This is a genomic window from Erythrobacter alti (genome assembly GCF_037996805.1).
In the GTDB taxonomy this organism is placed as follows: domain Bacteria; phylum Pseudomonadota; class Alphaproteobacteria; order Sphingomonadales; family Sphingomonadaceae; genus Alteraurantiacibacter; species Alteraurantiacibacter alti.
Window position 1 is genome coordinate 54,534 of the sequence record NZ_JBBNAX010000008.1, and the last position, 57,671, is coordinate 112,204.

Below are 57,671 nucleotides of genomic sequence, written 5' to 3' on the forward strand. Positions count from 1 at the left end.
CGCCATGATGTTCGGCGCGGGCGTGGCGATCCTGCTGGGCAAGGCGAGCGCACATCCGCTGCGCGGTCACTATGCGCGCATGCTGGTCTTGCTCGCCATTGCCATGCTCCACGCGATCATGCTCGCCAACAATGACGTGCTGCGAAGCTATGCGGTTGCCGGAATGCTTCTGCCGGTGGCGATTGGCTGGCGGGTTCGCACCTTGCTGTGGGCGGCAGCTGCGATCATGGCTGGGCAGTTTCTGGTGTCCGGATGGTTTGCGTGGGACTGGCTCGCCTACTGGTACGAGCGGGCGAGCGGCGCGCTGGTTGATCCGGCGGCGCAGATGCAGGCCGAGAGTGATTATGGCTACAACCCGCAAGCCATCGCCGCAGCTACCGAGCGGGCGAGCGATGCGCTGGGCGAACGGATCGTGCGGCGCGTTGGCGAATTTCCGCAGCAAGCGACATTCGTTGTAGCGTCGCTGCCATCGACGATTGCGGCCATGCTGGCAGGTGTTGCGCTGTGGCGAAGCGGCCTCTTGGCCGGTCAATGGCCTGCATCGCGCGCATACGCTTTGGCAGCACGATGCGCCGTGATCGCGCTGCCGATCCTCGCCGCGCTGGCTGTATGGACCATTGCCACCGGTTTCGATCCCATCGTCACCACGGCAAACGCCATTGTGTGGAGCGCTCTATTCGACATGTTGGCTGGCATCGGCTGGGCGGCGTTGGCGATGGCGCTATTCGGCGGAGCCCTGCGTGATAGCAAAGTAACTGCGCGGCTGGCCGCTACCGGGCGGCTGGCGCTGACCAATTACCTTGCCACCAGCCTGGTCTTCGCGCTGTTGTTCCTGGGTTGGGGGTACGGACTGTTCGGTGAAGTGAGCCGCGGCCAGGCGTTGTTGCTCGCGCTCATCCCGGTCGTGCTCATGCTAGGATGGTCACCGCTCTGGCTCGCCCACTTCAGGCAGGGGCCGGCGGAATGGTTGTGGCGCAGCCTCGCCAGCGGATCGCGGCTGGCGCTCAGGCGCTGACTGTCCGCACGCTCGCTGTGTCCCTTGCCAGGTGCCGTGCAGCGATGAAGTAATGCGCAGCGGCCCACAGATAGACCATACCGCTCACCGCCATTGCCAACGCCAGCCCTTCGCCCGCGCCGTATTCCTTGGCAAAGCGGTCGCTCATCAGGCCCACAAGCGTCGGTCCGAGGCCGCCTGCGAGCGTGTAGATGCCGTTGAGCGTGGCCGAAGCGGTGGCACGCATTCGCGGATGCATCAAGTTCTGGATCGTCGCGAAAGTGATGCCGAGATAGCTGAGCGTCAGGAAGATCGAGCCTGCGAGGCAGACGAGTAGCAGCGACAGATTGTCCTGCATGATGGCAAACGCGCCAAGCGGCCCGCCAATCGCGAGACCTATCCCGGGGATCAGCGCATAGGCGCCAGGATTGCGCTCGCCCAGCCGGTCTCCCAACCAGCCGGCACCGACGATGGAAAGCGCGGCGGGCAGGCTTGCCAGCACCCCGGTATAAAGCCCCGCCTCCGCCAGCCCCATGTCGAATTTGCGGACCAGCAGAGAGGCGAAGAAGAAGTTGAGCGCATAGCTCAGCCCTGCAGCGATGAAGGAGCCGACGACGAGGTGGCGCGCGCTCGGCAGGCTCCACATGCGCTTCACGAAGTCCGAGATCGGCGGGACCTCGTCGCTCGATCCGGCATCGAACTGGCCGCGCTTGGGTTCGGCGACGAAGACATAGGCGACGATCCCGAGAATGAATCCGGGGATCGCGGCAACCAGGAAGGTCGCCTGCCAGCCGAATTCCTGCGCCACCCAGCCGCCGCCGACAAAGCCGATGAATGCGCCCATCGGCGGGGACAGCAGCAGGATCGAAATGGCCAGCCCGCGCTTGTTGGCGGGGAAATAGTCGGAGATGACGGACTGGTTGGGAGGCAGGCCGATGGCCTCGCCAAGTCCCACACCCATGCGCGCGACAAGCAATTGCACCCAGCTTCCTGCCGCTCCGCACAGCGCCGTGGCAACTGACCAGATGGTGACACCCGAAGCGATCAGCGTGAGGCGGCGAACCCGCTCGGCAAAACGCGCGGTGACAAATCCGCCCAGCACGTTGAGCCCGGCAAAGGCCCATCCCATGAGCGAAACCTGCACGTCCGACAGGCCGAATTCGGCCTTCACCGGCTCGACCAGCACGTTGACCACGATCCGGTCGATAAAGCCGACCGTGGCGATGGCGGCGAGCACGGCCAGGGCGAACCATGGAGAATTGCGCCGGGTTTTCATGCAGAAGCTCTCACCGCATCACGCATAGACCGCACCGCGCACGAAACGGAAACGAAAATGGCGGCTCCACCGGGGAAGCCGGCATTAAGCGTGTTGCAGTGGCGATTGTCAGGCGGTCGCAACGCCCTTGTTCTCACGCACCCAATGCCCAACCTTGCGGCCGAACTTGGCAATCGCGTGCATGTTGAAGAAGTGCCAGAAGCCCAGCACCAGCACGGCAAGGCCGACCTTGGTCGCGACGAAGCGGATCGCCTCGGCATAGCTGGTCGGCTCTGCGCCGAGGCTGATGGTCAGCAGGATGAAGCCGATGTTGACGAGGTAGAAGCCCACCACCAGCAAGTGATTGGTGCTGCGTGCGAGCACTTCGTCATGGCCGAAGCAATCCACCAGGAACACCTCGCCGTTCTTGCTGAGGGTACGCGCCACCCAAGCAGTCATGGCGATGGCGATGACGAGATAGGCAAGATAGCTGACTTCGATCATTGGTCTTCTCCTTCAGTAAAGCAGTTCGTGAATGGAATTGGGCCGGGCTTCGTCCGCGTGCTCTTCGGGAGGAGCGAAGGATGTCTCAGGGTTGGCCTGCGCGTGGCGATAGTCGCCCCAGATGCTTCCGGTCAGCACCCCGGCAACCATTCCCGGAACGGCAAGGATCGCGCCAACGGCAATATGTTCGAAGAAGACGACCAGCGGGATTAAGGCTCCGAGCAGCAAACCTGCAACGGCATAGGTTCTGCGGCACTCGCTATCTGTCGCGCACAAGTATACCGTCAGCGGGAGCCCGAAAACAAGCGATGCGAGCAGCGTCACCATGCCGGTGATCGCGACGGGCGCGAGGGCAAGCCAGAGGCCCTCGATCAGATAGTCTTGCAGCATCATCGCAGCCCCGGTCGGAATGCTGAGCCAGATAAAAAACAGGCTCCCTCCGAGCGTTCCGCCACCGACGGCGCGGAAAAATTGGGCGATATCTCTTTTTGTCACATTCCTGTCCTTTCAGGAAATTCAGAAATCTATGATCGTGATACGGGGTTTGGTTTGCTCTTTCTAAGTCTGGATGATTTCAGTGCTTGGTCGGCTTCGTGCCGCGAGAGGGGATGAGGCGGGCGACCTTGCCGCCCAGTCTCATCAGCGAGACTAGAGTGGATTTGGGCAGGCGGCGCACGTCTTCATACCACGCCCCCAGCGTGCCGAGGAATTCGTGCATCCGGCCTATCCGCTCCTGAACATGCTTGGGCACATCCGTGCGGCCCTTCAACTGTTCGGACAGTTCGGCCAGCACCTGGATGGTCGGGTCGATCTCGCGCTTCTTGCGCTCGACCACGATCTTCATCAGCATGTCCCACAGATCGGTTTCGGCGGTAAAGTGATCGCGCCTGTCGCCGACTACGTGGCCGCGCCTGACGATGCCGTAGCCCTGCAATTCCTTGAGACCGGTCGAGACATTGCTGCGCGCCAGGCCCAGTGTCTCGCAGATCTCCTCTGCATTAAGCGGGCGATCCGACAGGTAAAGCAGCGCGTGGATCTGGCTGACCGAGCGGTTCACCCCCCAATGCGTGCCCATTTCTCCCCAGTGAAGAATAAAAGCTTCGGCCTCGGGGATGTCGGTAACTTTCACGACTCGGGTGCGCCTTTCTCAATTTCTGTAATTTCAGAAATACAGGAATAGGCTTTTCGGGCAAAAGCTTTTTTTCAAAAAAGCCCTCAGTCTGTCCGAAAGTCCTCGACCAGTTTGCCGCTTGCGCCGATCTCGCTCTCGTGGCTCGGCTCGCGCCAGCTTTCGGCCAATGCCTCGGTCTCCCACTGCTGCATCGCCGGGTGCGCAAGTACACGCTCGACCCACTTCTGCCCGCGCCCGAAGTCCAATCCATGTGTTCGCACGCGGAAGGCAACGGGGGCGAAGAACGCGTCGAGCGCGGTGAGGTCGGGTCCGGCGAGCCAGGGTCCGTCGAAGCGATCGAGCCCTTCCTCGAACAGCTCTTTCAACCGCGCGACGTCCTTTTCGAGCGCTGCATCGTGCGCAGCCATCCTTACCCGAACGCCGACATTCATCGGGCACTGGTTGCGAAGTGCAGAGAACCCGCCGTGCATTTCGGTCACTCCGCAGATGGCAAAAGCGCGCGCCGTCTCGTCTCGCGGCCAGATGCCATCGTGCCGCTCTGCCAGATAAAGCACGATGCCGAGCGAATCCCACACGGTACGCTCGCCATCTAAGAGGACCGGCACTTGCCCGGTCGGAGAGAAAGCGCGGAACGCCTCGTAATTCACCGCCTGCGTGAACGGTTTGATCCGATCGGCGAATGGGATGCCCAGCGCCTTCATCAACACCCAGGGCCGCAGCGACCAGCTCGAATAATTCCGATTCGCTGTGATGAGCGTGTAATTGCCCATGTCGTTAGCTGACATACTCCGCAGTCGTCTTTTCTGCGACTTCCTCGGCGCTCACGCCCGGCGCGAGCTCGACCAGCTTGAACGGGCTCTGGTGATCGGACCGGCGGAATACGGCGAGATCTGTGATGATCATGTCGACCACGTTCTGGCCTGTCAGCGGCAGGGTGCATTCGGGGATGAACTTGGGGTCGCCGTGCTTGGAAGTGTGCTCCATCACGACGATGATCTTCTTCACGCCCGCGACCAGGTCCATCGCGCCGCCCATTCCCTTGATCATCTTTCCAGGGATCATCCAGTTGGCGATATCGCCGTTCTGCGCCACTTCCATCGCGCCCAGGACGGTCAGGTCGATATGCCCGCCGCGGATCATGCCGAAACTGGTGGCGCTGTCGAAATAGGCGCTGTGCGGCAGTTCGCTGATAGTCTGCTTGCCCGCATTGATAAGATCGGCGTCAACCTCGTCCTCGTAAGGGAAAGGCCCGATGCCGAGCATTCCGTTCTCGCTCTGCAAGGTCACCTGCATACCTTCGGGAATGTGGTTGGCGACCAGCGTGGGAATGCCGATGCCGAGGTTGACGTAATAGCCGTCTTCCAGCTCCTGCGCCGCGCGGGCAGCCATTTCATCACGGGTCCAGGCCATTAGATTTCCTTCAGTCGAGGGGATTGGGAATGAGAAACCATCCGTCGCCGATCATCGGCTCGAGGCCGCCAGCTGCAGATGGATCGATAAGGTAGATATAGAGGTCGTCGAAATCGCGGCGGTCGTCACCAGCAATCGCGATAAGGCAATGGGTTTCAAGCAAGGCCTGCCGTCGCGCCTGCTTGCGCTCTCCGGGGAAGCGCTGGACGAACAAGGGGTCGCGCCCGGTGGGATCGAGCCGGGATTCGATCAGGCGGCGGCGGATCGCGCCTGCGTCTTGCGGTTCGCGGTCGGTGATCCAGGCGATGGCGACTCCTTGGCTGCGCAGCGCATCGAGCGTGGGCACAAGCGCGGGATAGCGCTCCGCCCGGCCATCCAGCGCCATGAGTTCGTCCGCCGGGTCGAGGTCGATCAGGATGGCGGGCACCTCCGCCTCGCACCGGGCTCGGGTCGGCTGCAAGGTCGTCGGATCGGCAAGCAGGGCGGAGAACTGGCCGTCCATCCCGGCGGCGAGCGCGGTGGAGGTGTGGATGCGTAAATCGGCATAGGCGCCATCGAGCGGAGCGGGCGCAACAGGTGCGGGCAGCTCGCTCGTCTCGAGCAGCGCATACTCGCCGAGCGAGGCGATCGCGATGCTGTCCGGATCAATGTCGTTACCCTCTGCAATCGCTTGCCGCGTGCGTTCGCCCAGCACGGCCTTCCCGACCATCGCGCCGGTCGCCAGCAGCGGCACGGCCGCGGCGGCGAGCACGCAGCCCTGCAGGCCGAGCGTGGCGAGGCTAAGGGCGAGGGCACGGGTAAGCTTCAATTGGCGGGTCCGAAATCCTGCAACCGGTTAGGCGAAAGCACTATGCCGCCTTCCGCTCGCGCGTGGTGGTGAATTCGATCTTCTTGTCATAGGGCGCACCGACGATCATGCGCTGCACGAAGACGCCGGGAAGGTGGATGCAGTCGGGATCGAGCGATCCGGCGGGCACGATTTCTTCCACCTCGACCACGCAGATCTTGCCGCAGGTGGCGGCAGGCTGGTTGAAATTGCGTGCGGTCTTGCGAAACACGAGGTTGCCGGTCTCGTCAGCCTTCCAGGCCTTCACGATCGAAAGGTCGGCGAAGATGCCTTGCTCGAGGATAAAGTCCTCCGGCCCGTCACCCTTGTCGAAGCTCTTTACTTCCTTGCCCTCTGCGACCTGCGTGCCGACGCCGGTCTTGGTGTAGAAGCCGGGAATGCCCGCTCCGCCAGCGCGCATGCGTTCGGCCAGCGTGCCTTGCGGGCAGAATTCAACTTCCAATTCGCCGGAAAGGAATTGCCGCTCGAACTCCTTGTTCTCGCCAACGTAGGACGAGATCATCTTCCTGACCTGCTTTGTCCGCAACAGCTTGCCGATGCCTTCGTTGTCGATCCCGGCATTGTTGCTGGCAAAGGTGAGGCCAGTGACGCCGCTCGCCTGGATCGCGTCGAGCAACCGCTCGGGTATCCCGCACAAGCCAAATCCGCCGGCCGCAATCAGCATATCGTCTTTAAGGAGCCCGTCGAGGGCGGCGGCGGCATCGGAAAAGAGCTTCTGCATGGAGATTCCTTCGGCGATAGTTTTGTCGGACTCGGCAGTTAAAAGGTGGCGCCGGTTTTGTCACCCCATGGGCGTAATTGCTGCGCCGCACCAACACGTCTCCATCTAGGGCAGAAAAGCCATAAAATCAAAAAGTGAATCAGGTTTCAACTCTCGTTCAGATCTCTGAATAAGCGAGACAAATTCGGTAAGTTGCATCCTTTGCAACCGGCATTGACCTTTTCGCACTTGCGAAGAATGCCGCGCTGCAGCACATGTCTCCCTGCCTTTCAGGCATCCTCTCCCAAACTTTTATGGCCCGGTCGGCTTCGACCGGGCCTTTTTCTTTGCCCCTATTCCGACACGGTTCCGGCACATTGTCGGGGTTCGTAGGTTTGCATTAGCGTGGGTCCGTTCCTAGGTCCGCAGCACAGCAACAATGAGGGATAGGCAACGCATGGCCGAAAAAGACGCAGCGGCAATCGAAGAAGGCACGGTCCGGCTCCAGGTAGCGGCAGCCCGGCAGGAAGAGTCAGGCCGCGGCGTTGTGCGTATGCCGCGCAGCGCGTTTCAGGCGCTCGGCATTACCGAAGGCGATGCTGTCGAGATCGAAGGCAAGCGTGCCACCGTGGCGATTGCGGCGACAGCCTATGACGAGGATGAGGCGCTTGATGTCATCCGCCTCGATGGCCTCCAGCGCGGCAATGCCGAAGCATCCTCGGGCGAGCATGTGCTGGTGCGCCGCGCTGAAACCAAGCCGGCCTCCCGCGTCGTATTCGCCCCCGCGCAGCGCGAGATGCGCCTGCAGGGACCGACCGAGGCGCTCAAGCGGGTATTTTTCAAGAAACCGCTGACAGCTGGCGACCTTGTCGCCACGCATGGCCAGCAACCGGTCCAGAACGTGCCCGCCGAAGTACGCCGCATGTTCAACGCGCCCGCCTATGCCTTGACCCAGATCCGGTTGCAGGTCGTCTCCACCACTCCCAAGGGTATCGTCCACATCGACGAGACCACCGAAGTCGAGCTGCGCGCCGAGTTCGAAGAGCCGCGCGATGCGCGCGGCATGATCAATTACGACGATGTCGGCGGGATGGACGAAACCATTAAGCAATTGCGCGAAATGGTCGAATTGCCGCTGCGCTATCCCGAACTGTTCACCCGCCTTGGCGTCGATCCGCCCAAGGGCGTGTTGCTGCATGGCCCTCCCGGTACTGGCAAGACACGGCTTGCACAGGCGGTTGCGAACGAATCCGACGCAGAATTCTTCACCATCAACGGACCGGAAATCATGGGCAGCGCCTATGGCGAGAGCGAGAAGCGGTTGCGTGAAGTGTTCGAGGAAGCCGAACGCAGCCAGCCTGCCATTGTCTTCATCGACGAAATCGATTCGATCACGCCAAAGCGCCAGCAAACACAGGGCGAGGCCGAAAAACGGCTGGTTGCGCAGCTGCTAACCTTGATGGACGGGCTGCAGGCGCGGGCAAATCTGGTGGTGATCGCCGCCACCAATCGCCCCGATGCCATCGACGAGGCGCTGCGCCGTCCGGGTCGGTTCGATCGCGAAATCGTGATCGGCGTGCCCGACGACAACGGTCGCCGCGAGATCCTTGCCATTCACACGCGTGGTATGCCGCTCGGCCAGGGTGTCGACCTGATGGAACTGGCCCGATCCACCCACGGCTTTGTCGGCGCAGACCTTGCCGCACTTGCCCGCGAGGCAGCAATTGAATCGGTCCGGCGGATCATGCCCAAGATCGATCTCGAAGCGCGCGAAATTCCCGCCGAAGTGCTCGACGAACTCTGCGTCGAGAAGGGCGATTTCCGCGAAGCGCTGAAGCGCGTGCAGCCTTCTGCCATGCGCGAAGTCATGGTGCAGGCGCCGACCGTCGGCTGGAGCGATCTGGGCGGCCTGGACGAGGCCATCGACAAGCTCAAGGAGGGTGTCGAGCTCCCGCTCAAGAACCCGCAGGCATTCGACCAGCTGGGCATCCGCCCGGCCAAGGGTTTTCTTCTCTATGGCCCTCCCGGCACCGGCAAGACCTTGCTGGCAAAGGCGGTTGCCAAGGAGGCCGAGGCTAATTTTATCTCGATGAAAAGCTCCGACCTGCTGAGCAAGTGGTATGGCGAAAGCGAACAGCAGATTGCCAAGATGTTCGCCCGCGCCCGCGCCGTGGCGCCTTGCGTCATCTTCATCGACGAGATTGATTCACTGGTGCCCGCCCGCGGGTCCGGCGGTGGCGAACCGCAGGTCACTGCCCGCGTCGTCAACACCATCCTCGCCGAAATGGACGGGATGGAGGAACTTTCTTCCATCGTCGTAATCGGAGCCACCAACAGGCCCACGCTGGTCGATCCGGCACTGCTGCGTCCCGGTCGTTTCGACGAGCTGGTCTATGTCGGTGCGCCGAACAAGGAAGGGCGTGAGCACATCCTCAAGATCCACACTGCGAACATGCCCTTGGCTGACGATGTCGATCTGGCCGCGATTGCGGCCGAGGCAGAGCGGTTCACCGGTGCCGATCTGGAAGATGTGGTGCGCCGCGCCGGACTCAACGCGATTCGCCACTCCGAAGGGATGCCGGAGAACGTGACCAAGGCCAATTTTGAAGAGGCGATGAAGGACAGCCGCGCCACGGTGACCGAGAAGATGGAAGCCGAGTACAAGAAAATGAAGGGCGAGCTGAAGAAGCGCGCGATGGAAGTGAATCCGATCGGTTTCCTGACCGACGATATGCTTACATCGACGCGCGACCAGAAGCACTAGGTGCAGGTCTTGCCGGGAGACTCACCTGTTCAGGGGGCTTCCGGCTCACCTGCCTTGGGGTGCCCACCCGGCACTTCGAGCCGGTGGCGGATAAGCGCATCGGGCATCTCTTCGCGTATCCAGGCGAGCATGTGTTCGCGCACTGCGCAGCGCAGGTTCCACAGATCGCCAATGGTCCTTGCGCTGACCGATATGCGCAGTTCGATGCTCTCGGGATAGGCTTCGGTCATCAGCACCGCCAGGGTCCGTTGGTCCCAGAGGTCGTGATCGGCAACGAAGCGTTCCACCTCGGCCCGGATCGGCCCGACTTCGGTAGCCGGATCGAGGTGCAGGAAGACGGGGCCGGTCAGCACTTCGCTGCTGCGCGACCAGTTTTCGAAGCTTTCGTCGAGCACTTGGGCGGTAGGAACGACAACAGCGCGTTCGTCCCACGTGCGCACGATAATGAAGGCCATGTGGATTTCTTCCACGCGGCCGGTGTGTCCGTCGATTACCACCATGTCGCCCAGTCGCAGCGGTTCGGTGATCGCGATCTGCAATCCGGCAATCAGCGATTTGAGCGCAGGCTGCGCGGCGGCACCGACCGCCAAGGCTGCCAGACCGGCGGAAGCGAGTAAGGTTGCCCCGATTGTCTGCACGGCGGGAATAGTGAACAGCATCAAGCCCACGGTGATGACGATGATCGCCACGGTCGCGGTGCGTGAGAGGATGGAAATGCGCGTGCGGCGACTGCGCACGGCCACCGGGTCTGCCGCCCCGTCCAGCTTCAATTCCACCGCGGCGGTGTAGGCCTTGACCAGCGAGAAGGCGATCCAGCCGAGCAGGGCCGGGCGCAGGAAGTGCCCCAGCGGGTCCCACACATCCGCCAATGTCGGATCAACCTGCGCAGCCAGCGTGATGGCAATGGCGATGAGGGACCATTTGATCGGCCTGCGAATGCGCCGCAACAAAATATTGTCGACCGGCGATTCGGACTTGTTTGCCAGCTTCACGACAAGGGCGAAGGCGATGCGGTAGATCAGCCATGCGATGGCGATTGCCAGCACCAGCACGAATGCGGCTTCGCCAGCAGCGGTCCAGTTGATGGTCCAGTTTTGCGGATTCAGTCGTTCAAACATGCGGGCGACCTAATGGGCCGCGTGGCCAGTTACAACCACAGTCAGTGCGCGTCGTCCCAGCTCGGTCCCGTGCCGATCTCGATTCCCAGCGGTACGTCGAGCTTCACGGCAGGCAGGGCGGCTTCTGCCATCACGCGCTCGATCACCGGGCTGGCTGCGTCCACATCTCCTGTCGGCAGCTCAAACACGAGCTCGTCATGCACTTGCAGCAACATGCGGACATCGGGCAAGCCTGCCTCTTCGAGTGCGGGCAGCATCCGTGTCATGGCACGCTTGATGATATCCGCACTGGTTCCCTGGATCGGCGCGTTGATTGCGGCACGCTCGCTTCCCTGCCGTTCGGCCTGGTTCTTGGAGTTGATCCGGGGGAACCAGGTCTTGCGGCCGAACAAGGTTTCCGAATAGCCACGCTCTCGAACCTGCTCGAGCGTTCGCACGATGTATTTCTGGATGCCGGGAAAGCGCTGGAAATAGGTGTCGATCATAGCTTGCGCTTCATCGGGCTCGACGCCGAGGCGTCCTGCCAGCCCCCAGCGGCTGATCCCGTAAAGGATCGCAAAATTGATCGTCTTGGCGGCGGCGCGGGTATCGCGGGTGACTTCGCCATACATCTCGGTCGCGGTGCGCGCATGGATATCCTCGCCATTGGCGAAGGCCTGCTTCAACGTGTCGACATCGGCCATGTGCGCAGCGAGGCGCAGTTCGATCTGCGAATAGTCGGCGGCCAGCAGGACATTGCCATCCTCTGGCACGAAGGCCTTGCGGATCTGCCGTCCGATCTCGGTGCGGATTGGGATGTTCTGCAGGTTCGGATCGGTCGAGGAAAGCCGCCCGGTCTGCGCCCCGACCAGGCTGTAGCTAGTGTGCACGCGCCCCGTGCGCGCATTGATCGCCTCCTGCAGCGCATCGGTATAAGTGCTCTTGAGCTTGGACAGCTGGCGGTATTCGAGAACCTTGTTGCCAATCGGCGCATTGTCATTAGCGAGCCGTTCCAGCACGCTCTGGTCGGTCGAATATTGTCCGCTCTTGCCCTTCTTGCCGCCCTTGTAACCAAGCTTGTCGAACAGCACTTCGCCCAATTGCTTGGGGCTGCCGATGGTGAATTCCTGCCCCGCGATCTCGTGGATCTCGCCTTCGAGCCGCCCTATTTCCACTGCGAAACTTTCCGACAGGCGGGAGAGTTCGGCGCGATCGACCTTGATGCCTTCGCGCTCCATCGCCGCGACCACCGGGATCAGCGGGCGATCGACCCGCTGGTAAACGCGGGTCGCGCCTTCCTGCGGCATCCGGCGCGCGAGATGGGCGTGCAGCCGCCAGGTGACATCGGCATCCTCGGCGGCATAGGGTGTCGCCTTGTCGAGCGGCACTTCGCCGAAGGGGATGGCTTTCTTGCCGGTGCCGCAGACTTCCTTGAACGTCAGCGTGGTGTGACCGAGGTGGCGTTCGGACAATTCGTCCATGCCGTGTCCGCCGCCGATCCCGTCCTGGCTGCGTCCGGCGTCGAGATCGAAGCTCATGATCATCGTGTCATCGACCGGGGCAACCCGGATGTCGTGCCGGGCGAGCACGTTGATATCGTATTTGATATTTTGCCCGACCTTCAGCACCGCGTCGCTTTCCAGCAGCGGCTTGAGCGCAGCGAGGGCGGCGGACTTGTCCACCTGCTGCGGCTTTTCGGCGAACATGTCGCTGCCACCGTGCGCGAGCGGTATGTAGCAGGCGTCATTGGGGCCGAGCGCGAGACTTACGCCAGCCAGTTCGGCAGCCATCGCATCAAGTGCGCTGGTCTCTGTATCGACCGCGACGAGCCGCGCAGCGTGCGCGCGGGCGATCCAGTGTTCAAGCCGCTCCATTGTCTGCACGCATTCATAGGTGCTGCGATCGACAGCAGGCATTTCGGGCAGAGGCTGCGTGTTCCCCTGCGTCGAGGCTTCGGCACCCGCCGTGTCGGCCTTGGCAGGATCGAGGTTGGTCGCCCGAACGGGGCTGCCTGCACCGGCATCCAGCCGTTTGAGCAGCGAATTGAAGCCGTGGGTCGAGAGGAAATCCGCCAGCGGTTCGGGTGGAATACCGTCCAGCTTCATGTCTTCGAGCGCAATCGGCAACGGGCAATCGGCCTTCAGCTCGACCAGGACGCGGCTTAGCTCCGCCATTTCACGCCCTTCGAGCAGTCGTTCCTTGAGCTTGGACTTCTTCATGTCCGGTGCCGCATCGAGCGCGGCTGTGAGCGAGCCATTCTCGGCAATCAGCTTGGACGCGGTCTTGGGTCCGATACCATAAATGCCCGGAATATTGTCCACGCTGTCGCCCATCAGCGCGAGCACATCGCCCAAGAGTGCGGGCGGCACGCCGAACTTTTCCTCGACCTCGGGGATGAAGATGCGGGCGTCCTTCATCGTATCAAGCATGTCGATCTGCGCGCCGTCTTTCTCTCCGACGAGCTGCATCAGGTCCTTGTCCGACGAGACGATCGTAACGTCCCATCCCTGCGCTTGCGCGGCGAGGGCGTAGGAAGCGATCATGTCATCCGCCTCGACATCGGGTTCTTCGATCATCGGCAGCGAGAATGCGCGGGTTGCATCGCGAATCAGCGGGAATTGCGCGACCAAATCCTCGGGCGGAGGCGGGCGATTCGCCTTGTACTGGTCGTAGATCTCGTTGCGGAAGGACTGGCTCGATTTGTCGAGAACCACAGCCAGATGGGTCGGGCCGTCGGCATCGTCGAGGTCCTGCGCCAGCTTCCACAGCATGGTGGTATAACCGTAAACCGCACCGACGGGCGTACCCTCGGGATTGGTGAGCGGCGGCAGCCGATGATATGCGCGGAAGATATAGGCCGACCCATCGACCAGGTAGAGATGCTGTTTATCGGCCATACGCGCCTGCTAGCACGCGATTTCATTGCGGTCAGTAGCCAAGTTTTACGCCTACAGCGCCTTGTTTGTGACAATATTTTGCCCCAATTGTGCCATAATTCGCTTGCGCCTGCCCAATTGTGGCATTATTTAGGCAATCAGGTCGGCCATGCGGTCGACTTCGGATCAGGCGAGTTGCCTGTTTCGACTAATCGCAGATAAAGGGGTTCAAACCTATGCGTAAGATCGTTCTCGCAGCCGCAGTCGCCGGCGCAGCTCTCAGCCTTTCCGCTTGCTCGGAAGCTACCGAAGAAAACGCCGAAGCTACCGCTGAAAGCGCACTGGCCGACACCGAAAGCAATGTCGACGCAACCGGCGACGCCATCGAAGGTGCTGCTGATGAAGCTGGCGCCGAAATGGACGAAGCTGCTGCTGACGTCGATGCCGCTACCGACGCTGCTGAAGCTGAAATGGAAGAAGAAGTCGCCGAGTAATTCTCGACAGCGATTTTTTTACCAAGAAGAGGGCGTGGCCAGCGATGGCCGCGCCCTTTTTCTTTGGTTCAAAGCTGTGCTTGGGGCAAGGCCGAAAGCCTAGCGCGCCGCAGCGTTGCCATAATTGGAACGCGCGAAATCACGCGCTGCCTCGTCAGCATATCCATCATAGATAGCGCGTGCGATCGACGCGATCCGGGCATCGCGTGCCTGCGGCGTGTTCTGGCCCGTCACATAGATTGCAACAGCGATTGAGCGCCCGTCCGGTCCGGTGAGGATGCCGATATCGCTGGCAACGCGGTGCAGCGTGCCGGTCTTGTGCGCAACCGTTACACCGGAAGGCATGAGAGCGGGGATACGGTTCCTGCCGGTACGGCAGCGTTCCATGGCATCGACGATGATGGCGCGGCTTTCGCGGCTGAGCCAGCGGCCCTGATAAATTCCTGCAAGCAATTGCACCATCGCTTCGGGCGAGGCGCTGTCGCGCGGGTCGATATAACTGCGTGCATCAAACTCGCGGTTGTCGCGCACGAGTGTGGCGATGTCGCGATCAAGGCTGAATTCGGTGATACCGGCGCGGCGCATCCAGTCGTTCACCGGCTCGACCCCGCCCATGGCTGCAATCAGGGCATCGGTCGCGGGATTGGAACTGCGCGTGATCATCAGATCGATCAGCTCGATGGCAGGCAGGTACTCACCTCTCCGAACCGGTGCGGCACGGCTGCTGAGCGGTTCGGACCGCACGGCCCAAAGCAGCGGATATTCGCTCGTCAGGCTCCAACGGCCCTGGTCGACGCCTTCAAGGTAGGCAGCGGCGATTGCGATCTTGCTGGTGCTTGCCAGCGGGAAACGCTGGTCGCCATAGACCGAGATCTGCTGTCCGGTGGAAAGGTCGATTGCGGCCACGCCGATGCGACCTTGGCTGCCTTCGGCAAGCTGCGCGATGCGGCGTTCGAAAGCGGTGTCCAGCGGAGGCGCGTAGTCGCGCGGAGCACGCACTTCGGTGCCGAACGCACTGTCGAATGCAGATTCGAGACTGGCGGATTGTGTCTGCGCCTGGGCGTAAACAGGGGTTAGCGGCGCAATAGCGAGCGCTAGAAGAGAAACGAAACGACTTAAGGATGCAAATTTCATATCATGATCGTGCCAGAAACATGCTTTGCGAATGCTTAACAAGAAACGGTTTTACGATAGTCACGCGATGAAATGCGCCGAATTGGCGATGTAATGAGCCAACCCGGCCATTTCGTCTGATTTCCTGCCTCGTCTCCTTACGCTGAAACGAGTGCTTTCTCAATGCGATCAAGCGGTTCGTTGGTGAGCGCCTTGTCGATTTCACCGGCAAGGCGATTTTCCAGCTCGACATGGTAATGGCGGCGCATCTCACCCAGTGTCTTGGGATCGGCGATCACCACCAGATCATCCATTTCTCCCGCAATGGCCTTGCTGTTGAGCCACTCGGCCGCGGCGGCGGCATGGGCGAGTTCATCAAGCTGGGTGTTGCCCTTCATCTGACCCGCCTTGTCCTGATGCTTGACCCCGGCACTGTAGTTGGTCAGCTCGAGCGATGGCTCGGCAAGCTTGGTCAGCTTGGGTTCGAAAATCTGGCCTTCATTGCGCAGCAGCACGAAACGCTCCCCGTCGACGAGGGCGATATGGGCTTTGTGCGGGCATTTCATGGATTAGCTCTCCTGAGAATTGGATACTTGCCAGACCAACGGCCAAACCCGGCGAAAGTGCCGCAAGACGTCATCAACCCGGCTTGCGCAGGCGCCAGGCAAACTGGTCGGTGCTGCCACGGATCGGATCGTCGAACACATTGGCGGTGCGCGGATCGTCGGGCCGTGAATAAAGGTCGCTTTCCTCCTCCAACTCGAACCCGGCGCTTGTCAGCGTTTCCATCGCAAGCGCGCTGTCCATCCGGTGCAGCGTGTCGGCTGCTTCGGCCCCTGCACCCTCGGTCGCATGGTGATCGACGACCACCAGCGTGCCGCCCGGCTTGAGCGAAGCGTACAGCATGTCTGCCGCTTCCTGTGCCGTGCCTTCCGGAAAATTGGGGAGGTAGAGATCGTGGAAATTCATGACCGTGATGATCGTATCGAGTGGCTCCGGCCAGCCCGGCTGCGTCAGCGGTGCGCGCAGAGCGAAAACGTTGACCGGATTGCCTTCATCGTCCGAATAGCGCCGCACGGTCTCATCCTGTTGCGGACCGTAATCGGGGCTGAAAGCGATGAATTCCTCGGGCTGGAAGGCGTAGACCTTGCCCTCCCGTCCTACCGCCATTGCAAGCAGTCGTGTGACATAACCGCCGCCCATGATGTAGTCGCCCACCACATCGCCGCGATCGATCTGCGCGAAGGCAAGCAGTTCGCCGGGTTTGCGCGATTCATCCTGTTCCACGTCATCAAGCCGCGAGATATCGTTGATCGCCTGCATGTATTTGCGCGGCGTGTATTCGCTTGCCGCTTCTTCGGTCGCTGCGTCGTCGCCGGAATTGCAGCCGGTAAGCACGCTGGCCGTTGCAAGTGCCGCGATGATCAGTGTGGTGCGCATGTTCGTCTCTCCCCGTCGTCCCTTCGTAGATTAGCCGGGGTTAGACCGTGGGCCAAGTTTATTGCGTGTTGACGCGCCACCCATTGATGGGCTTGGTGCGCGCAATATTCTTTCATGGAGCTTCTCGATGTCCGCATTCCGCCCTGCCCAGATGAGTTTTTCCCTTGCCGCAATTCTGCTGGCTTCGACCGCGCCCGCCTTCGCGCAGGACGTGCAGATCGTGCAGCCCGGTGCGCCCGGACAAGCGCCACGGGTTCTGAGCGAGGACGATGCGACGCGTCTTGCACGGATCGATTACCTGCCTGCCGACATCGCTTTCATGCAGGGCATGATCGTGCACCATCAGCAGGCTGTCGACATGGCCGAACTGGTCGCGGCGCGGACCAATAACGAGACTATCACCACTGCTGCCGGACGCATCGAGGCATCGCAGCAGGACGAGATGAGCTTCATGCGCGAATGGCTCGAAGGCATCGGCCAGTCCGCAGCGATGGCGGGCATGGGCCATGCGGATCATGCCGGCATGGCGGGCATGGCTTCGGCCGAGCAAATGGCGCAGCTTGCCGCCGCACGCGGCGTGAACTTCGACCGTATGTTCCTGCAAATGATGATCGACCACCATGAAGGCGCGCTCACCATGGTCGGGATTTTGCTGCGCCAGCAGGGCACGGCGACCGATCCGGTTCTGTATGATTTCACCAGCGAGGTGAGGAACGACCAGCAGGCCGAGATCGACCGCATGAAGGAAGCGCTCGCCGCGCTGTCGGACGATCCGCGCACCGCACTTGCGGGCGGCCTGTTCGATGCCGAAGAAGCGATCAGCAATTTGCGCCACGTGGCTTTCCTGAAGAAGCCGTCGGGTTTCTACGATCCCGCCAACCCGAGCGGAGGTCGCATGGTCCTGCCGCCGGTTGAGACTGAGGACGAGGATGACGGCGAAGATGCGAGCGATGAGCACGCCGGGCACGAAGTGGCGATGGCTGCTGACGATAATGCTGAAAATGCTGCCGACGCCGATCCCGAAGATGGCGCCGAGGACGAGGAAGCCGAAGCACCTTCACCGCGTTACGCACAGCGTGGCGGCCTGCTGAGTTTTGCCAATACCGACATTGCCTTTTCGGGCGATCTGATGGTGGCGGGCAATTATCACGGCTTTAACGCCTATCGTCTCGACGCGCAGGGCGTTCCGCAGCTGGTCAGCTCGGTCGTGTGTCCCGGCGGCCAGGGCGACGTTTCGATCGTTGGTGATATCCTCATCATGAGCGTCGAGGAGACGCGTGGCCGCGTCGATTGCGGCCTTGGCGGCGTGTCCGAAGATGTCAGCGAAGAGCGGTTCCGGGGCCTGCGCGTTTTCGACATTTCCGACATTCGCGCTCCGCGACAGGTCGGTCAGGTGCAGACCTGCCGGGGCAGCCACACGCACTCGGTCGTGAGCGCCGATGACGAGCGGATCGTGGTCTACAATTCGGGCACTTCGGGTGTTCGCGATGAGGATGAACTGGCCGGCTGCATCGGTTATATTCCCGGTGACGGACGCACGGCGCTGTTCAGCATCGATGTGATCGAAATCCCGCTCGCCAATCCGGCAGCTTCGCGCATCACCTCCAGCCCGCGCGTCTTCGCCGATGATGAAGGCAATATCGCAGGCCTGTGGCTGGGCGGCGATCATGGCGATGGTACGCAGAGCACCAGCCAGACCAACCAGTGCCACGACATTACCGTGTTCCCGACGCTCAACCTCGCCGCTGGCGCATGTTCGGGCAACGGCATCATCATGGACATTTCTGATCCCTACAACCCGGTCCGGCTAGACGCGGTGACCGACGATGGCTTCGCCTATTGGCACTCGGCCACGTTCAACAATGACGGCAGCGTCGTGCTTTTCACCGATGAATGGGGCGGTGGTGGGCGTCCGCGCTGCCAGGCCTCCGATCCGCGTAGCTGGGGTGCCAACGCTTTCTTCGAGATTGTCGATGGCAAGCTGGAACGGCGCGGGACCTACAAGCTTCCCGGCGCACAGGGCGAAATGGAAAATTGCGTCGCGCATAATGGCTCGATCATTCCGGTGCCGGGTCGCGATATCTTCGTGCAGGCATGGTATCAGGGCGGCGTGTCGGTGATGGACTTCACCGATCCCAACAACCCGTTCGAGATTGCCTATTTCGATCGTGGCCCGATTGACGAGGACCAGCTCGTGACCGGCGGCTATTGGTCGGCATATTGGTACAACGGCCGCATCTACGCGACCGAGATCGCGCGCGGCATCGACGTGTTCGCGCTCGAACCGAGCGAGTTCCTGACGGCCGAGGAAATCGCCGCTGCCGAAGCCGCGCAGATGAGCGGAACGTTCAATCCGCAAACCCAGCTGCCAGTTACGTGGAGCGCCGAGCAGGTCGAAGCCGCAACGCGCAGCCGCGCGGGCGGCTGACGGACGTCAGAACCAGGTCCGCAGCCCGACCAGCACGGCAAAGCCGCTGGGATCATCACCGCGCGCGCGGATGATGTCGGCTGTGCGGCCTGTGGCAGCGCCGTATTCCACGCCGACATAAGGCGCGAATTCGGGGACGAATTCGTACCGCAAGCGCGCGCCGATCGAAAGCTCGTACAGGCCCGCACCGATGTCGCGTTCGGGAATGTCTTGCGCTGCCAGCTCGAACTCGATGCGCGGCTGCAGCACCAGTTTCTGGGTCAGGCGCATATCGTGCTCGGCCTCGACACGGGCGGTCAGGTCGCCATTATCGGAGACGAAAGCCGTGCCGTCGACATGGATATTGTAGGGGGCAAGACCTGCCGCGCCGAACGCCAGATGCGCCGTGGTGTCCGGCTCGATATCGAGCCGCACGCCTGCCTGTAGATCAAACCACGGACCGATGGCGTGTGCCCATAGCGCCTGCACTTCGGCTTCTTCCAGCTCGCCACCAAACGCGCCTTCGCCTTCGGACTTGATCACGAACTTGTCTAGCGCGGTGCCGTACCAGCCCGTGATGTCCCACGCATATTCCTCTTCGCCATCGGCGAAATGCGCTTCCAGCCGTTCGGCGAGGATCGTGCCGGTCTTCATGTCGCCGTGGGTGGCGTGGTTGTAGGAGCGGGCCTGAGCCATGCGTTGCTGGTCAAAGAACAGGTCGGCAGCGTGCTGTGGGCCTTCGAACGCGCGGGCGGGCGGCGGGCCTGATGGGATCTGCTGCGCCGCAGGTCCGTGACCCATCGCAGCATGGTCCATCGTATCCTGCGCGGGCTGTGCAGGCGCGCGCGGAGTGGCCCGGATCTGCCCGAGCGGATTGGCCTGCGCCTCGCTCTGCGCCTCATGCGACGAGTGAACGTCATGCGGGGTGCTTTCGGCAGGCTGATCCTCTTGCGGCGGGTGAGCCGTATGGTCTTGCGCCTGCTCGACCGGTGCTTGGTGCATCGTGTGCGCAGAATGGTCGTTCGCCTGCCCGGCGGGCGGTTCCTGCATCTGGTGCGCGGAGTGATCCTGCGCCACGGCAGGGCTGGCAATCAGCGCGGTGCTGGCGAGAAGTAGCGTGCGCATCATGCACCCTCTCCTTCGGGGAAGGGGCGCACGGTGACGGTCTGCATCATCCCGGCGTGCATATGGTAGAGCAGGTGGCAGTGGAAAGCCCAGTCGCCCGGTTCGTCTGCGGTGAGATCGAAAGTCGCGCTGCTGCCCGGCTGCACGATCACTGTGTGCTTCAACGGCTGGTTCATCATTCCCGCGCCGTTGACCAGTTCGAAGAAGTGGCCGTGCAAATGGATGGGGTGCGCCATCATCGTGTCGTTGACCAGCTTCACGCGCACCCGCTCGTCAAAGCCAAAGCGGATCGGGGCATCGGTGACGGCGCTGAACTGCTTGCCGTCGAATGACCACATGTAGCGTTCCATATTGCCGGTGAGGTGGATTTCGAGCTGGCGGGTCGGCATCCGGTGCGGATTGGCGCGCTTTGACTTCAAATCGCTGTAGCGCAGCACCCGGTGCGATACCTTGTCGAGGCCGAGGCCGGGGAAATCCCACCGTTCCATCGGCATGGCGCTAACCATGTCGATTCCGGGGCCGACTTCAACATCAGGCGGCAGGAGCGAGGTGTCGCGCATCGAGTGGTCCATCGCGCCCGAAGCTTCGCCGGTAGCGGGCATGGCATGACCCATCGCCGCGTGGTCGACACCGTCGCCTGAACCATGGTCCATCGCGCCCATTCCCATGTCCGCCATGGTGAGCGTGGGAATTTCACGCAGCGGCGGCGGGGTGGCGCTCAGGCCAGGGCGCGAGGTCAGGCTGGCGACGCCCAAGCCTGATCGGTCCATCGCCTCTGCCACAAGGGCGTGACTGCCATCGGGCGGTGTGACGATCACGTCATAGGTTTCAGCAGTGCCGATCTGGAATTCGTCAACCTCGACTTCGTCCACATCCTGACCGTCTGCCGCGATGACCGTCATCGGTACGCCGGGGATGCGCACGTTGAAGAAGGTCATGGCCGAACCATTGATGATGCGCAGCCGGATACGCTCGCCCGGCTGGAACGCGAATTGCAGATCGTCGGCCGGGCCGTGTCCATTGATGAGATAGGTGTAGGTCGCACCGGTCACGTCGGAAATGTCGCGCGGGTTCATCCGCATCGCGCCCCACATCAGCCGGTCTTCCAGGCTCATCGCGCCATCACCGACCGTCTGCATCTGGCGGTTGAAGTAATGCTCGCCCACGGCAAGCATCCGGGCAATTTCATGCGGGTGGCGCGCGGTAAATTCGCTCAGCAGAACCACCATGTCGCGGTCGTATCGCGGATCGGGCTCGGCAGCGTCGATCACGATTGGCCCGTAATGGCCCGCCTGTTCCTGCAAGCCGGAGTGGCTGTGCCACCAATAGGTGCCCGACTGTCGCACCGGGAATTCGTAGGAAAAAGTCTCTCGCGGCCTGATGCCGGGGAAGCTGACGCCGGGAACGCCATCGAACTGGAATGGCAGCAACAGGCCGTGCCAATGGATCGAGCTGTCCTCGTCCAGCATGTTTGTGACGTTGAGCCTGACATTCTGGCCTTCGCGCAGGCGCACAAGTGGGCCGGGCACAGTCCCGTTCACGGCGATGGCATGGCCGCTGCGCGCACCGGTGGTGAAGTGGTGGTTGGCGATGGTCAGGTCGATTTGCTCGCCAGACATTTCGCCAAAGCCGTTGCGCGCGTGGGTCAATGATTGCCCGCTGGCCCACGCCGGAACAGCAAGTCCCGCTGCTGCAAGCGAGCCGCTGCCCAACAGGAATTTGCGCCGTGAAAAATCGGGAATCGTCATCGGACTTGTATCTCCTTGCCGATCTCTATAGTATACCCCCCTAGGGTATTCAAGCAGGACTTTGGTTATGAGCGACAGGACGGCAATCTTGAACAGGCTGAAACGCGTCGAAGGGCAGGTCCGCGGCGTTGCCAAGATGGTCGAGGAAGACCGCTATTGCATCGATATCCTGCAACAGTTGCAAGCGGTGAAGGCGGCGCTGGGCCGGGCCGAGGACGCGGTTTTGAAAAACCATGCACAGTGCTGCGTATCCGAAGCGATTGCATCCGGCGATGCAGCCGAACAGCATGAAAAGTTCAGCGAACTTGTCGATCTGTTCGCAAAGGCAAAGCGTTGACGCGCGCGTTAGGTTCCCGCCCGGGGAGCGGCTTCGTCGCCACGCTGACGCTGACGCTGACGCTGACGCTGACGCTGGCTTTCGCTGCGCTTGCACTCGCTGCCATGGCGCTGCCTGCCTCGGCACATGGCGACGAATTGCATGAAGAAGACCCCGCTGTGTCTGTGTCTGACCCTGCCGCAACGCCCGATGCGCCGTTGCCGGCGCACGACATGTCGGGTGAAATGGGTTCTGACATGATGCAAGGCACGGTGGTTGAACAATCGGCTCCATTGCGCGTGGATACGGTGCTCCGCAACCTTCATCCGGCCTCGGTCCACTTTGCCATTGCGCTGTTTGTCGTTGCCGCCGTGACGCAGGCGATTGCCCTCCGCCGCCCGTCGCGTGATCTGGATGCGGCGGTGCGTGTGATGGTGATTGCGGGAGGCGCGGGAGCGGTGCTCGCCGCGATGTTCGGCTGGATCCACACAGGTTTCTGGTTGGGCGGCGATGCTACGATGCTCTGGCACCGCTGGTTGGGCAGCGGCCTGGCGCTTGTGGGCGGAGCCATGGCCGTCGCGGCCTGGCGTCGCGCCGGGAACCCGACCCTCATGACAATGCTTCTTTTCGTAATTGCGCTGGCCATCCTGGCGCAAAGTTACCTGGGCGGTGAACTCGGTCACGGCGCTGGCCACATGTTCGCAGGACATTGATTGAGCTTGAAGGAGACTGACGTTGGAACATCAGGAACAGGGACATAGTAAGGCCGGACATGGCGGCAATTACAAGCGTTTCATGGCGATGGTCGGAACCTCGACCGTCATCATGCTCGGACTGATGTATCTCAACACCTACGCGCTCGATCACGTATTCTGGAGCGAAACGCGCTTCTGGATGATGTTCGTGATGGGCTCTGTCATGGCCGTCGTCATGCTGCTTTTCATGTGGGGCATGTACAAGAACACGGCAAAGAACTGGATCATCATCGGCGTGGCCGTGGTGACATTCGTCCTCTCGCTTTTCCTCGTCCGCAGCCAGACAACGATCGACGACAGTGACTGGATGTCGGCGATGATCCCGCATCACTCGATCGCCATCCTGACCAGTGAACGCGCCGGTATCGAGGATGTGCGCGTGCGCGTCCTGGCCAATGACATCATCCGTGCCCAACGTCGCGAAATCGACGAGATGAAATGGCTGCTCGAAGATATCGAGGCCAATGGCGTGGCCAATACGCAGGCAGAAGCCGATGCGCGGCCCATCCCCGAGTTCGAAGCCGAAGTGAATCCCGGCACGCCAACGCCTTCAGAGTAGGGCTTCGACCAACCCCAACAGAAAAGGCCCGGCAGGATCGCTCCCGCCGGGCCTTTCCTATTTGCGTTAATGACGGCGGCTCAGCTTGCCTTCTGGCTCGCGATCCAGTCATCGACCCGCGCCTCGAGGATGGCCAGCGGCATCATGCCGCCGCCCAGCACGGTGTCATGGAAGCCGCGGATGTCGAAATCGTCACCCAGTTCAGCGGCCGCGCGGGCGCGCAATTGCCGGATGCGGATCTGGCCGATCTTGTAGCTCGTCGCCTGTCCCGGCAGCACGAAATAGCGCCGCACTTCGCTACGCGCCGTGGTTTCGGGATTGGATGAATTCTCGAGGGCGTAAGCAACCGCTTCGTCCTCGGTCCAACCCTTGGCGTGGATGCCGGTATCGACCACCAGCCGGATCGCGCGCCACATCTCGCTCAGCAGGCGGCCGAATTCGGAATAGGGATCCTGGTAGCCACCCATTTCCTTGGCCAAGGCTTCCGAATAGAGCGCCCAGCCTTCACCGAAGGCTGAGAGGTAATAGCCCTGCGTGCGGAAGCGCGGAATGCCTTCCAGCTCCTGCGCGATGGAAATCTGCATATGGTGGCCCGGATTGCCTTCGTGATAGGCAATCGCTTCGAGTTGCGGGATCGGCATGGCGGTCATGTCCGACAAATGGGCGTAATAGATGCCGGGGCGCGAGCCATCGGGCGTGCCGGGCCGGTAATGCTGCGCCGCGCCATCCTGTTCGCGAAACGATTCCACCCGGCGCACTTCGAGCGGAGCCTGCGGCAGCGTACCGAAGAACTCCGGCAGTCGCTCGGTCAGCGCGTTGATGTGCATGGTGGCGCGGTCGATATACATCTGGGCGCCCGCCTCGTTATCGGGGAAGTAGAATTGCGGGTCCTCGCGGGTGAAGGCGAAGAACTCCTGCAAGGTCCCCTCGAAGCCAACCTGCTCCTTGATCGCTTCCATTTCGCCCCGGATGCGCGCGACTTCATCGAGACCAAGCTGGTGGATCTCGTCAGCCGTCATCTCGGTGGTGGTCATCTGGTTGAGGCTGTAGGCGTAGAATTCCTCGCCGCCCGGCAAAGTGGTCGCACCGCGTGCAATCGCATCGCTATTGGGCCGGTCTGCGGTGAACCAGTCGACCGTGCGCTGGTAGGCAGGAGCCAGCTGTTGCGTGAGTGCAAGCCGCGCAGACTCGCGCAATTCACCGGCACGCTCCTCGCTGATGGTTCCGGCTTCGACCAGGGCGGCAAGCCGCTGCTCGGTGCCGGTCCAGAGCGCGGAAGGCTCGCCGCCATCAAACGGCGCCCCGCTGATCAACCCCTGCGACTCTGCAATGACCGCATCATAGGCGAAGCGCGGCGGACGCGTGCCCGCGGCAGCATTGGCCTGTGCGCGCGCCAGCAATTGGTCCATCGCCGTGCCGATACCGCCAAGGCGCGAGATGAAGGCGACCATGTCGCTTTCGCTCTCCACGCTGTGCTGGCCGAGCAGGAAGCTGGGCAAGAAAGCGTGCGGCCCCTGCATCTGGTGGAGAATATACTGCTGGTCGAAGAATTCGCCTTCGCGCACCGCCATGTCGGCCCGGTACTTGAATACGTCGTAGGATACCTTGGCCTCGCCACTCAGCGCGTCGTAATCGAAACTGGCCTCCATCTCGGCGGCGGCCTGCGCCCACCAATCGACCTGTTCCTGAGCCGCTTCGCGGCTGAAATCGTCGAGCTCTCCATAATCGGTCTTGATGCCGAGCGAGGTCTGCAGGATCGGGCTGGTGGCGAGCAATTCCTCGAACTTGTCGTCAAACCAGGCATTGATGCACTGGGTCTGCGTTTCGGCGCATTCGACGGTCGCTGTCGGGGCATTCGCCGTGACACAGCCCGTCAGAGCGACGGTTGCAAGCAGCAGCGGGGCGAGTTTTTTCATTTCGGCAATTCCCTGAGTCTGTTCCGGTCCCGCGCCGGACCATGGAGATGCGGCGTGCAAAAGAAAAGGCCCGGCAGGATTGCTCCTGCCGGGCCTTTCTTTGCGTTTTCTGGAAGCGCCGGGCTTAGAAGCCCATGCCGCCGCCCATACCGCCCATGCCGCCCATATCGGGCATGCCGCCGCCGGCGGGCTTTTCTTCCGGAATCTCGCTGATCGCCGCTTCGGTGGTGATCAGCAGGCCGGCGACAGAAGCCGCATCCTGGAGCGCGATGCGAACGACCTTGGTCGGGTCGATCACGCCGGCAGCTACGAGGTTCTCGTAGGTGTCGGAAGCCGCGTTGAAGCCCTGCGTTTCGTCGCCTTCACGCAGGAGGTTGCCCGAAACGACCGCACCATCATGGCCGGCGTTGGTGGCAATCTGACGGATCGGGGCGAGGATCGCCTGACGCACGATTTCGATACCGCGGGTCTGGTCATTGTTCTCGCCAGCAACACCTTCGAGCGCCTTGGTGGCGTAGAGCAGCGCAGTACCACCGCCCGGGACGATGCCTTCTTCGACAGCGGCGCGGGTTGCGTGGAGCGCATCGTCGACACGGTCCTTGCGTTCCTTCACTTCGACTTCGGAAGCACCGCCGACCTTGATCACGGCAACGCCGCCAGCAAGCTTGGCAAGGCGTTCCTGCAGCTTTTCCTTGTCGTAGTCGGACGAAGTCGTCTCGATCTGTGCACGGATCTGCTCGACGCGGGCCTTGATGGCTTCTGCATCACCCGAACCATCGACGATGGTCGTGTTGTCCTTGTCGATGGTGACGCGCTTGGCTTCACCCAGCATCGACAGGCCGACATTTTCGAGCTTGATGCCGAGGTCTTCGGAAATCATCTCGCCATTGGTCAGGATCGAGATGTCCTGCAGCATCGCCTTGCGACGATCGCCGAAGCCCGGAGCCTTCACGGCTGCAACCTTCAGGCCGCCGCGCAGCTTGTTGACCACGAGAGTGGCCAGCGCTTCGCCTTCGATGTCCTCAGCAATGATGAGCAGCGGACGTCCGGCCTGCACCACGGCTTCCAGAACAGGCAGCATGGCCTGCAGGTTGGAAAGCTTCTTTTCGTGGATCAGGATGTAGGGATCGTCGAGTTCGACGGTCATCTTTTCCGGATTGGTCACGAAGTAGGGCGACAGGTAGCCACGGTCGAACTGCATGCCTTCGACGGTTTCGAGCTCGAATTCGAGACCCTTGCTCTCGTCGACGGTGATCACGCCTTCCTTGCCGACCTTTTCCATGGCTTCAGCGATCTTCTCGCCGACTTCACGGTCGCCATTGGCAGAGATGATGCCGACCTGGGCAATCTCGTCCGAACCGGACACGTCCTTCGAACGCGCCTGGAGGTCTGCAACGACCTTGGACACGGCGAGGTCGATACCGCGCTTGAGGTCCATCGGGTTCATGCCGGCAGCAACCGCGGTCATGCCTTCGCGAACGATGGCCTGTGCGAGCACGGTGGCAGTGGTGGTGCCGTCACCGGCAGCATCGTTTGCCTTGCTGGCGACTTCGCGCAGCATCTGTGCGCCCATGTTCTCGAACTTGTCCTTGAGTTCGATATCCTTGGCGACGGTAACGCCGTCCTTGGTGATGCGCGGTGCGCCGAAGCTCTTGTCGAGCACGACATTGCGGCCCTTGGGGCCGAGTGTGACCTTCACGGCATTCGCCAGCGTATCAACGCCTTTCAGAATGCGTTCGCGAGCGTCACGGCCGAACTTTACGTCCTTGGCAGCCATAATTGTTTCTCCTGGAAATTCGTTGGGTAATGAAAGCGTTCAGTGGGCCGGTCGGCTCAGCCGATCACGCCCATGATGTCGCTTTCCTTCATGATCAGCAGGTCTTCGCCGTTGATCTTGACTTCGGTGCCGGACCACTTGCCGAACAGAACGCGGTCGCCCGCCTTCACATCGAGCGGGGTAACGGTGCCGTCGTCGGCCTTGGAGCCATTGCCAACGGCAACGACTTCGCCTTCGCTCGGCTTTTCCTGGGCGCTGTCGGGAATGATGATGCCGCCAGCCGTCTTTTCTTCGGCTTCGATTCGGCGAACCAGCACACGGTCGTGCAGGGGACGGAATGCCATGATTATGACCTCTTCCTGTTAAAGTGACTATGGTTTTTGGCACTCTCCGGTTGAGAGTGCCAGCGGCGCGGAAATGGTGCCGCATTCATGCAGAGTCAATGGGTAGAAAAGAGAAAATTTGCCAAAACGGGCCAAGCCGCACGGCGGGTCGTCCGCTGGCCCCAAATGGTTATGCCATGCGCGTGGTCAAGCCCAGTTTTTCGCGGCGGTGCCAGCGTGACAGGAGCAGCATGGCGGCAAAGGTCAGGCCGGTCGCCAGTCCGATCCACACGCCGGTCCCGGCGAGCGGGGTAAACAGGCCCAATCCGGCGGCCAGTCCGAAGCCTGGCACCCAATAGCTGAAAATCGCGATCCACATCGGGATGCGGGTATCCTGCAGGCCTCGCAAGGCGCCTGCAGCCACCGCCTGCACACCGTCCGATAGCTGGAAGGCTGCGGCAATCGCGAGAAAGCCCACGGCGACCGATACCAGTTCCGCATTCGCCGGATCGGCCGGATCGACATAGGCGGAAAGCAGTATGCCCGGCATCACCAGCATGGCGCACGCAGTGAACACCATGAAACCGGTGCCCATCCACACGCTCGTCCAGCCGGCGCGGGCCATGCCGACAGGATCGCGCGCGCCGAAGAAATAGCCCACCCTGATCGTTGCCGCCTGTCCCACGCCGAACGGCACCTGGAAGGCGAAGGCGGCGAGGTTGAGGGCGAGTGTATGCGCGGCCAATTCCAGCCCGCCGACGCGGCCCATCAGGAACGCCGCTGCACCGAACACGCCCGCCTCGGCCACCACGGTCACCGCAATCGGCGTGCCGATGCGCACAAGGTCTGCGAAGCGCGCCCAGTCGGGCCGCCAGAAGAATCCCATGATGTGATATCGGTGCAGACGCGGGTCGAGGCGGATTGCAATTGCATACATGCCGACAATCGCCAGCGAGGTTATGACCGTCGCCACCGCTGCGCCGGGCAGGCCCATTTCGGGCGCACCGAGATTACCGAAGATGAAGGCGTAGTTTGCGACGACATTCACCCCGATGCCAAGTGCGGTAATGAATGTGGCAAACACCGGCCGCCCAAGCGTCGAGACGTAATTGCGCAGCACGCCCGCGATCACCATGGGCAAGGTCGACCACAGCAGCACTTCCATATAGGACACGGCGAGCGCGGTTATGTGCTGCTCCTGCCCGGTAGCGCGCATCAGCGGTCCGGCCAGCGCGCACAACGCCATGCCGAAAGCCGAGACGATCAGTGAAAGCCACAGCGCCATGCGCATGGCGCGGCGCACGGGTCGCAGCGCGGGGCCGCGTGCACCCAGTTCTGCCGACATGATCGGCGCAACCGCTCCGGTCAGCGATTGCAGGCTCCACACAACCAGCCCGAACAGAGCCACCGCGAGCGCAGAGGCGGCCAGCTCGTCTGCTCCCAGCCGCGCGATGAACATCACGTCGATCGCGTAGGTGAGCATTTGCAGCAAATTGGCGAGCGCCAGCGGCCCGGCAATGCGGAAAGTTTCGCGCGTCTCGGCTTTCCAGCCGGGCGTGGGAGGGTGGGCAATGGGCCGCATGATCATGTCGCTGCGAGCCGGTATGGGGTGCAGCCGGTCCGGTTAGTCTTTGTGCAACAGATGGGGAAGGGCGCTTGAACGATTACGCGCAGGCTGCGACCTTGCGGCAACGCGCCTGCCGGGCGCCGGTCAGCTTGGCGAAAGCCTTGGTTTGCCAATGTTTCTGCCATGCACAAGTTCATTACTCTGGCGAGCTTCGTCGCCGCCACTATCGCCCTTCCTGCTACCGCCTCCGCGCAGGAGGTTTTCGGCGGGGTTTATGCCCATGCGGTGGATACGCCGTTTACGCTCGAGACGACCGAGACCGGCAGCGTCGATATTGCCGCTGGCGTGCGTTTCAGCGGGATCGAAGCGCTGGGCTTTCTCGGCAAGCCCGAGCCCTATGTGGTCGGCTCGCTCAACACATCGGGCGACACGTCGTTTGCAGGCGTGGGCGTTGCCTGGACGATTGGCAAGGGCCCCGTCTACGTTCGCCCCGGCATCGGCCTAGTGGTGCATGATGGGCCGGAATTCCGCGTGAACCCTGAAGATGGCTTTCGCACAGACCTGGGCAGCCGCGTGCTATTCGAACCCGAGATCGGTGTCGGCTACCGCATCACCGAGCGCGTCTCGGCAGAGGCGCACTGGATGCACATCAGCCAGGGCCAGATCTTCGACGGCGACCAGAATCCCGGCATCGACATGATCGGCGTGCGGATGAACCTGAAGCTGTAGCGCGGTGCTGGTTGCGGTTGCGGAAGGCGTGACTTAGGCTTCCGCTGATGACCGACTGGTTCCGCAACACCGATTGGGACGACGAGATCGAGGCGGCGTTTTTCGCCAAGCTCGACCGCGCCCGGTCACAGCGTGACCAGTATATCGTCCTGCAGGCTCACCATCTCTCCCAGACACATCCCGAAGTGGCGTTGCGGCTGATCGATCTTTATAACGAGACGCGCAAGGAAGACTTCCACGATATCCGCGCCGAGCGCATTGTTGCTGCGGCTAAATTTGCCATGGGCGGCTATGTCGAGGCGCTCGACGACTATCTCAAGATGCTCGGCCGGCAGGATGACGACCAGCCCATGTTCGTCGGTTCGCCGTTGGAATTTGCATTCCTCGCTGCGCGCTTCCGTTCGGAAACTCACTACGCCGCCGCGCTGGCGCAGCTGGACAGTATGGAGCCGCCGAACGCGAAACAGGTCGAGCCGTACTTCCGCTATTGCGCGGCCATTGCGCTGATCGATTCAGAGACCGGAAGCAACCCCACCAATGCCCTGGCGAATGCGCGCATCGCGCTCGATACTCCCCAGGTGGTGCTTGACTATTATCCCGACATGGTCTGGCGCCTGCGAGGCATTACGCGGAGTTGATTGGCGAGCTAACGTCGCAAATTCAAATGGTAAGCGGACATTTAAGTCGCCGTTCGGTCTCTCTGAGCGAGAGACTTAAAATATCTTAGCACATGATTGCGGTAAATCGGGGCAACGGCTTCTTCGAACCAATTATCATCCAAGGGGATGTACTTCCGGCTGATTGCCTCTCTTACGACGGATTCAATGTCGGGAAATGAACTAAGCCGCCCTTGCATTATCGCTGCCTCGTAGCGCTCTGTGTGCGAGCCCGACAGAGAATGCTCTTCGCACCACAAGTTATAGAAGAAGCATAAAATTGCGATGGCAGACCCCGCCCGCAATAATTCCAGATCGACGTAAACCGCTTTACCATCGTCCTGCGCGTCGAGAAATTTTACTCGGTCAAAGCGCACATAAACATCGCTCGAGTGCCCAAATCCAGCATAAGCGTCAGCCATGTCCACATACATCATCAGAATGTCGCGAATGGCTTCCGTCGCCTCTCCGTAATTATCTTTGGTTAGGACATGCATCGTACCTTAGTAGCAACTAACTTTATGTCCGCAATTGGATCGCTCACAACGCTCGCAGGCTGTACAAAAGCAAAAAGGGCGGCACCTTGCGGTACCGCCCTCCTATCCGCAGGCGCTTCAAGACACCCACGACATTTGCTTAAAGGCTTACTTAAGCTCGACGGTGCCGCCGGCAGCTTCGATCTTGCCCTTGATTTCTTCGGCTTCTGCCTTGTTCACGCCTTCCTTGAGGGGCTTGGGCGCGCCTTCGACGAGGCCCTTGGCTTCGGTCAGGCCGAGACCCGTGATGGCACGGACTTCCTTGATGACCTGGATCTTCTTGCCACCATCGCCGGTGAGAATGACGTCGAATTCGTCCTTCTCTTCAGCGGCAGCTTCACCAGCACCGCCACCGGCGGGGCCAGCAACAGCAACTGCAGCAGCGGCGCTAACGCCCCACTCTTCTTCCAGTGCCTTGGCGAGTTCAGCTGCTTCCATAACGGTCAGCTTCGAAAGGTCTTCAACCAGCTTGGCAATATCAGCCATGATGTATCACTCCAAAATAAGGGGCGTGGGATTGTCCCGTTCGGCCCCGAGTATGTTTCGTTTCTTGTGCGAAAAAGCGTCTCTTACGCTGCGTCCTTGGCGCCATAGGCACCGAATACGCGAGCGAGCTTGGCAGCCGGCTCATTGACAACGCGGGCGATTTTCGTCGCCGGAGCGTTGACAAGGCCAACGATTGTGCCGCGCAGTTCGTCGAGGCTGGGCATCGAAGCCAAAGACTTGATACCTGCATCGTCGAGAACCTGCGTGCCCATCGATCCACCGACGATTTCCAGCTTGTCGTTACTCTTGGAGAATTCGACTGCTGCCTTGGCGGCCGCGACCGGGTCTTCCGACCAGGCGAGGCCGACGGGACCGGTGAGGTATTCCTCGATGCCGGCGTAATCGGTGTCTTTCAGGGCGAGCTTGGCGAGACGGTTCTTCGCAACCTTGTAGGTAGCTCCTGCATCACGCATCTTTCCGCGCAGATCGGTGGACTGGTCCACCGTCAGGCCGAGGTTGCGGGTGACAACCACCACGCCAACTTCGTTGAAAGCCTTGTTCAGCTGAGCGACCGCTTCGGTTTTTTGCGAACGATCCATGCCGTACTCCTTCACTATGGCCGTGTCCGCTGGGGCGTGCACGACCGGCTCTAATCACCACGAGGCTCATGCCCCGCAGCAAGGTCCGTTGATGGGGAAGGAGGTGCGCGATACATCACGCGAATGGCGCAGCCCGGGGGCGGCGCCGAAAACTCTGTCCCCGTCTAGGCTGGAAATTAAGACCGGCAAATTCCGGTCACCAACTGTCTCGGACGGATGACTGGCAAGCAAAGGCCCGCCGGTCAGTGGCGGGCCTCTACGGATTTGGGCGGGCGAGTCAAGCCTTGTCGGCCTAACTTGCGCCTTGAGTTCGGACGATCAGATGTCGTCGGCAGTGTCTTCAAGCTGGTCTGCGCGATTTTCCATTTCGTCGGCGCGCCGCTCTGCTTCGGCCTGGCCAACGGCATCGCCGCGTTCTTCGGCAACATCGGCGCGCTCTTCAGCAAGGTCGGCTTCGGCGGCAGCGACACCGGCCTGGGCGTCCATGACTTCGGCTTCTGCTTCGGTGACGTCGTCCATTTCCTCGGCGACTTCTTCGGCGGGGCCATCACAGGCGGTAAGTGCGAAAGCGAACGGAGCGGCGAACAGCAAAATCTTCTTCATGAAATTTCCCTCATTGTTGAATCGATATACGGTAAAATGTGATCCTAGGCAGATTTCCCGTCTTTCGAAAGGTAGACCTTAGGCCCCATCACTCCGTCGTTTGCCGATCATGCGGGATGCTGATCATTCTCGTATCCCAGCAGGTCGCCCGGCTGGCATTGCAGTTCGCGGCAGATTGCCTCCAGCGTGGAAAAGCGGATCGCCTTGGCCTTGCCGGTCTTGAGGATCGACAGGTTGGCCAGTGTCAATCCGACACGCTCTGCCAGTTCGGTCAGGGTCATGCGGCGTTCGTGCAGCAGGTCGTCGAGTTTCACCACGATATTGCCTCCTTCTGTGTGGGATCCCATCACACGGTCCCTTCAAGGTCGTCGCGCATCGCAGCGCCTATGCGGAACACGCGGGCGAGGATGAACAGGACGACCACCATCAATATGCCGGTCAGGTCCAGTCCGGCGTCGATGGTGATGCCTTCATGGCCCGTCTCGTCAGCCCATTTGGCGAGCGTCAGTCCAAGCCCGGCCATCGGAATAGCGATCACCTGCACACCAAGCAGCAACCACGCCATGGCGTTGAGCCGCCGTGCGTTTGCGGGTGCAAAGGGGTCACCTTCGCCCACCGTGCCGATGATCTTGCGGAGCCGATCGAAGAACATGAAAATCAAGCCCACGGCGATCACCGCCATGCCCATCAGGGCGGCGACGGTCAGCAGCGGGAAATCCGCCGCCTGCTCGCCCACTTCGGACGCCAGCTCTGCGGCAATATCCGATTGGAAGATGAAAAGCGCCGGAATGCCGATCAACAATGCGAGCGCGCCAATACCCATGGCGATTTGCATGATGATGGTGAGCACCTTTCCTGCCAGCAGCAGCGGGTCTGCCCCCTTGGTATTGTCCATGATGAGTCTCTCCTTCTGCCCGATCAGGCGAGTATGGTGGTAGCGGCGATTGCGACCTGCGGTTCGGCAGGCACTGTGGTGATTGCGGAAAGGCTGGTGGCAGTAATGATGACAGCCACGAAAGCGGCGAGGGTGTTGGAAGCGAAACGGGTCATTTATCGATCTCCTTGATTGGTGTTATTGAAATTCGATATGACCGATTCGATTCTTATTGTCAATCAATAATATTGAAAAACGATATGCGACTTATCGTTTTACGCGATTCATCCCTGCAACCCGTCGTGACGGCGAAACGCGCTCCTGCGAACGGAGGAGGTAGGGGCTGTGAAAACGTCTTGCGCCTGAAGGATACGGAAAACACCTGGGCACGAAGCTCCACACATAAAAAAGTGCGCCGTGCCGGGATCCATCAGTCGAAAGGCGGGATCGGCGGCGTTTCCCAGAATTGTGCGACTTCATCGGCTTCGCCCGTCATTTCATAGCGTATCAGGGCTATCGGCAGTCGGCCCGCCGCCATGAATTCGTCATGGAATTCGCGGAGCGAGAAATCATCGCCCAATTGCTGAGCGCGATCGGCGAGCAGCGCGTCCATCTGCAATTTGCCGATGGTGTATGCCACGCCGTAGCCGGGCGGGCGGCGCAGGTAGATTTCCGCATCCACGCGCGCCACGTCATCGTCGAGCCAAGGGGTCTGCTCCCGCATGAAATCGACTGCCTCCTGCACGCTCCAGACATTGCGTTGCATGTTTACGTCGGCAGGAACTCGCGCGGCGCGAAAAATGCCGAACAACTGCATATATTCGTCAGCTCGCGGAGAATGCACGGTGCCGCCTGCCAGCATGATGGCCTCTTCGAGATAGGTCGCCCAGCCTTCCGCGCGGGAGCCTTCGGAATAACGGCCACGGATCGGACGCTCGTCCCGCGCTGCCAGCACCGCATCGAACCGGTGGCCGGGGATGACCGCGTGAACATGATCGGGTATCGGGTCCCTGAACTGGATCTGTTCCCAGAAATTGGGGCCGGTGGATCGCTCGATATATGGCGTGTTGGCGCCCAGCTCTCCGACGAAGTCGGGAATGGTGATGAAATCTTCGCGAACCAGGAAGTCGCGGACGATGGCGTCGGTTGCAGCGATTTTGGCGCGCTGTTCCTCTGCGCTTTGCGACAGCGCGATTTCAGGCTGATCGCGGTTGCGGTGACGCAGCAAGGCAAGCGCGGCAGTCATGCGTTCATGCTCGCGCTCGGACAGCACCAGCATGTCGTCAGATGATAGCGGGATCATGCGGACATGGCGGATAAACCAGTCATACCGCTGCGCGCCGACACCTGCGTGCGCATCCATTAGCGGACGCTCTTCCTGCAGCCAGTCGCGAAATGCGATCACTGCGGCGCGGGCCTCCTCAACCTCGGCAAGCAATTCCGGGTGATCGGCACGGGCGCGGGCCAGCAAGTCGTCATACCAGCCGATGATGCCGGGTGGCGGCACTTCGCGATAGGGATGGTAGTGATTGACCCCGTCGCTGTTTTCCAGGTTGTAAATCGCTAGATCGGCATAATCGCCCGCGACTTCGGTCAGGGTCGCACGCGCTCCGGCAAGCATCGGAGGGACGGCGGCCAGCTGGCTGCGCAGGGCGGCCAGATCATCGCCGCTCGCGGGCACATCGCTGAAGGCCACGCGCATCAGCGGATCAAGGTAAAAGCCCGGATCGCGCTTCCAGGGGCGTAACACTTCGAGATTGAAGCGATACCCGTTCAGCAGGGCACGTACGGTGAGGAAATCGACCTGCTCGCTTCGCGGCCAGCTTTCGACTTCCATAGCCCCCAGCCGTGCCTCGAAATCCTCCAGCCCGGCGAGCTTTTCCACCATCAGCATATTGGCATAGGCTTCTCCAATCCGTGCACCCGAATCGAGCACCACAGCATTGGTGAAGCCAGGGACCATGTATTCGCGCAATTCCTCATGAAGTACGAGAAGGTCCTCGTAATCCTCCTGAGCGTGCGCCGGGACTGCAACAGCAAGCGTGAGAAGGACGGCAAAAATCAGGCGCATGGGCAAAGTTCTCCAATGGGTGGAAAACTGCCTGTGATCGGGGTCGCTGTCCAGCAGTCAAACCGCGATAGACTCCCATTGACCACCCGCCTTCCTCCTCCTATATGCCTTCTCCAGCCGAAGAGCTTCGAGCAAGGTGTGCCTTACGCGGGGGCATGACCCAGGAAGGAAGTTTCGGCTTTCCGTGAGACGATTATTGATCAAGGCTGCGAAGGCGGTGCCGCATGGTGCGCGTCCTCTTGCGGCCTTTCGCGCGTCTCACGACTTTCCCCGCCCGACATGAATTTTCCTGATGCCGGCGCGGATTTCGCGTCGGTGCGACACGCGAAGAAGAGGCACCGGCCCCATTATGGCGACCAAAGCGAAAGCTCCCGAGCAAACCGGCAGCAAGTCCAAGCGCATCCGCAAGATTTTCGGCGACATCCACGAAGCCGTGCAGATGCCGAACCTGATCGAGGTGCAGCGCGAAAGCTACGAGCAGTTCCTCCGCTCCGATCCTTCGATCGACTATGTTTCCGGGCTTGAAAAGACGCTCCGCAGCGTTTTCCCGATCCGCGACTTCGCCGGCACAGCCGAGCTGGACTTCGTGAATTACGAGCTTGAGCCGCCGAAATACGACACCACCGAATGCCGCCAGCGCGGCATCACCTATGCGGCCCCCATGAAGGTGACTCTGCGCCTCATCGTGTTCGAGGTCGACCAGGAAACCGAAACCCGCTCCGTGCTCGATATCAAGGAGCAGGACGTGTACATGGGCGACATGCCCCTGATGACGGGCAACGGCACTTTCATCATCAACGGCACCGAGCGTGTGATCGTCTCGCAGATGCACCGTTCGCCCGGTGTGCTGTTCGACCATGACCGCGGCAAGACCCACTCTTCGGGCAAGTTCCTCTTCGCTGCCCGCGTCATTCCCTACCGTGGTTCGTGGCTCGATTTCGAATTCGACGCCAAGGACGTTGTCAACGTGCGTATCGACCGCAAGCGCAAGCTGCCGGTCACCGCGTTGCTGTACGCGCTGGGCCTCGATAGCGAAGGCATCCTCGATCACTTCTATGACAAGGTCACCTGGAAGCGTTCGTCGGGCAAGGCCGGTGAAGGCTGGCAGATCCCCTTCGTTGCCGAACAGTGGCGCGGTGCCAAGCCCGCCTTCGCGCTGGTCGATGCCAAGACCGGCGAAGAAGTGTTCCCGTCCGGCCAGAAGGTCAGCCCGCGCGCTGCCAACAAGGCCGAAAAGGATGGTCTCAAGACCCTGCTGATCCCGACCGAGGAAATCTTCGGCCGCTACGCCAGCGTCGACCTGATCGACGAGAAGACCGGCCGTATTTACATCGAAGCCGGTGAAGAAGTATCGCCGGAAAATCTCGAGAAGCTCGATGCTGCCGGGATCGACCAGCTCGATCTGCTCGATATCGACCACGTCACCACCGGTCCGTGGATCCGCAATACCATGGACGTGGACAAGGCCGAAAACCGCGAGGAAGGCCTCGAGGCGATCTACAAGGTCATGCGTCCGGGCGAACCGCCGACCAAGGAAACTGCCGAAGCGCTGTTCGAAGGCCTGTTCTTCGATTCCGAGCGTTACGACCTTTCCGCCGTTGGCCGCGTGAAGCTCAACATGCGTCTCGACCTCGACGCCGAAGACACCGTCACCACGCTGCGCAAGGAAGATATCCTCGCGGTGGTGAAGGAACTTGTCGACCTGAAGGACGGCAAGGGCGAAGTCGACGACATCGACAACCTCGGCAACCGCCGCGTGCGTTCGGTGGGCGAACTGCTGGAAAACCAGTACCGCGTTGGCCTGCTGCGCATGGAGCGTGCGGTGAAGGAGCGGATGAGCAGCGTGGACGTGTCCACCGTGATGCCGAACGACCTCATCAACGCCAAGCCTGCCGTGGCTGCAGTGCGTGAATTCTTCGGCTCTTCGCAGCTGTCGCAGTTCATGGATCAGACCAACCCGCTGTCCGAAGTCACCCACAAGCGCCGCGTGTCCGCACTCGGCCCGGGTGGCCTGACGCGTGAACGTGCCGGTTTCGAAGTGCGCGACGTTCACCCGACGCACTATGGTCGTATCTGTCCGATTGAAACGCCTGAAGGCCCGAACATCGGCCTGATCAACTCGCTCAGCACCTTTGCGCGGGTGAACAAGTACGGCTTCATCGAAACGCCCTATCGTACCGTAAAGGACGGCAAGGTTTCGACCGAAGTGAACTACCTCTCCGCCATGGAAGAGCAGAAGCACACGGTTGCACAGGCTTCGGCTGAAACCGACAAAGACGGCAAGTTCGTGGAAGAGCTCGTCTCGGCCCGCCAGAGCGGCGAGTTCGTGATGAGCCCGAACGAGCAGGTCACGCTGATGGACGTTTCGCCCAAGCAGCTCGTCTCGGTCGCCGCATCGCTCATTCCGTTCCTGGAAAACGATGACGCCAACCGCGCACTGATGGGATCGAACATGCAGCGCCAGGCTGTGCCGCTCGTGAAGGCGGAAGCGCCCTGGGTCGGCACCGGCATGGAAGAGACCGTGGCACGCGATTCGGGCGCCGCGATCGGCGCGACGCGCGGCGGCGTGGTCGACCAGGTCGACGCTACCCGCATCGTGATCCGCGCTTCGGGCGAGGTGGACACCACCAACCCCGGCGTCGACATCTATAGCCTGCAGAAGTTCCAGCGTTCCAACCAGAATACCTGCGTCAACCAGCGTCCGCTGGTGAAGGTGGGTGACACGGTTGCACAGGGCGACATCATTGCCGATGGCCCCTCGACCGATCTGGGCGAGCTGGCACTGGGCCGCAACAGCCTCGTCGCCTTCATGCCGTGGAACGGCTACAACTACGAGGATAGTATCCTCATCTCCGAGCGTATCGTGAAGGACGACGTCTTCACCTCGATCCATATCGAGGAATTCGAAGTCATGGCTCGCGATACGAAGCTTGGCCCCGAAGACATCACCCGCGACATTCCCAATGTCGGCGAGGAAGCTCTGCGCAACCTCGACGAAGCGGGCATCGTCTACATCGGTGCCGAAGTGCATCCGGGCGATATCCTGGCGGGCAAGATCACGCCCAAGGGCGAAAGCCCGATGACGCCGGAAGAAAAGCTTCTGCGCGCCATCTTCGGTGAAAAGGCCAGCGATGTGCGCGACACCTCGCTCCGCCTGCCGCCGGGCGTTGCCGGAACGGTTGTCGAAGTCCGCGTCTTCAACCGCCACGGTATCGAGATCGACGATCGTACGCGTGCCATCCAGAACGAGGAAATCGAACGCCTCAAGAAGGATAGCGAGGACGAACGCGCCATCCTCAACCGTGCGACCTACAACCGTCTGCGCGAAATGCTCGACGGCCAGACCGCTTCTGCCGCGCCCAAGGGCGTCAAGAAGGGCACCAAGATCGACGGTGATTTGCTGGACGGTGTCGACAAGCACGAATGGTTCAAGTTCGCCGTTGCCGACGACAACATGCAGGCCCAGCTCGAAGCTGTGAAGGGCCAGTATGACGAGGCTGTAAAGGCCATCAAGGACAAGTTCGACGACCGTAAGGAAAAGCTCGAACGCGGCGATGAGCTGGCTCCGGGCGTGCTCAAGATGGTCAAGGTCTTCGTCGCGGTGAAGCGCAAGCTGCAGCCGGGCGACAAGATGGCCGGCCGTCACGGTAACAAGGGTGTGATTTCGCGCATCCTGCCCGAAGAAGACATGCCGTTCCTCGAAGACGGAACGCCGGTCGACATCGTGCTCAACCCGCTGGGCGTGCCTTCGCGCATGAACGTCGGGCAGATCTTCGAAACGCACCTCGGTTTCGCCGCGCGCGGACTGGGAATGCAGATCGCCGAACAGCTCGATGAATGGCGTGCAGCCAATCCCGATGCCGCCAGCGACTACGCCTCGGTCAAGCCACCGGCAGCCGTCGTCGAGAAGCTGAAGGACGTTTACGGCGAGCAGTACCACGATGACATCAACAGCCGCACGACCGAAGAAGTGGTCGAGCTGGCCGAGAACCTGCGCAACGGCGTTCCGATGGGCACTCCGGTGTTCGACGGCGCCAACGAAGGCGATGTCACTGACATGCTGATCAAGGCAGGCTACGATTCTTCGGGCCAGTCCACGCTGTATGACGGTCGCACCGGCGAGGCGTTCGACCGCAAGGTGACAGTGGGCATCATCTACATGCTCAAGCTGCACCACCTTGTGGACGACAAGATCCACGCGCGTTCGATCGGCCCGTACTCGCTCGTAACCCAGCAGCCGCTGGGCGGTAAGGCGCAGTTCGGCGGACAGCGTTTCGGCGAAATGGAAGTCTGGGCGCTGCAGGCCTACGGCGCGGCCTACACCTTGCAGGAAATGCTGACGGTGAAGTCCGATGACGTGGTCGGCCGTACCAAGGTCTACGAAGCGATCGTCAAGGGTGACGACACCTTCGAAGCGGGCATTCCGGAGAGCTTCAACGTGCTCGTCAAGGAAATGCGCTCGCTGGGCCTCAACGTCGAACTGACTTCGCTGAATGATGGCGAAGAAGGCGAAGACGGCTTCGGCCAGATTGCTGCTGAATAACAGGGGTCGGCGGCCCCGGGCCTGAAAGGGCCGGGTCGCCTCCCCTCCAACCCCTGTTTATCCCCCAAAGGGAATTCGAAAAATGAACGAACTGACCAAATTCACCAACCAGCTCTCCAAGCCGGAGACTTTCGACCAGATCCAGATCGGTCTTGCCTCGCCAGAGCGCATCCGCAGCTGGTCCTTCGGCGAAATCAAGAAGCCGGAAACGATCAACTACCGCACGTTCAAGCCCGAGCGTGACGGGTTGTTCTGTGCGCGCATTTTCGGTCCGGTGAAGGATTACGAATGCCTGTGCGGCAAGTACAAGCGCATGAAGTACAAGGGCGTCGTCTGCGAAAAGTGCGGCGTCGAAGTCACCGTCACCAAGGTGCGCCGTGAGCGGATGGGCCACATCGAACTGGCCGCGCCGGTTGCGCACATCTGGTTCCTGAAGTCGCTGCCTTCGCGCATCGGCCTGCTGCTCGACATGCAGCTCAAGCAGCTTGAGCGCGTGCTCTATTTCGAAAGCTACATCGTCACCGAGCCGGGTCTCACGCCGCTGGAGAAGTTCCAGCTGCTGACCGAGGACGAGCTGCTCGATGCTCAGGACGAGTATGGCGAAGACGCCTTCACCGCCAGCATCGGTGCCGAAGCGGTCAAGATGATGCTGATGGACCTCGACCTGGAACAGGAAAAGGCCGACCTGCTGGAAGAGCTGGAGACCACAAAGTCCAAGCTCAAGCCCGCCAAGATCATCAAGCGCCTCAAGGTCGTCGAAAGCTTCATCGATTCGGGCAACCGTCCCGAATGGATGATCCTCGAAGTCGTGCCGGTCATCCCGCCCGAATTGCGCCCGCTGGTGCCATTGGATGGCGGCCGTTTCGCGACGTCCGATCTCAACGATCTCTATCGCCGCGTCATCAACCGTAACAACCGCCTCAAGCGCCTGATGGAACTGCGCGCGCCCGATATCATCGTGCGTAACGAAAAGCGCATGTTGCAGGAATCGGTCGACGCATTGTTCGACAACGGCCGCCGTGGCCGCGTGATCACGGGTGCCAACAAGCGTCCGCTGAAGTCGCTGTCCGACATGCTCAAGGGCAAGCAGGGTCGCTTCCGCCAGAACCTTCTGGGCAAGCGCGTCGACTATTCGGGCCGTTCGGTCATCGTGACGGGTCCGGAACTCAAGCTGCACCAGTGCGGCCTGCCCAAGAAGATGGCGCTCGAACTGTTCAAGCCGTTCATCTACGCGCGCCTCGATGCGAAGGGTCTGTCGATGACCTTGAAGCAGGCGAAGAAGTGGGTCGAGAAAGAGCGCAAGGAAGTGTGGGACATCCTCGACGAGGTGATCCGTGAACACCCCGTCATGCTCAACCGCGCCCCGACGCTTCACCGTCTCGGCATCCAGGCGTTCGAGCCTGTGCTGATCGAAGGCAAGGCGATCCAGCTTCACCCGCTGGTGTGTTCGGCTTTCAACGCCGACTTCGACGGTGACCAGATGGCTGTCCACGTACCGCTTTCGCTGGAAGCCCAGCTCGAAGCGCGCGTGCTGATGATGTCGACCAACAACATCCTCTCGCCTGCCAATGGCAAGCCGATCATCGTGCCTTCGCAGGACATGGTGCTGGGCCTGTACTACCTTTCGATGGACCGCGAAGGCGAGCCGGGCGAAGGCAAGGTGCTGGGCGATATCGATGAGGTGCACCAGGCATTGCACGTTGGTGCCGTGACCTATCACTCGAAGATCACCACCCGCGTTCCGCAGACAGATGAAGCGGGCAAGACCTACATGCAGCGCGTCGAAACAACGCCGGGCCGCATGTTGATCGCCGAATGCCTGCCGAAGAATCACAAGGTGCCTTTCGAGGTGGTCAACAAGCTGTTGACCAAGAAGGACATCGAGAACGTGATCGATCAGGTCTATCGTCATACCGGTCAGAAGGACACGGTGCTGTTTGCCGATGCCATCATGACGCTGGGCTTCCGCCACGCGTTCAAGGCTGGCATCAGCTTCGGCAAGGACGACATGATCATTCCCGACACCAAGGAAGGCATGATCGAGGAAACCAAGGCGCTGGTTGCCGATTACGAGCAGCAGTACCAGGATGGTTTCATCACCCAGCAGGAAAAGTACAACAAGGTGATCGACGCCTGGAGCCGTTGCGGCGACCAGGTTGCGGCCGCCATGATGGAAGAGATCAAGGCCACGCCCAAGGACAAGGACGGGCGCGAGGCACAGGTCAACTCGATCTACATGATGAGCCACTCGGGCGCACGTGGTAGCCCCGCGCAGATGAAACAGCTTGCCGGTATGCGTGGCCTCATGGCCAAGCCGTCGGGCGAGATCATCGAAACCCCGATCATCTCGAACTTCAAGGAAGGTCTGACCGTTCTTGAATACTTCAACTCCACCCACGGCGCCCGTAAGGGTCTGGCCGACACCGCGCTCAAGACGGCGAACTCGGGTTACCTGACCCGCCGTCTGGTCGACGTGTCGCAGGACTGCGTGATCGTTGAAGAAAATTGCAAGACCAGCAATGCGCTGGAAATGCGTGCCATCGTGCAGGGCGGCAGTGTTATCGCCTCGCTCGGCGAGCGTATCCTTGGCCGTACCATTGCCGAAGACATCATCGATGCCGCGACTGACGAAGTGATCGTCAAGGCTGGCGTCATGGTGGACGAGCCAATGGCGCAGGCTATCGAAGACGCTGAAGTGCAGGTTGCCAAGATCCGCTCTCCGCTGGTCTGCGAAGCCGAACAGGGCGTTTGCGGAACTTGCTATGGCCGTGATCTTGCGCGCGGTACGCCGGTCAACATCGGTGAAGCTGTCGGCGTTATTGCCGCGCAGTCGATCGGTGAGCCGGGCACCCAGCTTACGATGCGGACGTTCCACATCGGCGGCGCGGCGCAGGTCAACGAAACTTCGCACCTCGAGTCGATCTCGGACGGTAAGGTCGTCTACCGCGACATGCCGACCATCACCGACAAGAAGGGCCGTCGCCTCTCGCTCGCCCGCAACGGCGAGATGATCGTGGTCGATGCGGAGGGCCGCGAACGTGCGATCCACCGCGTGCCTTACGGTACCATGCTGATGTTCGAAGACGGTGCGAAGGTGAAGGAAGGCGATCGCCTGGCTGAATGGGATCCGTTCACCCTGCCGATCATCACCGAGCAGGCCGGTGTCGTGCGCTATCAGGATCTTGTCGAAGGCAAGACGCTGGAAGAGCGTGTCGACGAAGCCACCGGCATCGCCCAGCGCGTTGTCACCGAACTGCGCACCACGGGCCGCGCCAAGAAGGAAGACCTGCGTCCGCGCATGACCCTGCTTGGCGAGGACGATGCGCAGGGCAAGGGCAAGTCGAAGAAGGACGAGGAAACCGAGGCTCAGCGTTACATGCTGGCACCGGGCACCACGCTTTCGGTCGAAGACGGTCAGGAAGTGCAGGCAGGTGACATCCTTGCCCGTGCTTCGCGTGAAGCCGCAAAGACTCGTGACATCACCGGTGGTCTGCCGCGTGTTGCCGAGCTGTTCGAAGCACGTATCCCCAAGGACGCTGCCGTGATCGCCAAGATCAGTGGCCGGATGGAATTCATCCGCGACTACAAGGCGAAGCGCAAGATCGCGATTGTCCCGGAAGAGGGTGAACCAGTTGAGTATCTGGTGCCCAAGACCAAGGTCATCGACGTGCAGGAAGGCGACTTTGTCAAGAAGGGCGATACGCTCATCTCCGGCTCGCCGAACCCGCATGACATCCTGGAAGTTCTGGGGATTGAGGCTCTGGCCGAATATCTCGTGACCGAAATCCAGGAAGTCTATCGACTTCAGGGCGTGCGGATCAACGACAAGCACATCGAGACGATCGTTCGTCAGATGCTGCAGAAGGTCGAGATCACCGATGGCGGGGACACTACCCTGTTGCCGGGCGAACAGGTCGATCAGGAAGAAATGAACGAGGTGAATGGCAAGCTGACGCGCAGCAAGAAGCCTGCCGTTGGCAAGCCAATCCTGCTGGGCATCACCAAGGCCTCGCTGCAGACGCGCTCGTTCATCTCCGCCGCTTCGTTCCAGGAAACAACGCGCGTGCTGACGCAGGCCGCGGTCGAAGGAAAGAAGGACACGCTGGTCGGTCTCAAGGAGAACGTCATCGTGGGTCGACTCATTCCGGCTGGTACCGGTGCTGGCATGAACCGTATGCGCGTGACGGCCTCGTCGCGTGATGCGGCGCTGCGGGCGCAGTACAAGAAGGCGCAGGATGCCATCGAAGCGGCTGAAGCGGCTGAACAGGCTGAAAAGGAAGCGGCAGTCGTCGCGGCCGATTCCGCTGCCGAACAGCACGAGGCGGAACTGGCACGCGATCCTGTCGATGCAGCAACTGCTGATGTCGATGATGTCGCAGCTGACGCGCCCACCAGCGAGGAAGCCATGGCTGCCGCAATGGCCGCCGCTGCTCCCCCTGCCGAAGACGACAAGCCAGAGGATGGCGACGAATAAGCCTCCTCACTATTTGGCACCAAAAAGGCCCCGTCGGAGCGATCCGGCGGGGCCTTTTTCTTGGGTCGTGCGTTTCTGGATCATGACCCGGACACTGGCCCTGACCGTCACATCTGCCCTTGTGCTAGTTGCCTGCCAGCCCGAACAGGCGGCGGAACCCGCTCCGACCTCTGCGTCGCAAACGGACGAACCGCCAGAGACACCAGTGGCGGTGCCCGCACCTGAAACGCTTGCGGGTGGCTGGCGCGTTGCCGGGATCGACGGCGAATCGCTGGATGAACCTTATGGCCTCGCCCTGATGGCCGACGAGGAAGAGATCTGGTGGGAACCGCGCTGCGCGGGAATGATCCTCAGTTATTCGATAGAAGGCAATGCGTTCTCCACCGGGCCGCGCACGGGCGAGCCACCCGCATCGAACTCAACTCCGGCACCGGTCTGCGCGATCGGCCTGCCGCCGCGCCTTCATGATGTATCAAGCGCGCTGCAACTGGCCGAACGGATCGAACTTACCCCGAGCAACGGGGTACGCATTTCCGGCGGCGGGCGGAGCGTGCTGCTTTATTCGCAGTAGGCCCGCCCTGCCGTCGAATGCGAAGAATGCGGCGCCTTTACTCGACAGCACCTGCGAACGGCACCGACGGGCCAAGCACCAGCCGCGAGAAGCTGACTTGCGCATAGTCGCCATTGGCACGGTCGACCGCCCAGTCGCCCGTTCCGGCGCATCCGGCATACCAGAAGCCTTCCTGCGTGCGGGTCGAGCATTGGTTGTAGGCACCTGCCTTGAAATAGAGCGAATCGCCGCCATAACCTTGCGGATTGTCCAGCTCGTCCACGCCCTGCACCAGGCTCACGGCGTGGCCCACCGTGCCAAGCCGTTCATTGGTGAAGGTCACATACATGGTGTTGTTGTGGACGTTGATTTCGTAGATGAAATCCTCACCCAGCGCGATGCCGTTTTCGCCCGGATCATCGGGGTTGTCCCAGATATTGCCGAAAACGGGCACGGCGATGTCGCTGCGGTCGGGATTGTCACGCGCAAGATTGCGCTCGTAGGTCCAGAAGACCGAGCCTGTCTCATGCCCCGGCCATTTCTTGTAGTAGATTTTGATCGGTTCGTTGCCATAGCCGAACCCGCTGCTCGTATTGTCATAGCCGACGGCATGGATCTGCCCGACCACGACCGAATAGGCGGGATTGCGGTCCGGATGCATGGCATTGCGGGCGACGTGATCGACCCGGACGGTCGCCTCCATGCGTCCGCCAATTGAGCCGTACTGATCCGAATCGCGGCGCGCGCGCACGGCGAAATTGTTGCCCGCATCATGCGTTCCGATGCGCGTGTTGGTGCCGCGCAGCATCTGCCGCAATTCGCTGCGGGTATTGCTGGAATTGCCCGTGGTGATGGCGCGGTTCGGCGCGGTGAAAACCATCCGCTGCTCGTCATCGAGATAGAAGAAATCGGGGTGCGAATAATCCTGGATATCGCGCACGCTGATTTCGTCCGGCCGGTCATCCCCGTCATCGTCCATCGGCAGGGTAATCTTCCAATAGCTGAGGTCGAACACCTCGCCCGGAGCCTGCACATGGTCCTCGGTGGCAAAGCCCGCAGCCGGCAGCGCGAGCAGCCCGGCGGCGGCCAGAATCATTTTGGCGCGATGGAATGACACGGATTGGTCCTCTCGATTGGTATAGTTATCTGGTCTCTAATATCAGAATGCGGATGAATGCCAAGTTGCTACGGTAAAGCAGCTTCTGGCAAAGGCGCGGCGCCTGCGCTAATCGCTGCGGCCATGACCACGATCACCCGTTTCGCCCCTTCGCCGACTGGCCGCCTGCACGTCGGCAATATCCGTACGGCGCTGCACAACTGGATGCTTGCCCGCAAGGCCGGCGGGACGTTCATGTTGCGCATCGACGATACCGATGCGGAGCGGAGCGAGGAGCGGTATGTCGATAGGATCCGCGCCGATCTCGGCTGGCTGGGCATCGCGCCCGATGGCGAGGAGCGTCAGTCGGAGCGTATGGCGCTCTACGAGGACGCTTTCGAGCGCTTGAAGGCAGCGGGCCGGGTCTATCCGGCTTATGAGACGCAGCAGGAACTCGAACTCAAGCGCAAGATACAGCTGGGTCGCGGCCTGCCGCCGATTTACGACCGCGCCGCGCTCGCACTCACCGATGAAGAACGCGCCGCCAAGGAGGCGGAGGGGGTTGCGCCGCACTGGCGCTTCAAGCTTGATCATGATGCCATCATCGACTGGGAAGACGGCATTCGCGGGCCGCAGAAGTTTGAACCCGCGTCGCTGTCCGATCCGGTGATCCGGCGTGCCGATGGCTCGTGGCTCTACATGCTGCCGAGTGCGGTCGACGATATCGACATGGGCGTCACCGATGTGCTGCGCGGCGAGGATCACGTGTCGAACACTGCAGTACAGATCCAGATATTCAACGCCCTTCACGATGTCGGCCTCGATGATAATGACTGCCCGTTGCACGATTCCTTCCCCCACTTCGCGCATGAGGCGCTGCTGGTGGGCAAGGAAGGCAAGCTATCCAAGCGGCTCGGATCGCTCGGCTGCGATGCCTTTCGGGAGCGCGGTATCGAGCCGGAAGCGATCATCGCCATGCTCGCCCGGCTGGGTACAAGCCTGCCGGTCGAGCCCATTGCCGATCGCGCCACGCTGCTCGACACTTTCGATCTCTCGACCTTTGGCCGCGCACCTGCAAAATTCGACGATGCCGAGTTGGAGCGGGTCAATGCAGCAATCGTCCACCAAATGGATTATGATACCGTCGCGGACCGCTTGCCGGATGGCATGGATGCAGCCGCCTGGCACGCCATCAGGCCCAATCTCTCCCATGTGAACGAAGCGGGGCAATGGTGGCAGCTCGTCACCGGTCCCATCACGCAGCCCGATTTTTCCGACGAGGATCGGACCTATCTGGCGCAGGCCGCCGAAGCGCTCGAATGGGGCGAAGATCCCTGGCACATGCTGACGGGCAAGCTGAAGGAAACCACCGGCCGCAAGGGCAAGGCGCTGTTCCTGCCATTGCGCCAGGCGCTAACGGGAATGGACCACGGCCCCGACATGGGCGAGCTGCTGCCGCTGATCGGCGAACAGGAAGCGCGCGCCAGGCTAGCCTCGGCCTGAGCGAAGGGGCCTAGCGATAGTGCCGCATCAATAGCAGGGCCAGGATCACGGGGATCAGCGAGGCCACACCGAATGCAACATTCCCGCTAAGGAAGATCATAGCGCTTGAAATGGCAAAGCCTGTGGTCACCGCGGCCAGTCCGGCATGCCTGGTCCGCCGCAAAGTGCAGGCCAGCGCCCCGCCGACCTGAAGAATGCCGAGCGGATATAGCCAGACCGGATCAAGACCCAGTGCGCTAAAGAATTCCACTTCCTGCGGCGCCTGCGAAAGCTTGGCCGCTCCCGCAGCAACACTGAGCAACGCCAACAGGATCAGTACGACCGTCGCGAACATTTTCATCGAATTATCCTCCCGACCCGCGTGCGGCCCGTACTTTGCGGGCCAGCATCGATGCTGACATAGGACAAACTTGCCGATTGCGCGAATTCTGACCTGTGCAATTCTGCGACCGACGGGGAGTTGACGTGATCAATGCTCGCGCCAAGCGCCCTTCATCGCCGGTAAACCGCCATTTGCCGATATGCCCACGCTTAACGCTTGACCCGCCGTTCATTGCACCTATTTGCCGTGATGTTATTTTATCACCTTACCACGAGATCACCCGAAACCATGAAGCTGATTGCAACCGCCTTGCTTGTTACCGCCGCCATGCCGCTCACACTGCTGGCGCAAGACGCAGATGCCACGCAGGAAAGCGATGCGGACAGGGCCGATGCAGAGGCCCCGGTCGACACGAGCTCCGCACGGATCGAGCCTTCGGGCGATGATTTTCACAATGTAATCTACGTTACCGCCGCCGGGGTGGACCGGCTGGATGTCATTGCGGGCACGTCGGTCCTTACCGGCATTGCCCTGCAGCGCGAAAGCAGCGGGCAGGTGGGCGAAGTGCTCGCCAGCCTACCCGGTGTCTCAGCCAGCGGGTTCGCGCCGGGTGCCTCTCGCCCGATCCTGCGCGGCTTTGGCGGTGATCGTGTACGCGTGCTCAATGACGGGATCGGCACGCTCGATGCCTCTGGCGCATCGGACGATCACGCGGTCGCGGCCGACCCGCTGATTGCCGAGCGAATCGAAGTGCTGCGCGGCCCTGCCGTGCTGCTCTACGGCAGCCAGGCGATTGGCGGCGCCGTGAACGTCATCACCAAGCGCATTCCCCCGCGAATTCCGGACGAGCCGATCCACATCGATGCGCTCGCAGGCTTCGACACCGCCAGCAATTTGCGTGAGGGCGGGCTATCCTTCGACCTGCCACTGGGCGCGAATGTCACGTTCCACGCCGACGCCTCCTACCGCAATACCGACGATATCGAGATTCCGGGCTTCGCCGCTTCGGATGGTCTGCGCACAGACCTGCTCGCCGATGCCGCCGAAGAGGAGGAAGAGGGCCATCTCGAAGAGGCAGAGGAACTGCGTGAAGCCGCCAACATCAGCGGCACGCTGCCCAACAGCTACAGCGAGACATGGTCCGCCGGCGTTGGCGTCGCGGCCTTTGTCGGCGAGCACAATTTCGGTGTATCTTTCGGATATTACGACACCAATTACGGCGTGCCGGGCGCTCCGGGCGTAGGCCATCATGGCGAGGAAGAAGGCGGTGGCGAATTTGAAGAGGAAGAGGGCGAGGTCCCGGTCTCGATCGATCTCGAACGTATCCGCTTCGACGCGCGCGCCAATTTCGACCTCGGCAGCGGCTTTTTCGATGCCGTGCAGACGCGGGTCGGCTGGTCTGATTACACCCACACCGAATTCGAAGGCGACGAGGTGGGCACCGTCTTCGAGGTCGCCGGGGTTGAGGGACGGGTCGAACTGGTCCAGACCCGGCGCGGCGGCTGGGGCGGTTCCATCGGCGCGCAATATTCGAGCATCGATTTCGATGCCTTCGGCGAGGAAGCCTATATCCCGCCCAATGTCAGCAACACCTTCGCATTGTTTACCTTGCAGGAGGTGGACTTCGACAGCTTCGAGCTGGAAGCTGGCGCGCGCTACGAAATGACGAGCGTGGAATCCGAGCCACTCGGCCTCGACCGCGATTTCGACACATTTTCGGCAGCGCTCGGCGGCGGCTTCATGCTGTTCGAGGACTTCCGCGTCGGCGCCAATCTCTCGCGCACCGAACGCGCCCCGACTGCGGCCGAACTTTACGCCGAAGGCCCGCATATCGCCACGCAGCAATTCGAAGTCGGCAACCCTGAGCTCGGCATAGAGGCGAGCTGGGGTGCCGAAGCCTATGTTCGCGGCGAAGTGGGCGAGGTGAAGATCAATGCCAGCATCTATCGCAACTGGTTCGAGGATTTCATCTACCTCGCTGGCTCGGGCGATGAAGAGGACGGGCTGCCGGTGTTCACCTTCCTGCAGCAGGATGCCGACCAGTGGGGCGCGGAAGCGCAGGTGACTTTCCCGCTCGTCGAGGCACGCGATTTCTCGCTGCTGGGCGATCTGCGCGGGTCATACACACGTGCCGAGCTGTCCGACGGCGATGCCGTGCCGCGCATTCCGCCGCTCAGCCTGTATGGCGCGCTGGAAGCGCGGTGGGAGCATTTTGATCTTCGCGGCGAGGTGGAATGGCACGACAAGCAGTCCAACCTCGCCCCGCTCGAAACCCCGACCGACAGCTTCACCCATGTGAACGCCTCGCTCGCCTGGCACCCGTTCGAAGGTGAGGAAAACTTCACCCTGCTCGCGCAAGTGGACAATATCTTCGACGTGGAAGGCCGCCGCGCGACCAGCTTCACCAAGGATTTCGTGCCGCTGCCGGGGCGCAATTTCAAGCTGACTGCGCGGGCCTCATTTTAATTTGCGAAGCCGCATCCGCGGCTTCGTCCTCGCTAGATGCGCAGGCAAGCTGCGCCCGCTGCGGACGGGCGGTCGCCCTTGCGGCCCTTCGGGCCGTGCTCCGCGACACGGTAGCTAGTCCGTGCTGATATCGGGCGCGACAAGCGACCGACAGAGGCCGACCGGCCGACCGCAGGTGCCGCGCAGCGAAGCGGAGCGAATCGCACCGAGGACGCGCGCCCGGATGGGCGTGCGAAAAACTATAATTTAGGCAACGTCACCCCGCGCTGGCCCATATATTTGCCCGCCCTGTCAGCATAGGTGACTTCGGGCCGCTCATTGCCCTGCAGGAACAGGAACTGGCACGCGCCTTCATTGGCGTAGATTTTTGCGGGGAGCGGCGTGGTGTTGGAAAATTCCAGCGTCACGTGGCCTTCCCAGCCCGGCTCGAGCGGAGTGACATTCACGATGATGCCGCAGCGCGCATAGGTGCTCTTGCCAAGGCATATCACCAGCACATCATCGGGGATACGGAAGTATTCGACCGTGCGAGCGAGGGCGAAGCTGTTGGGCGGGATGATGCAGACATCGGTCTGCCTGTCGACCAGTGAATCGCTGTCGAAATTCTTGGGATCGACGACCGAGGAATTCACATTGGTGAAAATCTTGAACTCGTCCGCCACCCGCGCGTCATAACCGAAGGACGACAGGCCATAGGAGATATTCCCCTCCCGCCGCTGGCCTTCCGTAAACGGTTCGATCATGCCGTGACTCTGCGCCTGCTCGCGAATCCATTTGTCTGAGAGAATTGCCATGGGAGAGGGATTCCCTGTTGCGCGGGCAAGGGCAACCTTGCGGGGAAAAATATCCCCTCTCGCGACACTTTTGCGATGAAAGGCTAAAGGGAGTTCGCAATCAGCATTTTTCGCATTTGGCATCTTTTATTGAGCTAAACGCTTGTCCGAAAAAATAAAATGCCGCCCGCCTGTTTGTAATCTCCGAATTTCGTGTAATCATATGCACCGTTGAGGGGGGAAATTACCTCAGACTGAGAAATTGGATTGTCCGGCGGTTCGCCGGATAGTTTACCTTGGCCTGTGCCCTTGATGCGGTTTCCAACACTATTCAGGGAAATAACATGACCAAAATTACATTGCTTCTCGGCGTTGCCTTACCGGCATTCGCTTTCACTGCGATCACCGCCACACCTGCAGCGGCTGAAGAATGCCTGCTCGATAATGGCACGGGCAACATCCGCAGTATCTTCACCGGAGTAACGATCGTGAACGAGGGCAGTGTCGTCTCGGCGGCGGAAGCGTCCGATCAGGATTTCATCTTCGTCGGTTCCAGCACGACCCCTGATAATGATGGCAACGCGGATGGCGTTGCTCTTGGCTCACTGGCATGCGGCGAAGACTCGGTCGCTGCCGAGGACGCTACCGCACTTGGCGCGCAGGCAAATGCATCGGGCGCAATGGCCACGGCTATTGGCCACCAGTCCACTGCATCGGGGGCACAGAGCTTCGCCGGCGGCGAAGATTCAATCGCTTCGGGCAATTCCGCCATAGCTATCGGTTTCGAGGCCACTGCCTCGGGCATAGATTCGATTGCCATCGGCGGCGACAGTAGTTCTTCTCCCGCTCGCACCCGCGCCGCAGGCGATCAATCCACCGCGGTCGGGGCTCGAGCCCAGTCGCTTGGCCCAGACAGCAGTGCTTACGGCTACCGCGCCTCCGCTAGCGCCGAGGGATCCACCTCGACCGGAAGCCGGTCTGTGGCAAGTGGCGAATCCAGTTCTGCTTATGGTTTGCGTGCCAATGCCTCCGGTACCCAAGGGACCGCTGTTGGCGTGGTTTCAAATGCAAGCGGTGAGAATGCCTCGGCTTTCGGTGCTGCTGCAAGTGCAGGAGGCGACAATTCGGTTGCCGTAGGCAACAATGCATCGGCCACAATGTCGGGCGCGATTGCAGTCGGCAACGGCGCGCAGGCAACCAACACTCAGGCAGTCGCTATCGGTGAAGGCGCAATAGCCAGCGGTTCCACCGCAGTGGGCGGCGGTGCACTGGCGACTGGGGCCAATTCGGCAGCCTTCGGTATGTATGCCCAAGCAACAGGTGCTAACTCTTCAGCGCTAGGTGAAAACTCGATCGCTAGCGGCGTAAACACTACTGCGGTGGGTCAGGGCGCTCAGGCAATCGCCGATCAGGCTTCGGCATTTGGTGAGGGCGCACTAGCTACTGATGTGGGCGCGACAGCGAATGGCCAGGGGGCGCAGGCAACTGGCTTTTCCTCCACCGCAGTTGGCAGATTCTCAAACGCAACGAGCCAAAATTCGACAGCTGTGGGTGTAGGAACCACAGCGTCTGGCATACAGACGACTGCGGTTGGTAATAACGTCAATGCATCGGGTTTCGATTCGGTCGGGCTTGGTGCCATCGTTCAGTCTACCGGTGATTTCTCCGTTGCCATCGGCGGGCAAGTCAATGCGACCGCCGATGGAGCGATAGCAATTGGCGGCAACGCCAATGCGACTGCCGGCAATGCGGTTTCGGTTGGGCAAAATTCAGATGCAACTGGTGCAACTTCGGTTGCGCTTGGCAACGCTGCCCAAGCAACCAACACGGATGCCGTTGCCATAGGTGACCAAGCGAATGCTTCCGGTCTGAACTCGACTTCGGTTGGTTCGGAAAGCTCGGCAACGGGTATCGCCGGCTCGTCCTTCGGTTGGCGCGCAAATGCAACGGGCGAACGCTCCACAGCACTCGGCCACCTTGCCGATGCGACCGGGCTTCGTTCGGTAGCAGTAGGTGAAAACGCCGATGCGACCGGAGAGACTTCTATCTCCATCGGAAACAACGCGGTTGCAAGCAACACCGATGCCGTCGCCATCGGTGATATGGCCAACGCTTCGGGTTTGAATTCAACCGCGATCGGTTCGGAAAGCTCGGCAACAGGCGACGCCGCACAAGCCTTCGGTTGGCGCGCCAATGCATCGGGCGAACTTGCGACGGCAGTCGGGTATCTGGCTGTGGCTAGCGGTTTTGGCGCGACAGCGACCGGCGAAAATGCTCAGGCAACAGGCGTGGGCACAACTGCGGTTGGCCGTAACTCCAGTGCGTCCGATATCGACGGCTCTGCCTACGGCATTGGAGCGCAAGCGGACGGCATCGCCTCCACCGCACTGGGTAGCTATGCCAATGCGGCAACGCAGAATTCGGTTGCCATTGGCACCAGTGCGCAGGCAGCAGGTGCTCAAGCCGTCGCTGTCGGCGTCAATTCGGCGGCTACGGGTGACAACTCTGCGGCACTGGGCTCACAAGCCAGCGCAACAGGAACCACCTCGGTTGCCCTTGGAACGAACAGCTCTGCAGTCGCGGCCAATTCGGTTGCTCTCGGGGCTGGTTCGCAAGCCACACGTGACAACAGTGTCTCGGTCGGTACAGCAACCGCTACCCGCACCATCACCAATGTCTCTGCCGGAACGCAGGACACCGATGCGGTAAACCTGGCCCAGCTCAATGCGGTAAATGGCAACTCGGCCGCTGCCTTGGCACGCGCCGATGAAGCATTCGCGGCTATCATGGCTAGCGATGCACGGATCGGCCTTCTCGAAGGTAACGTCGCAACTCTGTTCGATCTCGCAGATACGGACAGGCGCGATGCCAGGCGTGGAACGGTAGCGGCTATTGCAATGACCACCGCACCGATGCCATCTGGCCCAGGGCGCACCAGCTACTCTGCCAACACCGCATTCTTCCGCGGCGAAGTGGGTTTCGGAGCATCCATTGCGCACCGTACCAATAGCGAGCAACCCTTCGCAATAACGGCTGGCGTTTCGTATAGCGGCGGCAAGAGCGCAGCTGCCCGCGTAGGTGTCGCCGGGGAATTCTAATCCGGCCATAACTAAGGATTACGGCGTCAATGGAGTGGCTTAGCCATCTTCGTTGACGCCGTTTTTCTTTGTGGAATAGCGGCGGTTGCAGATTGAGTCCTAAGTGAGATCACCAAAATAATCTGACATTTATCCCACGGCAAGCGGGCGCGCATCGCCGCCAGCAGCGGTTGTGTCGACGGTCGTCACGCGCTCGATCGCCAACCTTGTTACATTGTTCGGGCAGCCGGCTTCAGACGGAAATCCTGCGAAACTCTCGCTTCCTAGGCAGTCTGTCTGGCGACCCTCAATTGCATTCCGGGGGCGTTCGAGTGCCAATGGGCGGTTGCACTGAGTGACGAGGCAATCGACTTGATCACGCGCGTGCCTAAACCTGATGCGGAAGCCGCATGTTCGGCGTCGAGTTCGGTTGCGGTGCCGTTGTCATTGCAGACAATCGACCAGTCGTCGTCCAGCCCGCGGATGATGATGTCGACGGTTCCCTGCCCGTCCTTCAACCCGTGCTTCACGCTGTTGGAGACGAATTCGTTCACGATCAGCAGCAGGCCGTTGGCCAGTTCGGGCGAGGCTTTCTGGCATTCAACGTCGAACGCCAGTTCTGCTCCGTCCGGCATCAGGTGTTTCAGGTCAATCGCAGCCCGGTCGAACAGTGAACGCAGGTCCACCATGCCGCCTTGTTCCAATTCATGGAGTTCAGCGTGCAGCGAGGCCAGCGACCTGATGCGCGCGCTCGTATCCTGCAACGCAAGGCGCACGGCGTCATCGGTCGTGTTGCGGGCCTTCATCGATAGCAAGGCACCGATCGAGGCCAGCGAATTCTTCACGCGGTGATCGACTTCCTGGCGCAGCATTTGCTCCTGCTCCAGCGCAACCTTCAAATTGAGTTCGCGCATCACGTGTTTCGACAGGACCCTGAGGACGTGCTTTTGCCTGTCGGTGAGTGTGCGGGGCTTGTTGTCGAGGACGCAGAGCGTACCTAGGGGGAGGCCGTTAGCGCCTTTCAGCACGGCTCCTGCATAGAAGCGAAAACCGCCATCGCTCGCGCACAATGGATTGTCCGCCATCCGCTCGTCTTTAAGCGTGTCGGGAATTTCGACGAAATCACCCTGCAGGATGACATGGCCGCAAAGGCTGGTTTCTATCGGTGTCGACCTTACGCCTAATCCGACTTCCGCCTTGAACCACTGACGACCCTCATCGATAAAATTCACAACCGAAACAGGTACTTCGCAGATCTCGGAGGCGAGTTCGACAAGTTCGTCGAAATCTCTTTCGCGTTCGGTATCCAGAATCCCGTATCGACGAAGCTCACGAAGGCGCTCGTCTTCCTGCGGGTGAAGGTCTGGTTTCATCAGCCTTAGCTAGCAGAAATTCGGACCGTGGGAAGTGCGAGGCCTTCAGCCCCCGGCCAGCAGGCTCGCATTGCCGCCCGCAGCGGTCGTGTCGATGGTCGTCACGCGCTCGGTCGCAAACCGCGTTACATAATGCGGGCCGCCAGCCTTGGGGCCGGTACCCGAGAGGCCTTCACCGCCAAACGGCTGGCTGCCGACCACGGCGCCGATCTGGTTGCGGTTGACGTAGAAATTGCCGACGCGCGCGTGGGCTTCTACGAATTCGCGGGTCTCGGCGATGCGGCTGTGCAAGCCGAGCGTCAGCCCGTAACCGGTCGCGTTGATATCGTCGATCACCTGCCGCATCGTGCCGACCGGATAGCGCACGACGTGCAAGATCGGGCCGAACTGTTCCTCGTCGATATCGAGGATCGAGCCGACTTCGATGATGGTGGGCGCAACGAAATGTCCGTCTTCGCACAGCTCCGGCAGCGGCAGGCGGGTGACGGGGAAGCCCTCGGCCTGCATCTCCGCGACATGCGCTTCCAGCTTGGCCTTGGCCTCTTCATCGATCACCGGGCCGACATCGGTCGCCAGGTCCATTGGGTCGCCCACAACCAGTGCCCGGAAAGCGCCCTTGATCATGGCGAGCATGGAATCGGCAACATCGTCCTGCAAGTAGAGGACGCGCAATGCCGAGCAGCGTTGCCCCGCGCTCTGGAATGCGCCCGCCACCACGTCGCGCGTCACCTGTTCGGGAAGGGCGCTGGAATCCACGATCATCGCATTCTGCCCGCCGGTCTCCGCGATCAGCGTGCCGATCAGCCCTTCGCGCTGGGCGAGCGAGCGGTTGATGAGATGCGCGGTATTGGTCGATCCGGTGAAGGCCACGCCCGCGATACGCGGGTCCGATGTGAGCGCAGCGCCGACAGAGCCATCGCCCGGCAGAAGTTGCAAGACGTCCTTGGGAATGCCCGCCTGGTGGCACAGGTCGATTGCCAGCGCGGCGATGAGCGGGGTCTGTTCGGCAGGTTTTGCCAGCACGCTGTTGCCAGCAGCGAGCGCGGCAGCGGTCGGCCCCATGAAAATCGCCAGCGGGAAATTCCACGGGCTGATGGTGGCGAAGACGCCGCGCCCGTGGAGGCGCAGCAAATTCGTCTCGCCGGTGGGGCCGGGCAGCGGTTGCGGCGCGCCGAACAACATGCGCGCTTCGCAGGCGTAATAGCGCAGGAAATCGACCGCCTCGCGCACTTCGAGCACGGCGTCGGGGAGCGACTTGCCCGCTTCACGCTCGCACAGGTCGAGCAGGCGGGCGGTGTTCGCTTCGAGCAGGTCGGATGCCGCGATCAGCAGGTCGGCACGCGCTTCGCCACCAATCGAGTCCCACGTCGGCTGCGCGGCGACTGCGCGGGCGATGGCGAGGTCGATGTCCTTGGGAGTTGCCGGAATGCATTGCCCGACCACGCGGCCCGAGAAAGGCGAGCGCACTTCTGTCCGGTCGCGGTTCCGCTCGGCGCGCAGGGTGGAACTGGCGACGGGATCATCCTGCCGCCAATGCTCCAGCTCCTTCTCAAGCGGAGCCAGCACCAGCGGATCGGCCAGATCGACACCTGCCGAGTTGCGGCGGTTGGGGTAGATATGCGCGGGCAGCGGAATGGTCGGATTGCGGCGCGGGTTCATCGCGGTAAGCTCTGCCACCGGATCGGTCACCATGTCGGCAACCGGAACATCGGCATCGGCCATGCGGTTGACGAAGCTGGAGTTTGCCCCGTTCTCGAGCAGGCGGCGCACGAGATAGGCGAGCAATTCCTTGTGGCCGCCAACGGGGGCGTAAATCCGTAC

At 61.3% G+C, this 57,671-nt stretch carries 47 protein-coding genes (2 of these 47 cut by a window edge); 15 read left to right on the forward strand and 32 right to left on the reverse strand.

Going from position 1 to position 57,671, the window contains the following annotated elements; genetic code table 11:
* A protein-coding gene (locus AAC850_RS10065) for a DUF418 domain-containing protein (RefSeq protein ID WP_422723193.1) crosses the window boundary here: on the forward strand, positions 1 to 1,015 show its 3' portion. It extends 242 nt beyond the left edge of the window; 1,015 of the gene's 1,257 nt are visible here — the last part of the coding sequence; the start codon falls outside the window, past its left edge; it ends in the stop codon at positions 1,013 to 1,015.
* Here the strand turns inward: AAC850_RS10065 and AAC850_RS10070 are convergent.
* The 8 genes from AAC850_RS10070 to AAC850_RS10105 form a co-directional block, all read right to left on the reverse strand.
* Complete coding sequence (locus AAC850_RS10070; RefSeq protein ID WP_340588620.1) at positions 1,005 to 2,270, reverse strand: spinster family MFS transporter; 1,266 nt, start codon at positions 2,268 to 2,270, stop codon at positions 1,005 to 1,007. The genes AAC850_RS10065 and AAC850_RS10070 overlap by 11 nt on opposite strands.
* Positions 2,271 to 2,378: 108 nt before the next feature.
* Entirely contained in the window at positions 2,379 to 2,753 is a 375-nt protein-coding gene (locus AAC850_RS10075) for a hypothetical protein (protein WP_340588621.1), read from the reverse strand.
* A 12-nt stretch (positions 2,754 to 2,765) separates the two neighbouring features.
* Positions 2,766 to 3,248, reverse strand: a complete 483-nt coding sequence (locus AAC850_RS10080; protein ID WP_340588622.1) for a hypothetical protein — start codon at positions 3,246 to 3,248, stop codon at positions 2,766 to 2,768.
* Between the two features lie 79 nt (positions 3,249 to 3,327).
* Positions 3,328 to 3,882 (reverse strand): GbsR/MarR family transcriptional regulator, encoded by a 555-nt coding sequence (locus tag AAC850_RS10085; protein WP_340588623.1) that lies wholly within the window; start codon positions 3,880 to 3,882, stop codon positions 3,328 to 3,330.
* An 86-nt stretch (positions 3,883 to 3,968) separates the two neighbouring features.
* A complete protein-coding gene (locus AAC850_RS10090) occupies positions 3,969 to 4,670 on the reverse strand; it encodes a glutathione S-transferase family protein (RefSeq protein WP_340588624.1) in 702 nt (233 codons plus the stop codon).
* Positions 4,660 to 5,295 (reverse strand): CoA transferase subunit B, encoded by a 636-nt coding sequence (locus tag AAC850_RS10095; protein ID WP_340588626.1) that lies wholly within the window; start codon positions 5,293 to 5,295, stop codon positions 4,660 to 4,662. The genes AAC850_RS10090 and AAC850_RS10095 overlap by 11 nt, the downstream gene beginning before the upstream one ends.
* A gap of 10 nt (positions 5,296 to 5,305) precedes the next feature.
* Entirely contained in the window at positions 5,306 to 6,103 is a 798-nt protein-coding gene (locus AAC850_RS10100) for a hypothetical protein (protein WP_340588627.1), read from the reverse strand.
* A gap of 40 nt (positions 6,104 to 6,143) precedes the next feature.
* Positions 6,144 to 6,863, reverse strand: a complete 720-nt coding sequence (locus AAC850_RS10105; RefSeq protein ID WP_340588628.1) for a CoA transferase subunit A — start codon at positions 6,861 to 6,863, stop codon at positions 6,144 to 6,146.
* Between the two features lie 436 nt (positions 6,864 to 7,299).
* Between AAC850_RS10105 and AAC850_RS10110 the strand changes: the two genes are divergently transcribed.
* Entirely contained in the window at positions 7,300 to 9,606 is a 2,307-nt protein-coding gene (locus tag AAC850_RS10110; RefSeq protein ID WP_340588629.1) for a CDC48 family AAA ATPase, read from the forward strand.
* 29 nt (positions 9,607 to 9,635) lie between these two features.
* Here the strand turns inward: AAC850_RS10110 and AAC850_RS10115 are convergent, their stop codons facing one another.
* Complete coding sequence (locus AAC850_RS10115; protein ID WP_340588630.1) at positions 9,636 to 10,724, reverse strand: mechanosensitive ion channel family protein; 1,089 nt, start codon at positions 10,722 to 10,724, stop codon at positions 9,636 to 9,638.
* 41 nt (positions 10,725 to 10,765) lie between these two features.
* A complete protein-coding gene (polA, locus tag AAC850_RS10120; protein WP_340588631.1) occupies positions 10,766 to 13,600 on the reverse strand; it encodes a DNA polymerase I in 2,835 nt (944 codons plus the stop codon).
* 215 nt (positions 13,601 to 13,815) lie between these two features.
* On the opposite strand from polA, the gene AAC850_RS10125 reads away from it, so the two are divergent.
* A complete protein-coding gene (locus AAC850_RS10125) occupies positions 13,816 to 14,073 on the forward strand; it encodes a hypothetical protein (protein WP_340588633.1) in 258 nt (85 codons plus the stop codon).
* A gap of 99 nt (positions 14,074 to 14,172) precedes the next feature.
* Here the strand turns inward: AAC850_RS10125 and AAC850_RS10130 are convergent, their stop codons facing one another.
* From AAC850_RS10130 to AAC850_RS10140, 3 genes are all read right to left on the reverse strand, one after another.
* Positions 14,173 to 15,207 carry a serine hydrolase gene (locus AAC850_RS10130; protein WP_340588635.1) on the reverse strand — a complete coding sequence of 345 codons (1,035 nt, stop codon included), beginning with the start codon at positions 15,205 to 15,207 and terminating at the stop codon, positions 14,173 to 14,175.
* Positions 15,208 to 15,344: 137 nt separating this feature from the next.
* Entirely contained in the window at positions 15,345 to 15,752 is a 408-nt protein-coding gene (locus AAC850_RS10135) for a baeRF12 domain-containing protein (protein ID WP_340588636.1), read from the reverse strand.
* A 73-nt stretch (positions 15,753 to 15,825) separates the two neighbouring features.
* The gene (locus AAC850_RS10140) at positions 15,826 to 16,626 is read right to left on the reverse strand and encodes a class I SAM-dependent methyltransferase (protein WP_340588637.1); all 801 of its coding nucleotides are present in this window, start codon (positions 16,624 to 16,626) and stop codon (positions 15,826 to 15,828) included.
* A gap of 127 nt (positions 16,627 to 16,753) precedes the next feature.
* On the opposite strand from AAC850_RS10140, the gene AAC850_RS10145 reads away from it, so the two are divergent.
* Entirely contained in the window at positions 16,754 to 19,054 is a 2,301-nt protein-coding gene (locus tag AAC850_RS10145; RefSeq protein WP_340588638.1) for a DUF305 domain-containing protein, read from the forward strand.
* Positions 19,055 to 19,060: 6 nt separating this feature from the next.
* Here the strand turns inward: AAC850_RS10145 and AAC850_RS10150 are convergent, their stop codons facing one another.
* Positions 19,061 to 20,161: a copper resistance protein B gene (locus AAC850_RS10150; protein ID WP_340588639.1), complete on the reverse strand. Its 1,101-nt coding sequence runs from the start codon at positions 20,159 to 20,161 to the stop codon at positions 19,061 to 19,063.
* Entirely contained in the window at positions 20,158 to 21,906 is a 1,749-nt protein-coding gene (locus tag AAC850_RS10155) for a copper resistance system multicopper oxidase (protein ID WP_340588640.1), read from the reverse strand. Before AAC850_RS10155 ends, AAC850_RS10150 begins: the two co-directional genes overlap by 4 nt.
* Positions 21,907 to 21,973: 67 nt before the next feature.
* Here AAC850_RS10155 and AAC850_RS10160 point away from each other — a divergent pair, with 67 nt between their 5' ends.
* The 3 genes from AAC850_RS10160 to AAC850_RS10170 all read left to right on the forward strand — a co-directional run bounded on the left by AAC850_RS10160 (position 21,974) and on the right by AAC850_RS10170 (position 23,536).
* Positions 21,974 to 22,243, forward strand: coding sequence for a metal-sensitive transcriptional regulator (locus tag AAC850_RS10160; protein WP_340588641.1), 270 nt, complete (start codon positions 21,974 to 21,976; stop codon positions 22,241 to 22,243).
* Entirely contained in the window at positions 22,240 to 22,935 is a 696-nt protein-coding gene (locus AAC850_RS10165) for a DUF2231 domain-containing protein (RefSeq protein WP_340588642.1), read from the forward strand. The genes AAC850_RS10160 and AAC850_RS10165 overlap by 4 nt, the downstream gene beginning before the upstream one ends.
* Positions 22,936 to 23,023: 88 nt before the next feature.
* Positions 23,024 to 23,536 carry a DUF305 domain-containing protein gene (locus AAC850_RS10170; protein WP_340588952.1) on the forward strand — a complete coding sequence of 171 codons (513 nt, stop codon included), beginning with the start codon at positions 23,024 to 23,026 and terminating at the stop codon, positions 23,534 to 23,536.
* Positions 23,537 to 23,616: 80 nt separating this feature from the next.
* On the opposite strand, the gene AAC850_RS10175 is transcribed toward AAC850_RS10170, so the two are convergent.
* From AAC850_RS10175 to AAC850_RS10190, 4 genes are all read right to left on the reverse strand, one after another.
* Entirely contained in the window at positions 23,617 to 25,452 is a 1,836-nt protein-coding gene (locus AAC850_RS10175) for a DUF885 domain-containing protein (protein WP_340588643.1), read from the reverse strand.
* A 124-nt stretch (positions 25,453 to 25,576) separates the two neighbouring features.
* On the reverse strand, positions 25,577 to 27,229 hold the full coding sequence (gene groL / locus AAC850_RS10180) for a chaperonin GroEL (RefSeq protein ID WP_340588644.1): 1,653 nt from the start codon (positions 27,227 to 27,229) through the stop codon (positions 25,577 to 25,579).
* Between the two features lie 56 nt (positions 27,230 to 27,285).
* Positions 27,286 to 27,573 (reverse strand): co-chaperone GroES, encoded by a 288-nt coding sequence (gene groES, locus AAC850_RS10185; protein ID WP_340588645.1) that lies wholly within the window; start codon positions 27,571 to 27,573, stop codon positions 27,286 to 27,288.
* Positions 27,574 to 27,742: 169 nt separating this feature from the next.
* Positions 27,743 to 29,140: an MATE family efflux transporter gene (locus AAC850_RS10190; RefSeq protein ID WP_340588646.1), complete on the reverse strand. Its 1,398-nt coding sequence runs from the start codon at positions 29,138 to 29,140 to the stop codon at positions 27,743 to 27,745.
* 162 nt (positions 29,141 to 29,302) lie between these two features.
* On the opposite strand from AAC850_RS10190, the gene AAC850_RS10195 reads away from it, so the two are divergent.
* Both AAC850_RS10195 and AAC850_RS10200 read left to right on the forward strand, forming a co-directional pair.
* The gene (locus tag AAC850_RS10195) at positions 29,303 to 29,848 is read left to right on the forward strand and encodes an acyloxyacyl hydrolase (RefSeq protein ID WP_340588647.1); all 546 of its coding nucleotides are present in this window, start codon (positions 29,303 to 29,305) and stop codon (positions 29,846 to 29,848) included.
* Between the two features lie 47 nt (positions 29,849 to 29,895).
* Positions 29,896 to 30,486, forward strand: a complete 591-nt coding sequence (locus tag AAC850_RS10200; protein ID WP_340588648.1) for a hypothetical protein — start codon at positions 29,896 to 29,898, stop codon at positions 30,484 to 30,486.
* Positions 30,487 to 30,527: 41 nt separating this feature from the next.
* On the opposite strand, the gene AAC850_RS10205 is transcribed toward AAC850_RS10200, so the two are convergent.
* From AAC850_RS10205 to AAC850_RS10240, 8 genes are all read right to left on the reverse strand, one after another.
* On the reverse strand, positions 30,528 to 31,001 hold the full coding sequence (locus tag AAC850_RS10205; RefSeq protein ID WP_340588649.1) for a hypothetical protein: 474 nt from the start codon (positions 30,999 to 31,001) through the stop codon (positions 30,528 to 30,530).
* Positions 31,002 to 31,148: 147 nt separating this feature from the next.
* Positions 31,149 to 31,526: a 50S ribosomal protein L7/L12 gene (rplL, locus tag AAC850_RS10210; protein WP_197920284.1), complete on the reverse strand. Its 378-nt coding sequence runs from the start codon at positions 31,524 to 31,526 to the stop codon at positions 31,149 to 31,151.
* An 83-nt stretch (positions 31,527 to 31,609) separates the two neighbouring features.
* Positions 31,610 to 32,125 carry a 50S ribosomal protein L10 gene (rplJ, locus tag AAC850_RS10215; RefSeq protein ID WP_340588650.1) on the reverse strand — a complete coding sequence of 172 codons (516 nt, stop codon included), beginning with the start codon at positions 32,123 to 32,125 and terminating at the stop codon, positions 31,610 to 31,612.
* Positions 32,126 to 32,443: 318 nt separating this feature from the next.
* Positions 32,444 to 32,728 (reverse strand): hypothetical protein, encoded by a 285-nt coding sequence (locus AAC850_RS10220; protein WP_340588651.1) that lies wholly within the window; start codon positions 32,726 to 32,728, stop codon positions 32,444 to 32,446.
* A gap of 107 nt (positions 32,729 to 32,835) precedes the next feature.
* Positions 32,836 to 33,075 carry a helix-turn-helix domain-containing protein gene (locus AAC850_RS10225; protein WP_340588652.1) on the reverse strand — a complete coding sequence of 80 codons (240 nt, stop codon included), beginning with the start codon at positions 33,073 to 33,075 and terminating at the stop codon, positions 32,836 to 32,838.
* Positions 33,075 to 33,623: a DUF2975 domain-containing protein gene (locus AAC850_RS10230; protein ID WP_340588653.1), complete on the reverse strand. Its 549-nt coding sequence runs from the start codon at positions 33,621 to 33,623 to the stop codon at positions 33,075 to 33,077. The genes AAC850_RS10225 and AAC850_RS10230 overlap by 1 nt, the downstream gene beginning before the upstream one ends.
* 23 nt (positions 33,624 to 33,646) lie before the next feature.
* A complete protein-coding gene (locus tag AAC850_RS10235; RefSeq protein ID WP_340588654.1) occupies positions 33,647 to 33,778 on the reverse strand; it encodes a hypothetical protein in 132 nt (43 codons plus the stop codon).
* Between the two features lie 254 nt (positions 33,779 to 34,032).
* Positions 34,033 to 35,673, reverse strand: coding sequence for a DUF885 family protein (locus tag AAC850_RS10240; RefSeq protein ID WP_340588655.1), 1,641 nt, complete (start codon positions 35,671 to 35,673; stop codon positions 34,033 to 34,035).
* Between the two features lie 349 nt (positions 35,674 to 36,022).
* Here AAC850_RS10240 and rpoB point away from each other — a divergent pair, with 349 nt between their 5' ends.
* From rpoB to AAC850_RS10255, 3 genes are all read left to right on the forward strand, one after another.
* On the forward strand, positions 36,023 to 40,216 hold the full coding sequence (gene rpoB, locus AAC850_RS10245; protein ID WP_340588656.1) for a DNA-directed RNA polymerase subunit beta: 4,194 nt from the start codon (positions 36,023 to 36,025) through the stop codon (positions 40,214 to 40,216).
* Positions 40,217 to 40,298: 82 nt separating this feature from the next.
* The gene (gene rpoC / locus AAC850_RS10250; RefSeq protein ID WP_340588657.1) at positions 40,299 to 44,690 is read left to right on the forward strand and encodes a DNA-directed RNA polymerase subunit beta'; all 4,392 of its coding nucleotides are present in this window, start codon (positions 40,299 to 40,301) and stop codon (positions 44,688 to 44,690) included.
* Between the two features lie 82 nt (positions 44,691 to 44,772).
* Entirely contained in the window at positions 44,773 to 45,261 is a 489-nt protein-coding gene (locus AAC850_RS10255) for a hypothetical protein (RefSeq protein WP_340588658.1), read from the forward strand.
* A gap of 37 nt (positions 45,262 to 45,298) precedes the next feature.
* Here the strand turns inward: AAC850_RS10255 and AAC850_RS10260 are convergent, their stop codons facing one another.
* Positions 45,299 to 46,336: a polysaccharide lyase family 7 protein gene (locus AAC850_RS10260; protein ID WP_340588659.1), complete on the reverse strand. Its 1,038-nt coding sequence runs from the start codon at positions 46,334 to 46,336 to the stop codon at positions 45,299 to 45,301.
* A gap of 144 nt (positions 46,337 to 46,480) precedes the next feature.
* On the opposite strand from AAC850_RS10260, the gene gltX reads away from it, so the two are divergent.
* Positions 46,481 to 47,839, forward strand: coding sequence for a glutamate--tRNA ligase (gene gltX / locus AAC850_RS10265; RefSeq protein ID WP_340588660.1), 1,359 nt, complete (start codon positions 46,481 to 46,483; stop codon positions 47,837 to 47,839).
* Between the two features lie 10 nt (positions 47,840 to 47,849).
* On the opposite strand, the gene AAC850_RS10270 is transcribed toward gltX, so the two are convergent.
* Positions 47,850 to 48,179 carry a DoxX family protein gene (locus AAC850_RS10270; RefSeq protein WP_340588661.1) on the reverse strand — a complete coding sequence of 110 codons (330 nt, stop codon included), beginning with the start codon at positions 48,177 to 48,179 and terminating at the stop codon, positions 47,850 to 47,852.
* 270 nt (positions 48,180 to 48,449) lie between these two features.
* Between AAC850_RS10270 and AAC850_RS10275 the strand changes: the two genes are divergently transcribed.
* Entirely contained in the window at positions 48,450 to 50,627 is a 2,178-nt protein-coding gene (locus tag AAC850_RS10275; protein WP_340588662.1) for a TonB-dependent receptor, read from the forward strand.
* Between the two features lie 239 nt (positions 50,628 to 50,866).
* Here the strand turns inward: AAC850_RS10275 and dcd are convergent, their stop codons facing one another.
* Positions 50,867 to 51,421, reverse strand: coding sequence for a dCTP deaminase (gene dcd, locus AAC850_RS10280; protein ID WP_340588663.1), 555 nt, complete (start codon positions 51,419 to 51,421; stop codon positions 50,867 to 50,869).
* A gap of 323 nt (positions 51,422 to 51,744) precedes the next feature.
* On the opposite strand from dcd, the gene AAC850_RS10285 reads away from it, so the two are divergent.
* A complete protein-coding gene (locus tag AAC850_RS10285; RefSeq protein WP_340588664.1) occupies positions 51,745 to 54,498 on the forward strand; it encodes a YadA family autotransporter adhesin in 2,754 nt (917 codons plus the stop codon).
* 263 nt (positions 54,499 to 54,761) lie between these two features.
* Here AAC850_RS10285 and AAC850_RS10290 read toward each other — a convergent pair whose 3' ends face one another.
* Both AAC850_RS10290 and putA read right to left on the reverse strand, forming a co-directional pair.
* Entirely contained in the window at positions 54,762 to 55,850 is a 1,089-nt protein-coding gene (locus AAC850_RS10290) for a histidine kinase dimerization/phosphoacceptor domain -containing protein (protein WP_340588665.1), read from the reverse strand.
* A 45-nt stretch (positions 55,851 to 55,895) separates the two neighbouring features.
* Positions 55,896 to 57,671: the 3' portion of a bifunctional proline dehydrogenase/L-glutamate gamma-semialdehyde dehydrogenase PutA gene (putA, locus tag AAC850_RS10295; RefSeq protein WP_340588666.1), read on the reverse strand. It continues 1,341 nt past the right edge of the window; the window shows 1,776 of its 3,117 coding nt (coding positions 1,342-3,117); its start codon lies off the right edge, out of view; its stop codon occupies positions 55,896 to 55,898.

Bases quoted from the DNA above. Each gene is read 5' to 3' on its own strand.
- AAC850_RS10070 (WP_340588620.1), bottom strand. From the start codon at position 2,270: ATGAAAACCCGGCGCAATTCTCCATGGTTCGCCCTGGCCGTGCTCGCC.
- AAC850_RS10075 (WP_340588621.1), bottom strand. From the start codon at position 2,753: ATGATCGAAGTCAGCTATCTTGCCTATCTCGTCATCGCCATCGCCATG.
- AAC850_RS10090 (WP_340588624.1), bottom strand. From the start codon at position 4,670: ATGTCAGCTAACGACATGGGCAATTACACGCTCATCACAGCGAATCGG.
- AAC850_RS10095 (WP_340588626.1), bottom strand. From the start codon at position 5,295: ATGGCCTGGACCCGTGATGAAATGGCTGCCCGCGCGGCGCAGGAGCTG.
- AAC850_RS10105 (WP_340588628.1), bottom strand. From the start codon at position 6,863: ATGCAGAAGCTCTTTTCCGATGCCGCCGCCGCCCTCGACGGGCTCCTT.
- AAC850_RS10110 (WP_340588629.1), top strand. From the start codon at position 7,300: ATGGCCGAAAAAGACGCAGCGGCAATCGAAGAAGGCACGGTCCGGCTC.
- AAC850_RS10115 (WP_340588630.1), bottom strand. From the start codon at position 10,724: ATGTTTGAACGACTGAATCCGCAAAACTGGACCATCAACTGGACCGCT.
- polA (WP_340588631.1), bottom strand. From the start codon at position 13,600: ATGGCCGATAAACAGCATCTCTACCTGGTCGATGGGTCGGCCTATATC.
- AAC850_RS10125 (WP_340588633.1), top strand. From the start codon at position 13,816: ATGCGTAAGATCGTTCTCGCAGCCGCAGTCGCCGGCGCAGCTCTCAGC.
- AAC850_RS10130 (WP_340588635.1), bottom strand. From the start codon at position 15,207: ATGAAATTTGCATCCTTAAGTCGTTTCGTTTCTCTTCTAGCGCTCGCT.
- AAC850_RS10135 (WP_340588636.1), bottom strand. From the start codon at position 15,752: ATGAAATGCCCGCACAAAGCCCATATCGCCCTCGTCGACGGGGAGCGT.
- AAC850_RS10140 (WP_340588637.1), bottom strand. From the start codon at position 16,626: ATGCGCACCACACTGATCATCGCGGCACTTGCAACGGCCAGCGTGCTT.
- AAC850_RS10145 (WP_340588638.1), top strand. From the start codon at position 16,754: ATGTCCGCATTCCGCCCTGCCCAGATGAGTTTTTCCCTTGCCGCAATT.
- AAC850_RS10150 (WP_340588639.1), bottom strand. From the start codon at position 20,161: ATGATGCGCACGCTACTTCTCGCCAGCACCGCGCTGATTGCCAGCCCT.
- AAC850_RS10155 (WP_340588640.1), bottom strand. From the start codon at position 21,906: ATGACGATTCCCGATTTTTCACGGCGCAAATTCCTGTTGGGCAGCGGC.
- AAC850_RS10160 (WP_340588641.1), top strand. From the start codon at position 21,974: ATGAGCGACAGGACGGCAATCTTGAACAGGCTGAAACGCGTCGAAGGG.
- AAC850_RS10170 (WP_340588952.1), top strand. From the start codon at position 23,024: ATGGTCGGAACCTCGACCGTCATCATGCTCGGACTGATGTATCTCAAC.
- AAC850_RS10175 (WP_340588643.1), bottom strand. From the start codon at position 25,452: ATGAAAAAACTCGCCCCGCTGCTGCTTGCAACCGTCGCTCTGACGGGC.
- groL (WP_340588644.1), bottom strand. From the start codon at position 27,229: ATGGCTGCCAAGGACGTAAAGTTCGGCCGTGACGCTCGCGAACGCATT.
- groES (WP_340588645.1), bottom strand. From the start codon at position 27,573: ATGGCATTCCGTCCCCTGCACGACCGTGTGCTGGTTCGCCGAATCGAA.
- AAC850_RS10190 (WP_340588646.1), bottom strand. From the start codon at position 29,140: ATGATCATGCGGCCCATTGCCCACCCTCCCACGCCCGGCTGGAAAGCC.
- AAC850_RS10195 (WP_340588647.1), top strand. From the start codon at position 29,303: ATGCACAAGTTCATTACTCTGGCGAGCTTCGTCGCCGCCACTATCGCC.
- AAC850_RS10200 (WP_340588648.1), top strand. From the start codon at position 29,896: ATGACCGACTGGTTCCGCAACACCGATTGGGACGACGAGATCGAGGCG.
- AAC850_RS10205 (WP_340588649.1), bottom strand. From the start codon at position 31,001: ATGCATGTCCTAACCAAAGATAATTACGGAGAGGCGACGGAAGCCATT.
- rplL (WP_197920284.1), bottom strand. From the start codon at position 31,526: ATGGCTGATATTGCCAAGCTGGTTGAAGACCTTTCGAAGCTGACCGTT.
- rplJ (WP_340588650.1), bottom strand. From the start codon at position 32,125: ATGGATCGTTCGCAAAAAACCGAAGCGGTCGCTCAGCTGAACAAGGCT.
- AAC850_RS10220 (WP_340588651.1), bottom strand. From the start codon at position 32,728: ATGAAGAAGATTTTGCTGTTCGCCGCTCCGTTCGCTTTCGCACTTACC.
- AAC850_RS10225 (WP_340588652.1), bottom strand. From the start codon at position 33,075: ATGGGATCCCACACAGAAGGAGGCAATATCGTGGTGAAACTCGACGAC.
- AAC850_RS10230 (WP_340588653.1), bottom strand. From the start codon at position 33,623: ATGGACAATACCAAGGGGGCAGACCCGCTGCTGCTGGCAGGAAAGGTG.
- AAC850_RS10235 (WP_340588654.1), bottom strand. From the start codon at position 33,778: ATGACCCGTTTCGCTTCCAACACCCTCGCCGCTTTCGTGGCTGTCATC.
- AAC850_RS10240 (WP_340588655.1), bottom strand. From the start codon at position 35,673: ATGCGCCTGATTTTTGCCGTCCTTCTCACGCTTGCTGTTGCAGTCCCG.
- rpoB (WP_340588656.1), top strand. From the start codon at position 36,023: ATGGCGACCAAAGCGAAAGCTCCCGAGCAAACCGGCAGCAAGTCCAAG.
- rpoC (WP_340588657.1), top strand. From the start codon at position 40,299: ATGAACGAACTGACCAAATTCACCAACCAGCTCTCCAAGCCGGAGACT.
- AAC850_RS10255 (WP_340588658.1), top strand. From the start codon at position 44,773: ATGACCCGGACACTGGCCCTGACCGTCACATCTGCCCTTGTGCTAGTT.
- AAC850_RS10260 (WP_340588659.1), bottom strand. From the start codon at position 46,336: ATGATTCTGGCCGCCGCCGGGCTGCTCGCGCTGCCGGCTGCGGGCTTT.
- gltX (WP_340588660.1), top strand. From the start codon at position 46,481: ATGACCACGATCACCCGTTTCGCCCCTTCGCCGACTGGCCGCCTGCAC.
- AAC850_RS10270 (WP_340588661.1), bottom strand. From the start codon at position 48,179: ATGAAAATGTTCGCGACGGTCGTACTGATCCTGTTGGCGTTGCTCAGT.
- AAC850_RS10275 (WP_340588662.1), top strand. From the start codon at position 48,450: ATGAAGCTGATTGCAACCGCCTTGCTTGTTACCGCCGCCATGCCGCTC.
- dcd (WP_340588663.1), bottom strand. From the start codon at position 51,421: ATGGCAATTCTCTCAGACAAATGGATTCGCGAGCAGGCGCAGAGTCAC.
- AAC850_RS10285 (WP_340588664.1), top strand. From the start codon at position 51,745: ATGACCAAAATTACATTGCTTCTCGGCGTTGCCTTACCGGCATTCGCT.
- AAC850_RS10290 (WP_340588665.1), bottom strand. From the start codon at position 55,850: ATGAAACCAGACCTTCACCCGCAGGAAGACGAGCGCCTTCGTGAGCTT.